Origin of the sequence: Amycolatopsis sp. NPDC088138 (assembly GCF_044741685.1) — a bacterium.
Taxonomy (GTDB): Bacteria; Actinomycetota; Actinomycetes; order Mycobacteriales; family Pseudonocardiaceae; genus Amycolatopsis.
On the sequence record NZ_JBIUTB010000002.1, the window covers coordinates 1,431,255 to 1,487,206 of the forward strand.

General features: G+C 71.5%; 51 protein-coding genes and 2 tRNA genes (1 of these 53 only partly in view). 28 read left to right on the top strand and 25 right to left on the bottom strand.

Annotated features, from left to right (window positions below; all coding sequences use genetic code 11):
* From ACIOD2_RS14355 to ACIOD2_RS14370, 4 genes are all read left to right on the top strand, one after another.
* Window positions 1-337: the end of an SAM-dependent methyltransferase gene (locus ACIOD2_RS14355; protein ID WP_400537720.1), read on the top strand. It extends 437 nt beyond the left edge of the window; only the last 337 of its 774 coding nucleotides appear in the window; its start codon lies off the left edge, out of view; the stop codon is at window positions 335-337.
* A 27-nt stretch (window positions 338-364) separates the two neighbouring features.
* Window positions 365-442 (top strand) — tRNA-Cys (locus ACIOD2_RS14360).
* A 39-nt stretch (window positions 443-481) separates the two neighbouring features.
* Window positions 482-1,801, top strand: a complete 1,320-nt coding sequence (locus ACIOD2_RS14365; protein ID WP_400537722.1) for an SDR family NAD(P)-dependent oxidoreductase — start codon at window positions 482-484, stop codon at window positions 1,799-1,801.
* A complete protein-coding gene (locus ACIOD2_RS14370) occupies window positions 1,795-2,922 on the top strand; it encodes a ribonuclease inhibitor (RefSeq protein WP_400537724.1) in 1,128 nt (375 codons plus the stop codon). Before ACIOD2_RS14365 ends, ACIOD2_RS14370 begins: the two co-directional genes overlap by 7 nt.
* Before the next feature lie 44 nt (window positions 2,923-2,966).
* Here ACIOD2_RS14370 and ACIOD2_RS14375 read toward each other — a convergent pair whose 3' ends face one another.
* On the bottom strand, window positions 2,967-4,781 hold the full coding sequence (locus ACIOD2_RS14375; protein WP_400537726.1) for an AAA family ATPase: 1,815 nt from the start codon (window positions 4,779-4,781) through the stop codon (window positions 2,967-2,969).
* Window positions 4,778-6,163: a hypothetical protein gene (locus tag ACIOD2_RS14380; RefSeq protein ID WP_400537728.1), complete on the bottom strand. Its 1,386-nt coding sequence runs from the start codon at window positions 6,161-6,163 to the stop codon at window positions 4,778-4,780. Before ACIOD2_RS14380 ends, ACIOD2_RS14375 begins: the two co-directional genes overlap by 4 nt.
* A 24-nt stretch (window positions 6,164-6,187) precedes the next feature.
* Between ACIOD2_RS14380 and ACIOD2_RS14385 the strand changes: the two genes are divergently transcribed.
* A tRNA-Trp gene (locus ACIOD2_RS14385) sits at window positions 6,188-6,262 on the top strand.
* 1 nt (window position 6,263) lies between these two features.
* Here the strand turns inward: ACIOD2_RS14385 and ACIOD2_RS14390 are convergent.
* On the bottom strand, window positions 6,264-7,097 hold the full coding sequence (locus ACIOD2_RS14390; protein WP_400537730.1) for a hypothetical protein: 834 nt from the start codon (window positions 7,095-7,097) through the stop codon (window positions 6,264-6,266).
* Window positions 7,098-7,185: 88 nt separating this feature from the next.
* On the opposite strand from ACIOD2_RS14390, the gene ACIOD2_RS14395 reads away from it, so the two are divergent.
* On the top strand, window positions 7,186-7,764 hold the full coding sequence (locus tag ACIOD2_RS14395; RefSeq protein WP_400537732.1) for a hypothetical protein: 579 nt from the start codon (window positions 7,186-7,188) through the stop codon (window positions 7,762-7,764).
* A 4-nt stretch (window positions 7,765-7,768) separates the two neighbouring features.
* On the opposite strand, the gene ACIOD2_RS14400 is transcribed toward ACIOD2_RS14395, so the two are convergent.
* Both ACIOD2_RS14400 and ACIOD2_RS14405 read right to left on the bottom strand, forming a co-directional pair.
* A complete protein-coding gene (locus tag ACIOD2_RS14400; protein WP_400537734.1) occupies window positions 7,769-8,431 on the bottom strand; it encodes a hypothetical protein in 663 nt (220 codons plus the stop codon).
* The gene (locus ACIOD2_RS14405) at window positions 8,428-9,114 is read right to left on the bottom strand and encodes a dienelactone hydrolase family protein (RefSeq protein ID WP_400537736.1); all 687 of its coding nucleotides are present in this window, start codon (window positions 9,112-9,114) and stop codon (window positions 8,428-8,430) included. The genes ACIOD2_RS14400 and ACIOD2_RS14405 overlap by 4 nt, the downstream gene beginning before the upstream one ends.
* Window positions 9,115-9,200: 86 nt before the next feature.
* Between ACIOD2_RS14405 and ACIOD2_RS14410 the strand changes: the two genes are divergently transcribed.
* Window positions 9,201-10,553 carry a TrpB-like pyridoxal phosphate-dependent enzyme gene (locus ACIOD2_RS14410; RefSeq protein WP_400537738.1) on the top strand — a complete coding sequence of 451 codons (1,353 nt, stop codon included), beginning with the start codon at window positions 9,201-9,203 and terminating at the stop codon, window positions 10,551-10,553.
* A gap of 36 nt (window positions 10,554-10,589) precedes the next feature.
* Here ACIOD2_RS14410 and ACIOD2_RS14415 read toward each other — a convergent pair whose 3' ends face one another.
* Complete coding sequence (locus ACIOD2_RS14415) at window positions 10,590-11,516, bottom strand: NADP-dependent oxidoreductase (RefSeq protein ID WP_400537740.1); 927 nt, start codon at window positions 11,514-11,516, stop codon at window positions 10,590-10,592.
* Window positions 11,517-11,564: 48 nt separating this feature from the next.
* Between ACIOD2_RS14415 and ACIOD2_RS14420 the strand changes: the two genes are divergently transcribed.
* Window positions 11,565-11,942: a winged helix-turn-helix transcriptional regulator gene (locus ACIOD2_RS14420; protein WP_400537742.1), complete on the top strand. Its 378-nt coding sequence runs from the start codon at window positions 11,565-11,567 to the stop codon at window positions 11,940-11,942.
* Here ACIOD2_RS14420 and ACIOD2_RS14425 read toward each other — a convergent pair.
* Both ACIOD2_RS14425 and ACIOD2_RS14430 read right to left on the bottom strand, forming a co-directional pair.
* Window positions 11,926-12,474 carry a DUF1062 domain-containing protein gene (locus tag ACIOD2_RS14425; RefSeq protein ID WP_400537744.1) on the bottom strand — a complete coding sequence of 183 codons (549 nt, stop codon included), beginning with the start codon at window positions 12,472-12,474 and terminating at the stop codon, window positions 11,926-11,928. The genes ACIOD2_RS14420 and ACIOD2_RS14425 overlap by 17 nt on opposite strands.
* 190 nt (window positions 12,475-12,664) lie before the next feature.
* The gene (locus ACIOD2_RS14430) at window positions 12,665-13,942 is read right to left on the bottom strand and encodes a GGDEF domain-containing protein (RefSeq protein WP_400537746.1); all 1,278 of its coding nucleotides are present in this window, start codon (window positions 13,940-13,942) and stop codon (window positions 12,665-12,667) included.
* A 219-nt stretch (window positions 13,943-14,161) separates the two neighbouring features.
* On the opposite strand from ACIOD2_RS14430, the gene ACIOD2_RS14435 reads away from it, so the two are divergent.
* Entirely contained in the window at window positions 14,162-14,461 is a 300-nt protein-coding gene (locus ACIOD2_RS14435) for a hypothetical protein (protein WP_400537748.1), read from the top strand.
* A gap of 85 nt (window positions 14,462-14,546) precedes the next feature.
* Here ACIOD2_RS14435 and ACIOD2_RS14440 read toward each other — a convergent pair whose 3' ends face one another.
* Window positions 14,547-15,752, bottom strand: coding sequence for an MFS transporter (locus ACIOD2_RS14440; protein WP_400537750.1), 1,206 nt, complete (start codon window positions 15,750-15,752; stop codon window positions 14,547-14,549).
* A 63-nt stretch (window positions 15,753-15,815) separates the two neighbouring features.
* Complete coding sequence (locus ACIOD2_RS14445) at window positions 15,816-17,606, bottom strand: VanW family protein (protein ID WP_400537752.1); 1,791 nt, start codon at window positions 17,604-17,606, stop codon at window positions 15,816-15,818.
* A 186-nt stretch (window positions 17,607-17,792) separates the two neighbouring features.
* On the opposite strand from ACIOD2_RS14445, the gene ACIOD2_RS14450 reads away from it, so the two are divergent.
* Entirely contained in the window at window positions 17,793-17,978 is a 186-nt protein-coding gene (locus tag ACIOD2_RS14450) for a hypothetical protein (RefSeq protein WP_400537754.1), read from the top strand.
* A gap of 14 nt (window positions 17,979-17,992) precedes the next feature.
* Here the strand turns inward: ACIOD2_RS14450 and araD are convergent, their stop codons facing one another.
* Window positions 17,993-19,705, bottom strand: a complete 1,713-nt coding sequence (araD, locus tag ACIOD2_RS14455) for an L-arabinonate dehydratase (protein WP_400537756.1) — start codon at window positions 19,703-19,705, stop codon at window positions 17,993-17,995.
* Window positions 19,706-19,782: 77 nt separating this feature from the next.
* Between araD and ACIOD2_RS14460 the strand changes: the two genes are divergently transcribed.
* The 3 genes from ACIOD2_RS14460 to ACIOD2_RS14470 are packed head-to-tail and all read left to right on the top strand — an operon-like array spanning window position 19,783 to window position 21,932.
* Window positions 19,783-20,436, top strand: coding sequence for a GntR family transcriptional regulator (locus tag ACIOD2_RS14460; protein WP_400537758.1), 654 nt, complete (start codon window positions 19,783-19,785; stop codon window positions 20,434-20,436).
* A complete protein-coding gene (locus ACIOD2_RS14465) occupies window positions 20,433-20,936 on the top strand; it encodes a metallophosphoesterase family protein (protein WP_400537760.1) in 504 nt (167 codons plus the stop codon). Before ACIOD2_RS14460 ends, ACIOD2_RS14465 begins: the two co-directional genes overlap by 4 nt.
* Before the next feature lie 9 nt (window positions 20,937-20,945).
* Window positions 20,946-21,932, top strand: coding sequence for a PHP domain-containing protein (locus tag ACIOD2_RS14470; protein WP_400537762.1), 987 nt, complete (start codon window positions 20,946-20,948; stop codon window positions 21,930-21,932).
* Here the strand turns inward: ACIOD2_RS14470 and ACIOD2_RS14475 are convergent.
* The 3 genes from ACIOD2_RS14475 to ACIOD2_RS14485 form a co-directional block, all read right to left on the bottom strand.
* Window positions 21,922-22,584, bottom strand: a complete 663-nt coding sequence (locus ACIOD2_RS14475; RefSeq protein ID WP_400537764.1) for a L,D-transpeptidase — start codon at window positions 22,582-22,584, stop codon at window positions 21,922-21,924. The genes ACIOD2_RS14470 and ACIOD2_RS14475 overlap by 11 nt on opposite strands.
* A 43-nt stretch (window positions 22,585-22,627) precedes the next feature.
* Window positions 22,628-23,473, bottom strand: coding sequence for a chitosanase (locus tag ACIOD2_RS14480; protein WP_400537766.1), 846 nt, complete (start codon window positions 23,471-23,473; stop codon window positions 22,628-22,630).
* Between the two features lie 239 nt (window positions 23,474-23,712).
* Window positions 23,713-24,303, bottom strand: coding sequence for a TetR/AcrR family transcriptional regulator (locus tag ACIOD2_RS14485; RefSeq protein ID WP_400537768.1), 591 nt, complete (start codon window positions 24,301-24,303; stop codon window positions 23,713-23,715).
* Window positions 24,304-24,369: 66 nt separating this feature from the next.
* Between ACIOD2_RS14485 and ACIOD2_RS14490 the strand changes: the two genes are divergently transcribed.
* Both ACIOD2_RS14490 and ACIOD2_RS14495 read left to right on the top strand, forming a co-directional pair.
* Window positions 24,370-25,833: a flavin-containing monooxygenase gene (locus ACIOD2_RS14490; protein WP_400537770.1), complete on the top strand. Its 1,464-nt coding sequence runs from the start codon at window positions 24,370-24,372 to the stop codon at window positions 25,831-25,833.
* Window positions 25,820-26,824: an SDR family oxidoreductase gene (locus tag ACIOD2_RS14495; protein ID WP_400537771.1), complete on the top strand. Its 1,005-nt coding sequence runs from the start codon at window positions 25,820-25,822 to the stop codon at window positions 26,822-26,824. The genes ACIOD2_RS14490 and ACIOD2_RS14495 overlap by 14 nt, the downstream gene beginning before the upstream one ends.
* A gap of 142 nt (window positions 26,825-26,966) precedes the next feature.
* Here ACIOD2_RS14495 and ACIOD2_RS14500 read toward each other — a convergent pair whose 3' ends face one another.
* The 4 genes from ACIOD2_RS14500 to ACIOD2_RS14515 all read right to left on the bottom strand — a co-directional run bounded on the left by ACIOD2_RS14500 (window position 26,967) and on the right by ACIOD2_RS14515 (window position 32,448).
* Window positions 26,967-27,926 carry a hypothetical protein gene (locus ACIOD2_RS14500; protein WP_400537773.1) on the bottom strand — a complete coding sequence of 320 codons (960 nt, stop codon included), beginning with the start codon at window positions 27,924-27,926 and terminating at the stop codon, window positions 26,967-26,969.
* 88 nt (window positions 27,927-28,014) lie between these two features.
* Complete coding sequence (locus ACIOD2_RS14505) at window positions 28,015-30,108, bottom strand: M4 family metallopeptidase (protein WP_400537775.1); 2,094 nt, start codon at window positions 30,106-30,108, stop codon at window positions 28,015-28,017.
* A gap of 487 nt (window positions 30,109-30,595) precedes the next feature.
* Entirely contained in the window at window positions 30,596-31,756 is a 1,161-nt protein-coding gene (locus ACIOD2_RS14510; protein WP_400537777.1) for a saccharopine dehydrogenase family protein, read from the bottom strand.
* Window positions 31,757-31,806: 50 nt separating this feature from the next.
* Window positions 31,807-32,448 carry a GPP34 family phosphoprotein gene (locus ACIOD2_RS14515; protein WP_400537779.1) on the bottom strand — a complete coding sequence of 214 codons (642 nt, stop codon included), beginning with the start codon at window positions 32,446-32,448 and terminating at the stop codon, window positions 31,807-31,809.
* A gap of 227 nt (window positions 32,449-32,675) precedes the next feature.
* Here ACIOD2_RS14515 and ACIOD2_RS14520 point away from each other — a divergent pair, with 227 nt between their 5' ends.
* From ACIOD2_RS14520 to hrpA, 5 genes are all read left to right on the top strand, one after another.
* A complete protein-coding gene (locus tag ACIOD2_RS14520) occupies window positions 32,676-34,142 on the top strand; it encodes an APC family permease (RefSeq protein WP_400537781.1) in 1,467 nt (488 codons plus the stop codon).
* A complete protein-coding gene (locus ACIOD2_RS14525; protein ID WP_400537783.1) occupies window positions 34,139-34,711 on the top strand; it encodes a GNAT family N-acetyltransferase in 573 nt (190 codons plus the stop codon). Before ACIOD2_RS14520 ends, ACIOD2_RS14525 begins: the two co-directional genes overlap by 4 nt.
* Before the next feature lie 46 nt (window positions 34,712-34,757).
* Window positions 34,758-35,921 carry a lactate 2-monooxygenase gene (locus tag ACIOD2_RS14530; protein WP_400537785.1) on the top strand — a complete coding sequence of 388 codons (1,164 nt, stop codon included), beginning with the start codon at window positions 34,758-34,760 and terminating at the stop codon, window positions 35,919-35,921.
* A 128-nt stretch (window positions 35,922-36,049) separates the two neighbouring features.
* Window positions 36,050-36,391, top strand: a complete 342-nt coding sequence (locus ACIOD2_RS14535) for a hypothetical protein (protein WP_400537787.1) — start codon at window positions 36,050-36,052, stop codon at window positions 36,389-36,391.
* A gap of 140 nt (window positions 36,392-36,531) precedes the next feature.
* The gene (hrpA, locus tag ACIOD2_RS14540) at window positions 36,532-40,425 is read left to right on the top strand and encodes an ATP-dependent RNA helicase HrpA (protein WP_400537789.1); all 3,894 of its coding nucleotides are present in this window, start codon (window positions 36,532-36,534) and stop codon (window positions 40,423-40,425) included.
* Between the two features lie 190 nt (window positions 40,426-40,615).
* Here the strand turns inward: hrpA and ACIOD2_RS14545 are convergent, their stop codons facing one another.
* Window positions 40,616-42,316: a bifunctional 3'-5' exonuclease/DNA polymerase gene (locus ACIOD2_RS14545; RefSeq protein ID WP_400537791.1), complete on the bottom strand. Its 1,701-nt coding sequence runs from the start codon at window positions 42,314-42,316 to the stop codon at window positions 40,616-40,618.
* A gap of 142 nt (window positions 42,317-42,458) precedes the next feature.
* On the opposite strand from ACIOD2_RS14545, the gene ACIOD2_RS14550 reads away from it, so the two are divergent.
* Entirely contained in the window at window positions 42,459-44,093 is a 1,635-nt protein-coding gene (locus ACIOD2_RS14550; RefSeq protein WP_400537792.1) for an acyl-CoA synthetase, read from the top strand.
* Between the two features lie 3 nt (window positions 44,094-44,096).
* Here the strand turns inward: ACIOD2_RS14550 and ACIOD2_RS14555 are convergent, their stop codons facing one another.
* Entirely contained in the window at window positions 44,097-45,038 is a 942-nt protein-coding gene (locus ACIOD2_RS14555) for a hypothetical protein (RefSeq protein WP_400537794.1), read from the bottom strand.
* A gap of 389 nt (window positions 45,039-45,427) precedes the next feature.
* Between ACIOD2_RS14555 and ACIOD2_RS14560 the strand changes: the two genes are divergently transcribed.
* The 4 genes from ACIOD2_RS14560 to ACIOD2_RS14575 are packed head-to-tail and all read left to right on the top strand — an operon-like array spanning window position 45,428 to window position 48,820.
* Window positions 45,428-46,180: an SDR family oxidoreductase gene (locus ACIOD2_RS14560; protein ID WP_400537796.1), complete on the top strand. Its 753-nt coding sequence runs from the start codon at window positions 45,428-45,430 to the stop codon at window positions 46,178-46,180.
* Window positions 46,177-47,241, top strand: a complete 1,065-nt coding sequence (locus ACIOD2_RS14565) for a phosphotransferase family protein (RefSeq protein ID WP_400537798.1) — start codon at window positions 46,177-46,179, stop codon at window positions 47,239-47,241. Before ACIOD2_RS14560 ends, ACIOD2_RS14565 begins: the two co-directional genes overlap by 4 nt.
* Window positions 47,242-47,898: a histidine phosphatase family protein gene (locus tag ACIOD2_RS14570; RefSeq protein WP_400537800.1), complete on the top strand. Its 657-nt coding sequence runs from the start codon at window positions 47,242-47,244 to the stop codon at window positions 47,896-47,898.
* Between the two features lie 10 nt (window positions 47,899-47,908).
* Window positions 47,909-48,820: an SMP-30/gluconolactonase/LRE family protein gene (locus ACIOD2_RS14575; protein WP_400537802.1), complete on the top strand. Its 912-nt coding sequence runs from the start codon at window positions 47,909-47,911 to the stop codon at window positions 48,818-48,820.
* On the opposite strand, the gene ACIOD2_RS14580 is transcribed toward ACIOD2_RS14575, so the two are convergent.
* The 5 genes from ACIOD2_RS14580 to ACIOD2_RS14600 are packed head-to-tail and all read right to left on the bottom strand — an operon-like array spanning window position 48,807 to window position 53,097.
* Window positions 48,807-49,289 (bottom strand): hypothetical protein, encoded by a 483-nt coding sequence (locus ACIOD2_RS14580; RefSeq protein WP_400537804.1) that lies wholly within the window; start codon window positions 49,287-49,289, stop codon window positions 48,807-48,809. The genes ACIOD2_RS14575 and ACIOD2_RS14580 overlap by 14 nt on opposite strands.
* Before the next feature lie 41 nt (window positions 49,290-49,330).
* Window positions 49,331-50,158, bottom strand: a complete 828-nt coding sequence (locus tag ACIOD2_RS14585; protein WP_400537806.1) for an enoyl-CoA hydratase family protein — start codon at window positions 50,156-50,158, stop codon at window positions 49,331-49,333.
* Window positions 50,155-50,847: an SDR family NAD(P)-dependent oxidoreductase gene (locus ACIOD2_RS14590; protein WP_400537808.1), complete on the bottom strand. Its 693-nt coding sequence runs from the start codon at window positions 50,845-50,847 to the stop codon at window positions 50,155-50,157. Before ACIOD2_RS14590 ends, ACIOD2_RS14585 begins: the two co-directional genes overlap by 4 nt.
* Window positions 50,844-52,352, bottom strand: coding sequence for a benzoate-CoA ligase family protein (locus ACIOD2_RS14595; RefSeq protein WP_400537810.1), 1,509 nt, complete (start codon window positions 52,350-52,352; stop codon window positions 50,844-50,846). The genes ACIOD2_RS14590 and ACIOD2_RS14595 overlap by 4 nt, the downstream gene beginning before the upstream one ends.
* Window positions 52,345-53,097: a creatininase family protein gene (locus ACIOD2_RS14600; RefSeq protein WP_400537812.1), complete on the bottom strand. Its 753-nt coding sequence runs from the start codon at window positions 53,095-53,097 to the stop codon at window positions 52,345-52,347. The genes ACIOD2_RS14595 and ACIOD2_RS14600 overlap by 8 nt, the downstream gene beginning before the upstream one ends.
* 48 nt (window positions 53,098-53,145) lie before the next feature.
* Between ACIOD2_RS14600 and ACIOD2_RS14605 the strand changes: the two genes are divergently transcribed.
* The 3 genes from ACIOD2_RS14605 to ACIOD2_RS14615 are packed head-to-tail and all read left to right on the top strand — an operon-like array spanning window position 53,146 to window position 55,939.
* Entirely contained in the window at window positions 53,146-53,961 is an 816-nt protein-coding gene (locus ACIOD2_RS14605; protein ID WP_400537814.1) for a PaaX family transcriptional regulator C-terminal domain-containing protein, read from the top strand.
* Entirely contained in the window at window positions 53,958-54,752 is a 795-nt protein-coding gene (locus ACIOD2_RS14610; RefSeq protein WP_400537816.1) for a tryptophan 2,3-dioxygenase, read from the top strand. Before ACIOD2_RS14605 ends, ACIOD2_RS14610 begins: the two co-directional genes overlap by 4 nt.
* Window positions 54,749-55,939 (top strand): kynureninase, encoded by a 1,191-nt coding sequence (locus ACIOD2_RS14615; RefSeq protein WP_400537818.1) that lies wholly within the window; start codon window positions 54,749-54,751, stop codon window positions 55,937-55,939. The genes ACIOD2_RS14610 and ACIOD2_RS14615 overlap by 4 nt, the downstream gene beginning before the upstream one ends.
* The last annotated feature ends 13 nt before the right edge of the window (window positions 55,940-55,952 follow it).

Consider the following 55,952-nt stretch of genomic DNA (forward strand, 5'->3'; position numbering starts at 1 on the left):
GGAGTGCCGCCGGGTCCTCCTTCCCGGCGGGCGCATGGTCGTCACCTGCTGGGAAGCCCTGGACGCCACCGACGAGCGGCTGGCACCACGCATGCGGCACCTGGATCTGCTCGGGCAACTGCCGCACGCCGGGTTCGTGGACGTCGAGGTCACCGGCAAACCGGCGTGGCGTCAGGCCGAACGAGCGCTGTGGCAGGAGGCCCTCGCCGTCGACGCCGGTGATGACCCTGCGGTGCGGTCGATGCAGGACGAGGCAAGACGGGTCCTGGCGACCTTCGACGGGCTGCGCCGGGTCCTGGCCACGGCATCCACCCCCGCTCCCGCGCCACTGCCGTAGCGGCGGCAACGATACGATTCCGGCAATGCCAGGGTCGTAGCGCAGAGGCAGTCGCGCCGGACTGCAGATCCGGAGCACGCCGGTTCGAATCCGGCCGCCCTGGCAGGCTCGGCCTCGTGCGCGGAGCCGCAGGAGGGGGACCGCATGATCACCGAGGCCGAGCTGGCGGCGTTCCACGAGACCGTCGCGCGGCTGCGGGCGTTGCCGGTGGACGATCCGGCGCGGTTGAAGGCCGAACGGGTGGCGGAGTCGTTCGCCCGGGAAGGCCGGCAGCACCGCAAGAAGGTGCGTGCGGCCGGCCGCGCCGAGGCGGATGCGGCGGTGGACGCGGCGACGGCGACGGGAGCGCTGGACCGGCGCGAGGACGCGCCGCTGCGGCCGGCCCCGGAGGCGGTGGCCCGCCCGCTGGCCCGGACCAGAAGGTGTTACGTCTGCAAGGAGTCCTACCAGCTCGCGGACGCGTTCTACCACCGGCTCTGCCCGCCCTGCGCGCGGGAGAACGCCGAACGCCGGAGTGCGAGCACCGACCTGACCGGACGCCGGGCGCTGCTCACCGGGGGACGGGTGAAGATCGGCTTCCAGCTGGCGCTGATGCTGCTGCGCGACGGGGCGGAACTGCTCGTCACGACCCGCTTCCCGCGTGACGCCCAGCGCCGCTTCGAGGCGGCGCCGGGCAGCGCGCGGTGGCTGGACCGGCTGACGGTGCTCGGCGTCGATCTGCGCGACCCACGCCAGGTGCTCGGCCTGACCGAGTCGTTGTGCGCGGACGGCAGGCCGCTCGACATCCTGGTCAACAACGCCGCCCAGACCGTGCGGCGGCCCCCCGAGTCCTACGCGGCGCTGATCGACGGCGAGACCGGCGCCCTGCCGTCGAACGTCCTGCTGGCCCCGGGATTCAGCCCGATGCTGGCGCTGGGGCAGAGCCGCGGCGCCCTGGCCCTCGCCGAGATCGACGAGGCGGGCCTGCTGCCGGACACCGCGCCGGTCAACTCGTGGTCGGTCCGCGTGGGCGAGCTCGACGCGGCGGAGGTGCTGGAGACGCAGCTGGTCAACGCGCTCGCGCCGACCCTGCTGTGCGACCGGCTGCTGCCGTTGCTGCTGGCCTCGCCGCACCCGCGCCGGTACGTCGTCAACGTGACCGCCGTCGAGGGCCGGTTCGCCGTGCGGAACAAGACTTCCGGCCACCCGCACACGAACATGGCCAAGGCCGCGCTCAACATGCTGACCCGCACCAGCGGGCCCGAACTCGCCGAGCGGGGCGTCTACATGTGCTCGGTCGACACCGGGTGGATCACCGACGAGAACCCGCTGCCGAAGAAGGCCGGTCTCGCCGGAGACGGCTTCCGCACGCCGCTGGACATCGTGGACGGCGCGGCGCGGGTGTACGACCCGATCGTCCGGGGTGAGCGGGGTGCGCCGAGCGCGGGGGTGTTCCTCAAGGACTACCGGGAGGCGGCGTGGTGACCCGGCTCGAGCCGCTCCTGGCGTGGCTGCGCACCGGCACGGCCACCGCCGGACGGCAGGACTTCCCGACCGGCACGGTGCTTCCCGACGGCCGGCTCGACCTGTGCAAGTCGGCGCTCGGCCCCGACGGCGCGGCACTGGTGGCGGAGGCGCTGCGGCCCGGCGTGATCAAGCACCTCCTGCTGGGCACGGACGGGCTCGGCGACGGCGCGGCCGAGGTCGCCGGGCAGGCCGTCGAGCGCGAGGTCGAAACGCTCTACCTCGGCTGCAACGGCATCACCGCGGGCGGCGTGTGCCGGATCGCCGACAACCTGCGGATGTCGCCGCAGGCCGGCAAGGTGACCGGGGTCTGGCTCAAGCGCAACCCGATCGGCGACGGGGACGCGGCGGCCGCGCTCGTCGAGTCCGCACGCTCGTTGCGCACCTTGGATCTGGTCCAGACCGGCCTCGACGCTGACGGAGTGGCGAAGGTGGTGGCCGCGATCCTCACCGCGGCCGGCGCCGGCCGGCCCATCGAGCGGCTCTACGTCGGCGGCAACCCGCTCGGCCCGGCCGGGGCGACCCACCTCGCGGCGTTGCTCGCGGCCGGCGCGGTGACCGAGCTGTACGTGTCGGCGGCCCAGCTGGGCGACGAAGGCGCACGCACCATCGCCGAAGCGCTCAAGCCGGGGACCGTGCGGCGAATCTCGTTGTCCAGCAACGGAATCGGCCCGCAGGCGGCGGCCGCGCTGGTGATCGCCGCGGCCCGTGCCGGGGTGGAGGTGTGCGATCTCGGGCGCGTGAAGGCCGCGAAGGTGCTCGACGCCCGGGACAACCAACTGGACGAAGCCGCCACGACGGCCATCGCCGACGCGCTCGCCGACCGGCCGCACCGGTTGCGGCACCTGGTCCTGAGCAACACCGGGCTCGGCAGCCGGGCCGCCCACCGCCTGCTCGACGGCGCCCAGCGAGCGGCCACACCCACCCGTTTCGCGCTCGGCAAGGGCGTCGCCACCAGCATCAGGCGCCGGCTCGACGCGGCGAGTGCCGCGATCCCCGAGCGGCCCCCGGTGCCGGCCGACGTGGCCGCGGTGCGCAGCGTGCACCGGCAGCCGCCGCCGGCCCAGGCGGTGCCGGAGTAGGTCCGCTCGAGGGGCTTCTCGGTCCAGGTCGTGCGGGACAACGCCTAGCGCGGCAGCTTCGTGAAGACCTCGATCCAGAACCGCTGCCGGTCGTCGGTCACCCCGACCAGGTAGGTGGCCCGGAGTTTGGGCGGCAGCAACGGGACCAGGCGCGCGACGACGGCGCGGTGCCGGCGCAGCTGGGACAGTTCGGCGTTGGCGAGCACCTGGTGCACGACGTCGCTGCCGTCGCCGCCCTCGGCCGACGCCGACTCGGACCGCAGCCGCGCCACCCACCGGTCGGCCTGCCGGGCCAGCTCGGCGAGCCCGGTCACCGGCCGGTTGGCCAGCCGGTCGATCAGCGAGGTCAGCGGCACCGGCGCGTACTCGCCGTCACCGAGGTAGATCGTGCCCAGCTCCAGGGGCAGGCCACGCTCGTGGAGCTTGACGAGCCGTTCGAGGGTCCGCTTGGTGATCCACTCCCGGCCCTCGTCGTCGATGTCGTGCTTCCACCACTCCAGCACGGTTTCCGCCACCCCGCCGTACTCGCGGATCAGCCACTCGTTGGCCGGGATGTCGGACGGCTCGACCACCAGCGACGCGGTGAACCGGGTCGCCTGCGCGATGTTGTTGCGGGCCACCAGAAGCTTGCGCCCCAGGTGGTAGGGCGGGTTCTGGATCGCCACCTGGGCACGCAGGTTCTCGATCGGCCGCCCGGCCAGTGACCACTCCTGGGTGATCTCCATCAGCCGGGCGAACGCCGCCTTGTCCTTGGGGCGGTTGTACTCGTCCCAGACGATCGCCTTCGGCTCGTGGCCGGTGAACGGCTGCGCCAGCAGGTTCTCCAGAGTGCCGTCCGACGTCGGGATCGGCGCGCACAGGTCCTCGACGTTGGTCACCGGCAACGAGAAGTACAGCGGTTCACGGCCGAGCTCGGCCCGGATCGTCTCGCGCACCAGCTCGGTCTTGCCGCAGCCGGGCGGGCCCTGCAGCAGCACGCTCCAGCGGTTGCGCAGCGCGGCCCGCAGCACCCGCCGGACCGGATCCGGGACGGTGGCGGGGTTGGGCACGCCCAGCGCGTCGGCGAGCCGGCCGAGGATCTCGGTGGTGCGGTCGACGCTCCTCGTGGCGCGGCTCTCCATCAGCCGCAGCCGCTCGCCGTTGACCAGCGGAAGGGCCCAGCGCAGCGGGAACCTCTCCCGGGCGAGGGCCAGGACGTGCTCCATCGTGCGCGGGGACAGCGCCTCGCGCAGCTCGGGTCCGAGCGAGTTCCACACCCCGAAGAACGCACCCAGATCCCAGCCGCGGTGGCGCGCCGCGAGCGTGCTCCGCCACATCGTGTCGTTGGCGGTCATCCGCACGGTGACCATCCGGTCCAGGATCGCGAGGTCGCTGCGCCGCGCGGAGGTCTCGGCGAGCGACTCGTTGTCCGTCAGGAACACGCCGACGCAGCCGAGCTTCCGCAGGTCGTACTCGCCCAGCGTCCAGTTGCACGCGACCTGCATGAGCTGCGACTGGATCGACTCCGCCGCCTGCAGCGAGTCGTCGATCAGCAGCACGAACGGCTTTCCCGGCCGCAGCTGGCTCATCACCAGCTGCCGCAGCACGAACTCGCCGTCCTCCCGCACCGGGGCGTTGATCAGCAGGTCGTCCGGGGTGAGGTTGGCGGCGGGCACGAACACCAGCTCGGTGCCGGGGTACGCCTCGGCGACGTGCGAGAAGAAGGTCGCGGTCTTGCCGATGCCGTGCGAGCCGAAGATCTGCCCGGTCTGGCCGATGTCGATCATCGCGTCGATGAAGGCGGCCAGCCGTGATCCGTCCTCGCCGCCGGTCCGGTGGGACGCCTGGGGCCGGCGGGTCTTGCGCGGTGTCTCGGTCATCGGTTTCTTCCGGTCACGGGCCGCACGCGGTGGCAGGCCATGGGGGGTGAGTGCGCGTCGGGCCAGTCGTCGCCGCCCTCGGTGATCAGCCAGATCCACTTGTCCGGTTCGGCCGGCGTCACGTGCGGGGCGTACCCGTCGGTGAGCACGACGACGGCGTCCGGACGTTCCTCGAAGTGCTTTCCGTCCACTGTGGACCGTCCCTCGACGTAGTCGACGACGGCCTGGAAACTGGTGCCGCCACCGCCGAGCACCGGTTCACCCGGCCGGAACGGCAGCACGACACCGTCGAAGGCCAGCCAGTGCGCCTGCACGCCGTCGATCCCGCCGACCAGCTCGGTCATCCAGGTCACCACGCTCGAGGGCATCGACCCGGACGTGTCGTACGCGATGACCAGCACCTTGTCCCGCACCGGCCCGCGTCGCGACAGCATCGGCTCGTGGCCGAGCGCGGCCAGCACCGCGCCGCGTTTTTTCGGGTACACCAGCCGTTCGCCCTCGCGCAGCTTCGAGCCGAGCACGTCGACCAGCCACCGCTGCCACCAGTCGACCTTGCCGGTCCGGGCCGTCACGCCCCGCAGCACCCCCGCGCCGAGGGTGCCCCAGATCCGGCTCGCCGTGTCCTCGGTGCGTCCCATCAGATCGAGCAGCTCCGACTCGGCACCGGTGTTGCCGCGGCGGGCCGCCAGCAGCGAGTTCAGCAGCGCCGACGACACGGTCGCGTCGACGGCCTCCTGATCCGCGGGAAGCCGGTGGGTCAGGTGGACGCACAACGGCGCCGGCACCGGCGGGTGCTTCATGCGCTTGAGTTCGGTGTAGACGGTCATGTCGGTGCCGATGAAGTCGTCGTAGGCCAGTGGCTCCAGCCGGTGTGCGGTGAGGTCTTCGACGTACCGCTGGTACACGTCCATGGGGTCGATGCCGATCGGTTTCCCGTCCAGGACGGGAAGTCCCCGGCCCAGCCGCACGATCGCGACGTGGTTGATCACCACCTCGGCCGCCAGGGTGAACACCGGGTCCTCGCGCAGCTCCGGATCGGCGAACAGGTGCCGGTGCACCAGGTGCCGGGCCTCGTGGAACAGCACGAACTTGACGCCGTCCAGCCCGATGCCGGCGAAGAAGCCGGGGTTGAACAACAGGAGGCACGTGCCGTCGCCGGACGCGACGACCGCGGCGGTGCCGATCGCCGTCGTGGCGATCTGGTGCCGGCACTTGGCGAACAGCCACGAGCCGACCACGGAGTCGGTGAGCCCGAAGTCGAGCAGGGCGGCCTCCTTGAGCCGTCCCGCCTCGGCGATCACCTCGGGCGAGGCCGGTCGCCAGCTCGCCAGCGCCCGCCGGTCGGTCAGGTCGACGACCGGCAACCGTTTCCGGGAAACCACTTTCCCCCCTGTAGCATCCGGTCCGACGGGTCGTAGCGCAGAGGCAGGCGCACCTCCTCCACTGGAGGGACACGCTGGTTCGAATCCAGCCGCCCGTCACTCACACCCGCGCGACGGCCCCGCTCGTGGCCACCAGTTCCGGCACCGTCCCGGCGAAGTCCGGCAGCAGCTGCGCCAGCACCGCCCACGCGTCCGGGTTCGCCCCGAGCTCGGCGCGCACCAGCGGCGTCAGCGAGGCGGCGGCCTCGGCCACCCGCCGCGGGAACAACCGGGTGCCGAAGTACAGCACCGCCAGCACGTCCCGGGGCGGCCGGCCGAGCTCGGCGTAGTCCCGCGGTTCGACGATGCCCGCCCTGCGGAACCGGTTCCTGAACTTGGGGTGCGAGCCGAACCGCTCGCGCAGCTCGGGCGGGCAGTCGATCCGCACACCCAGTGCCCAGCGCGCGAAGCCGGGCAACGGCTCCGCCCGATCGGCCTCGGCGACCGAGGGCCAGTCGGGCCGGCTGACCGCGCGGGCCGCCACCCGGCCCGAGCCCATCGTCCGTGCGTCGCGCAAGCCGCCGATCAGGCCCCGCCTGCTGACCGGGACGTCCGGTTCCGCGTGCGGGCAGTACGGCCGCCCGCAGTCGATCTCCACCGGCAGCGGCCCGGTCGCGGTGCCGAACGGCAGGCCGCGCAGGATGTCGCGCTTGAGCGCGTCGTCGACGCGGGCTCGGTGGAACACCAGCCGGTTCGTGCCGGGATCGTCGCGTTCGAGCATCCACAGCAGCACCGACCGGGGCGCGTCCAGCAGATCGAGCTCCCACACGGCATGCTCGTCGGTGAGCGGCTGAGGCTCGCCGATCCCGAGCCGCTGCCGCACCCCGGCCGCGTCGTGCGGCTCGATCAGGGAGAGCAGGAAACGCACCCCCGGCTTGGTGTCGCGACTGTTCACGACGGTGAGTATCGCAGAACGTCCGGCGTGACCGCGCCAGGTTTGTCGCGCGGCCGCCGCCGCCGTGTTCCCCGGATACGATGCCGTGGTGACCAGTTTTCCCGCCGCGGCTCGCCGGGTTCGTGACCCGGGTCTCGCGTCGCGGGAAAGGGTGCTCGCGTTGCGGGAATGCGTGCTGTGTTTCGCGCCGTACGGTTTCCGCGCCACCTGGCATCACCTGATCGTCAGCGCGAACGCGCCGAGGCGGCTCGACGAGGATCCCCGGTCGTTGCGGCGGGCGGTGGACGAACTGGAGCAGGCCCGCCTGGTTTGGCGGGCGCAGAGCGAGGACTACGCGGCACGCCGCCGCCGGGAAAAGGCCGCCGGGCACCGGATCGCTTCCCGTGCCGACCACTGGCGCAGCTGGGCCGGGCTGATCGCCTACTGCCCCGACTTCGAGAAACATCCCACCGGACGGCTGGCCGTCGTCGTCCGGCGGGTGATCGCCGCGTACGAGTCCGGCGTGGACCCCTCGGCCACGTGCCGCGCGTGCGGGTGGTCGCTGACCGCGGACGCCCCGTGCCCGGCCTGCGGCGTGGACCCCGCCGGCCCGTCCGCCCGCCGCCCCGGGCTGGGGCTGCGCACCACGCACCGATGGCGCGAGGTGTGGCAGCGGACCGCACGCTGACCGGTCAGCGGATCGGGTAGCCGGTCGCGGTGACGTGATCCGCGACGGCCGCCAGGGTGGTGGCGGGGTTGAGCGCGGTCACGACGTCCGCGGTCAGCGGATGCCCGGCGTAGATGTGGCGCACTGCGTCGAGGTCGATCGGCTTTTCGTAGTAGTCCCGCGCCCACTCCCGGAACGCCTCGGGGGTGCCGTCGGTCAGCAGGGCGAACATCCAGTCGGCCCCGTCGTCGCCCTTGTCGGGGAACGTGATGTCCCCGTGCCGCCAGGCGGTGTCGTCGTGTTCACGCCACAGGCAGACCGTGACGTACGGCGTGCCGAACTCGTCGCCGAACGCCGGTTCCGCAACGCACTTCCGGAACACGCCGGGCACGGCGTCGAGCACACCGGGCCACGGTTCCTCGTCGTCGGTGGCGTAGGGACTCATCGGCGACTCGTGGTCGAAACCGCGCACGTAAGCCCCCGCGGCCGTGAACACGACGGAGTACTCGTTGCCCGCGCCGTCCCGCATGGACGCCAGTTCCTCACCGGGGGCCCAAGCGGTGTCGTAGAGGTGGTACCGGTCGTCGCTGCCGGGGCTCAGCACGACGTCCAACGCGGCCAGCGCACGGCACAGCGCGCGCAGTTCCGGGACGGCGGGCAGGCGACGAGCGAGGTCGTACACGGTCACCTCGGCATCCAAGCAGGAGCCGGCAGCGTCCGCCGCAGGAATTCCACCGTCAGCTCCCATGCTCGCGCCGCCGCCTCGGGGTGGTGGAACATCGGGGCCACGTTGTTGTGGAACGCGTGGCCTGCCTCCTCCTGGACGTGGATCTCCGCCCCCGGGTGCGCTGCTGCCGCGGCTTCGACCAGCGCCACGTCCGCCCGGGGGATGTACGGGTCCTGACCGCCGAAGTGGAACTGGATCGGGCAGGTGATCTTCGGCAGCTCGGACAGCTGGGACGGGACCGTCGAGCCGTAGAACGACACCGCGACGTCCGGGGCGCCCGCGGCCGCCGCCGCGTAGGCCAGGGAGCCGCCCAGGCAGAAGCCGAACACGCCCGCTCCGCCGGTCACCTCGGGGCGGGAGCGGAGGTGGGCGAGCGACTCCAGGACGTCCGAAAGGCCCAGTTCCGGGTCGAACGCCGACGCCACCTCCATCGAGGCCGCGACACCCGCTTCGTCGTGCGTGGCGGACCAGCCCGGTGCCGTGCGCCAGAAGAGTTCCGGGGCCACCACCACGTAACCCAGTTCGGCCAGGTCCGCCGCCACCGAACGGAGGTAGTCGTCCAGGCCGAAGATCTCCTGGATCAGGACCAGGCCGGGGCCGCGGCCGGCGGGTGGCAGCCAGAGGGGGAGGGGGAGACCGGTCATCGCGAGGACGTCCTTTCCGTCAGGTCACGACTGGCTTCCGTGCGGAACCCGACCTAAGTTGATTCATCGCCGACCAAGGAGGCGTGATGGCCGAACGCACCAAGTACATCCTGGACGAAGCCGACCTGCCGACGCAGTGGTACAACGTCATCCCCGATCTGCCCGAGCCGCCGCCTCCGCCGCTGCACCCCGGCACCCGTGAGCCGGTCGGGCCGGCGGACCTGGCCCCGCTGTTCCCGCAGGCGCTGATCGAGCAGGAAGTGACGACAGAGCGCTATGTCGACATTCCAGAGGAGGTCCGGGAGGTCTACCGGCTCTGGCGGCCGTCACCGCTCTACCGCGCGCGCCGGCTCGAGAAGGCGCTCGGGACGCCGGCGCGGATCTACTACAAGTACGAAGGTGTCAGCCCGGTCGGCTCCCACAAGCCGAACACCGCGGTTCCGCAGGCGTACTACAACGCGCAGGAGGGTGTCACCCGGCTCACCACCGAGACCGGCGCCGGCCAGTGGGGCAGCGCGCTCGCCTTCGCCTGCGCGCAGTACGGGCTGGAGTGCGAGGTCTGGCAGGTCCGCGCGTCCTACGACCAGAAGCCCTACCGCAAGCTGATGATGGAGACGTTCGGCGCGACGGTGCACCCCAGCCCGTCCGAGCTGACGGAGTCCGGCAAGGCCATCCTCGCCGAGCACCCCGACTCGACCGGCAGCCTCGGCATCGCCATCAGCGAGGCGGTCGAGCAGGCGGCGCAGGACCCCGACACGCGGTACGCGCTGGGCAGCGTCCTCAACCACGTGCTGCTGCACCAGACGATCATCGGCGAAGAGGCGCTGCGCCAGTTCGAGCAGGCCGGCGACACCCCGGACCTCCTGGTCGGCTGCACCGGCGGCGGCTCGAACTTCGGCGGGCTGGCGTTCCCGTTCCTGCGGGAGAAGCTGGCCGGCCGGATGGACCCGGTGATCCGCGCGGTCGAGCCGGCCGCGTGCCCGTCGCTGACGCGCGGGAAGTACGCCTACGACTTCGGCGACACCGCCGGGCTCACACCGCTGCTCAAGATGCACACGCTCGGCCACGACTTCATCCCCGACCCGATCCACGCGGGCGGCCTGCGCTACCACGGGATGTCGCCGCTGATCTCGCACATCTACGAGCTCGGCCTGATCGAGGCGATCGCCATCGGGCAGCAGGAGTGCTTCGCCGCGGGGGTGCGGTTCGCCCGTTCCGAGGGCATCATCCCGGCGCCGGAGCCGACGCACGCCCTCGCGGCGTGCATCCAGGAAGCGTTGCGGTGCAAGGAAACCGGCGAGGAGAAGGTGATCCTCACGGCGCTGTGCGGCCACGCGCACCTGGACCTGCCGGCCTACGGCGCCTACCTCGCGGGCGACATGGTCGACAACGAGCTGTCCGACGCCGCCCTCCAGGAGGCCCTGGCCACGCTGCCGTAGCGGACGTCCCGGCAGGGCCGCGCGGCCCTGCCGGGATCAGACGGTGAGGACGACCTTGCCCTGGAGGTGCCCGCCGTCGAGCAGCCGGTGCGCGTCGGCGACGTGGTCGAACGGGAACGTCTCCTGCACGTGGACGCGGAGCTTGCCCCGTTCGACGAGGTCGACGAGACCGCGCAGGGCGACCGGGTCCGGGTCGACGGCGACACCGCTGAAGCGCAGGCCGGCCGCCTCGAACTTGGCGATGAGCGCCGAATCGTCCTCGGCGACCGCCGTCACCAGGTGACCGCCGGGGCGGAGCACGCCGAGTGACCGCTCGGCCGTGTCGCCGCCGAGCGTGTCGAGCACGACGTCGATCTCGCTCACCACCTCGGCGAAGTCGGTCTTCGTGTAGTCGATCACCTCGTCGGCGCCCAGCTCCTCGACGAACTCCCGTTTGCCCCCACTGGCGGTCGTGATCACGTGCGCGCCGAGCGCTTTCGCGAGCTGGATCGCGACGTGGCCGACCCCGCCACCGCCGCCGTGGACCAGGACGCGGCTGCCCTCGGTCACGCCGCCGAGGTCGACGAGGCCCTGCCACGCCGTCAGCCCGACGACCGGCAGGGCCGCCGCCTCGACGTGCGAGAGCGACGCCGGCTTGCGCACCAGGTGCAACGCCGGCGCCGCGACGAGTTCGGCGTACGCGTTGGCCGCCCGCGGGAACAGCGGCATGCCGAACACCTCGTCACCGGGCCGGAACCGCCACGTCTGCGCCTGCTCGACCACGCCGCTGACGTCCCAGCCGAGGACGAACGGCAGCGGGCCGAGCAGCGGGAACTCGCCGGCCCGCAGGCGCGCTTCCAGCGGGTTCAGCCCGATCGCCGTGACGCGGACGAGCACCTCGGTCGGCAGGGGCCTCGGCTCGGGCGCGTCCTCGATGGTGAGCACCTCGGGACCGCCGAGTGTGTGCTGGGTGATGATTCGCATGACACCAGGCTAGGTTTCCCATAGGCACCCGCAGGTACCTTGGGGATCATGAGCGGTTTCGGTCCCGGTGATCCCTTCCTCGCCGACTGCCCGGCACGCCTGGCGCTCGAGCTGATCGCCGACAAGTGGACGGCGGTCGTGCTCTACGGCCTCAGCCAGGGCCCGGTGCGCCACGGCGACCTCGTCGAGCTGATCGGCGGCATCTCCCGCAAGATGCTCACCCAGACGCTGCGCCGGCTGGAGGCGCACGGACTCGTCCGCCGCCACGCCTACTCCGAGGTGCCGCCCCGAGTCGAGTACGAGCTGACCCCGCTCGGGGCGACCCTGATCGAGCCGATCCACGTGCTGACGGAGTGGGCGAGGGCGAACGGCGACGCGGTGCTCGACGCACTGGACGCTCAGGGCGGGCTCAGCGCTTCAGGGTAAAGGTGAAGTCGCCCGACAGCGTGCCGCTCAGCCGGACCGCCGACACCAGCTTTCCTTCCGTGTAAAGCCTTTCGACCTCGGCGCGCGGCAGCCCGCACCCTTCGGCGATCAGCCGCACCGGCCGGACGGGGATCCTTGCCGCGAAGTGGACCGCGACGTCGATCACCTCGCGGTCCCGGAGATCCGGGCCGCCGGTGTCGAGCCGCCAGGCGCCTTCCCAGTCGAGGGCGACACGATTGCGGTGCTGCACGGCCGGATCCCGGAGCAGCTCGGCGGTCAGGCCGGGATCGTTGCCGTGCAAGCGATCCAGCAGCTCAGGGCGTACGGAACGCACGGGCACCCGCTCCAGGAACGAGAGCTTCACCGTGTCCCCGCACCCCGTGCAGAGCACGAGGAGCCAGGCGTCGACGATCTTGTGGTGGGCGTTGACGCGGAACTTGCCGCTCGCGCGGAACCGCCGCGACGCGCACACGTGGCAACGCCGCCGGACGAGGGGCAGGCAGGTGGGCACGACGGCCCAGTTTTCGAGCATGGGAAAGACACCGTTCCGGTGAGAAGTCCGCAGCAGAAAGGAACGCGGCGCAGAAGCGCGACGCGCGACAGAAATCAGTGCTCGGGAAGTCTCAGCGGATGTACAACGGCACGTCCTTGCCTGGACGACGGGGTCACCCAGGACGGTAGCGGCGCGCAGCGGCGCCGTTCCACCGGTTTTCGGGCCGTGCTCAGAGCACGTCGGGGATTTCGGGGCGGATCAGCTCGGTGTGGCTGCCGGCCAGCACGACCCGGTCACGGCCCGATTCCTTCGCCGCGAACACCGCGTCGTCGGCCGCCTGCAACAGGATCGTGTACTCCTTGGCCGTTTCCGGGTACACCGCCGCGCCGATCGACGCCGTCAGGCCGGTGATCACCTCGGGCTTGCCCGGGCGGACCACCGGGACCGGCACCTCGATGCCGGCGATCGCGCTGCGGATGCGGTCGGCGATGGCCACGATCTCCGCGCTCGTCGCGCCGGGGAGCAGGACGACGAACTCGTCACCGCCGAAGCGGCCGACGTAGTCGCCGCCGCGCACCGAACCCTGCACGACCGCCGCGATCGCGCGCAGCACCTCGTCACCGGCCAGGTGGCCGTTGCTGTCGTCGATGGTCTTGAAGTGGTCGATGTCGATCATCAGCACGCCCGCGGTCGACGACAGCTCGGCCGCGCGCGCCAGCTCGGCGCGGGCCAGCTGCACCCAGAACTCGGGCGCCAGCAGCGATGTCTTCGAATCGGTGCGCGCGGCGGCCTGGAACTGCGGCAGCAGCAGCCCGATGTGCAGGGCCACCGGCGTCACCATGAGGACCGGGAGCAGCCACGGCCGGACCGTCATGACCAGCGCGATGCCGCAGCCGACGCCGACCGCGGCGAGCACGATCAGCACGTCGGACGGGTTGCCGAACGCCTGCCGCGGCGGCTTTCCCGGGTTGCTCAGCACGATCGCGAGGATCACCAGCACGTAGTTGAGTCCGAAGTAGACGATCCCGGACGCCAGCAGCGCGGTCATCCCGCCGAACCCGTCGAGGTAGGGTACGTACGGTGCCACGTGCCCGCCGGTGCCGGCGGTCAGCACACCGCCCGCCGCGGTGCAGGCCAGGATCACGGTCGCCCCGGAGAACACTTTCCGGTGAACCACACCGCGTCGTTTGTAAACGCGGAACCACGAATGGGCGTAGCTGACCACGATCACCAAAGTGGCCAGTGGCGGCGGCAGCAGCAGGAGCCCGGCGAAGATCCAGATCGACTGCAGGTGCATGTGCGGCCGGCCGTCCGCGGCGAGCTCGCGGATGCGCTCGATGCGTTGCGCCGCTTCGAGGTGCACGATCTCGCCGGCCAGGATCAGGCCGCACCACAGCGCCGACTGGCTCGTGATCGGCACGAGCCCGGCGGTGGCGGCCACGGCGACCAGCGCGAGCACGTCGACCACGAGGACATAACCGAACACCGGAGTGGGCAGCTTCCACATGGCCCACGCACGGATACCCGATCGTGGACGTTCTGAGCTGGGCTTACGCCCTTGGGACCCGGAGAATCCCACGGAACGCCCCTCTTTCCAGGACGGGAACTGTTCGCGGAAATCGTCACTGTAATCGAATGAACGCGGTGTGTCACTAGGCTGGTCGGGCTACCGTCCGGTTACGCACCGTGCAAGATCGCCCCCTGTCGCACACCACAAGGAGAAATCATGTCGCACTTCCTGCCCAACGCCAACATCGTCCCGTCCCGCCGTCGCGCGCAGCGGCCCACCGACTGGACGCGGCAGCTGCCGACCGACTGGACCCGTTCCATCCCGACGGACTGGACGACCCGCCAGATCCCGACCGACTGGACCGCGCGCGAACTGCCGACCGACTGGACCGCCCACCAGCTGCCCACCGACTGGGCCCGCACGGAGGCCGACGCCGGCGTCGCACCACTGCCCGCCTGCCCGACCGACTGGACGACCCGCACCGGTCAGCGCCCGACCGACTGGACGCGGTTCTGAGAACCGGCACCCCGGTGACCGGGACCCGCGCGGGGACCGGTCGCCGGGGTCCGGACGCCCGGCCAGGACCGGCGCACCGGCTCGCTCAGGACGGCTCGGCGGCCGGCTGCGCCCGGTGCCAGAGCCGGGCCGCGCCGAACGCCGCCAGCACACCCACGGCGCCCGCCGCGGCCACCACGCCGTGCGGGGCCGCCCGCTCGGCCGCGAGCCCGGCGAGCACCACGCCCAGCCCCTGCGAGACCCGCAACGCCGTCAGCGCGAAGCCGAACGCCTGCGCGCGCTGGGCTTCCGGTGTCAGCTGGACGAACGTCGTGTTGGCGATGAGGTTGTACGAGGCCGCGATCCCGGACAGCGTGAGCAGCGCGAGGGTCGCCCCGAGGTCCGGCCGCAGCGCGCAGCCCAGCAGGGCCGCGCACGCCAGCACCGCGAGCGGCCCGAGCAGCCTGCCGCGCCGCTCGGGCGGGATGCGGGACAGCGCGGCCATGCCCACGACGTTGCCCAGCGCGTACGCCCCGAGCAGCAGCCCGACCGCCACCGCGCCACCGCCGAGCTCGGCCGCGTACGGCGCCGCGATCGCCTCGCCCGCGATGTAGATCCCGGACACGCACCCCAGCGCCACCAGCGCGAGGCGGCGGCGGTCGCCGACGACGACCGTCCAGCCCGCGCGGACGTGCGGCCACCACCGGACACCCGGTTCGGCCCGCGGCGGCCGCGCCCGTACGCCGGCGGCCAGCAACAGCGCCGAAGCCGCGAAGCTGACCGCATCCACCAGCAGGGCGCCGGCGGTGCCGAGCCAGGCGACGAGCAGCCCGCCGAGCGCGAACCCGGCGACCTGCCCGGCCTGCACCAGGATCATCAGCAGGCCCATGCCGGGTACGAACGTCTCCGCCGGCAGCACCTGCGGCATCAGCGCCGCCCGCGCGGAGTTCCACACCGGGTTGAACAGCTGGACGCCGACGAGCAGCGCGGCCACCGCGGGCAACGGCAGCCCGGGCAGCGCCATCGCCGTCACCGCGACCGCGCGCACGACGTCGGCCACGACCATCACCCGCCGCGGCGGGTAGCGGTCGGCGAGGCCGGACAGCAACGGGCCGCCGACGAGGTCGGGCAGGAACGTCAGCGCGTAGGTCAGCGCGGCCCAGCCGGGCGAGTTCGTGCGGTCGTACACCAGGATCGACAGCGCGACACGCGCGAGCTGGTCACCGGTGACGGAGACCAGCTGGGCGCCGAACAGCGCCCGGAACTCCGGCACCGCGAGGACGTCCCGGAACCCTGCCGCACGTGCCGTCATCGCGCCTCCGGTGCCGCCGGAAACACTCAGCGTACCGGCGTGGAAGCAGCCGGTGAACGGCCGTTAGGAGGGGCCGCAGGTGATTTTCGGTTGCGGGTTGTAGCGGACGGTCCGGGTCGAGCGGCTGACCTCACGACCGGACGAGGCGTCCTTGAGCACGCGCGTGTCGGTCGTGGTGAAGCCGGGCGCGCCGTTGGAGGCGTGGCAGTTCTCCGCCGGCCCCGGCTTGGTCGGCGGGTCGCTCGGGTTGACCCGGGTGCCCGGGATCGACTCGACGGTGTAGCGCTTGGTGCCCCACAGCTTCACGGTGAGGGACGACGGCGTCCAGATCGTCTGGATCGCGATGCCGGTCGGCGAGTCGTTGGTGAACTTGATGTCGATGACGCTGGCGCCGTTGGGGTTCTGGAACACCGTCGCCTCGCGCGCGGCGGGGTAGCGGCTGATGTAGTAGCTGTGCTCCTTGTGCCCCGCGTCCTTCATGCCCGCGAAGTACGACGCGTTGTACAGCGTGGTCGCGAACTGCGAGATGCCGCCGCCGACCTCGCGCGCCGGGGCGCCGTTCTCGATCACGCCCGCCTCGACGTAACCCTGCGGCTTGCCGCGCGGGCCGGTGAACCCGTTGAGGCTGAAGGTTTCCCCCGGTTTGACGATGGCGCCGTTCACCTTCTGCGCGACCACCCGGATGTTCGTGCCGGAGTCGGCCGCGAAGCCGCCGGTGGTGAACTCGCCGACGACCTCCTTGACGCCCAGCTGGTTCGCCTGGTCGGTCGTCACCTTGGCCGGGCTGTCCTTGTAGATCGCCGGGACCTCGCGGCCGTCGGTCTTCTTCAGCACGTCGGGCAGCGGCTTGAGGCTCGGGTCCCAGTCGATGGTCCGGCCGTCGGTCGACGGGTCCACGGCCGGCTTGCCGCCTTCGAAGACGATGGTCGCCTCCTTGCCCTCCTTCTCGGTGGACTTCAGCTGCGGCTTGGCGGCGTCGGCGATCTTGGCGTTGTCGATCTTCGGCGTCAGCCCGCCGCCCTCGGCGGGTTCGAAGCTCAGCGCCGCGGCGATCGCGTCCGGCTTGACGGTGGCGTTCTTGCCGTCACCCTTGACGACCAGCGGGCCCGAAACGGCGGGCTTCGCGAACTGCTCGAGCGCGGCTTGGACGCCTTCGGGCGTGGTGCGGACCGGCGTGCTCGTCACCGGCAGGGCCAGGGTCTCGCCGCGCGCCCACTTCTCGACGACGGCGGCCTTCGCGGCCTCGAAGTCAAGCTTCTGGCCGGGCTTCGGCGCGACGGCGACCGGGTTCGTGCCCTCGAAGTTCACGGTGCCCTCGGCGGCCTCGCGGTCGACCTGGCCGCGGAGGCTGTCGAGCGCGGCGGCGAGCTTGGTGTCGTCGGCGTGGCTGACGACGCCGACCTCGCGGCTGGAGAACAGCGAGGAGAGGCGCGTGAACGGGTTCAGCGGCTGCTCGCCGGCCTGGTCCAGCGTCTGCGTCCAGTCGAGGGTCAGCCCGGCGAGGGTGGGGGACAGCGTGCCCTGGACGTCGCCGGCCGTCACGGCCAGCGGACGGGTGAGCCGCGGCTCGATCTGCCCGCGCAGCTCCTGCTCGGCGGCGGTGCGGTCCATGCCGCCGACGTCGACCCCCGCGACGGTCACCCCGCGCGGGACGCTGCCCTGGCTGACCATCAGGTCGACGCCGTAGACCACGACGAGCAGCCCGAAGACGCCACCGGCGATCCAGCCGGCCTTGCGCAGGGTTTTCGGGTTCGGTCGCTTGACCGGGGGTTCGGGTTCGGCGTCGGGGCGGACGACCGGCAGGACGTCCGTCTGCTCACCGTGTGACTCGGGCCAGCGCGGTTCGTACGGCAACTCTCCACCCCTTCAACGCGGCGCCCGATCGCGCCGGTGACGGGGCCAGCGTACGTGGCACCCGGACAAGCCGTACGACTCGCCCTAACGGGGGATGAACCGGACGCTCAGCGCGCGTCCGGCTCCGGGTTGTGGCCGCTTACTCCTCGAGAACCACGCGCGGGCTCGTCGCCAACCGGATGAACCGTGCGCCGGTTCCTCGCCGGACTCGCGCTCACCCTGGCGACCGGCCTGGCCTCACCAGCCGCGGCGAGCACGAACTTCGACCGCCTCAAGATCCAGGTCTGCCGGCCCCGATCGCTCGAGCCATGCAGTGAACCCGTCATGCTGCACCGGGACGGCGTCGGCGAGTTCGGCCACTGGCGTCCGTGACCCGGCGCCGGACCTCAGCGCGCGTCCGGCTCAGGGTTGTGGCCCGCCCTGGCCAGGAAGTCGAAGTCACAGCCCTCGTCGGCCTGGGTGATGTGCTCGGCGTAGAGCGCTCCGTAACCCCGCTCGAAGGGCGGCGCGGGAGGCGTCCACGAAGCACGACGACGGTCAAGCTCCTCTTCGGACACGTCCAGGACCAGCCTGCGGCCGGGGACGTCCAGGGTGATCAGGTCGCCGTCGCGGACCAGCGCCAGCGGCCCGCCCACGTGGGACTCCGGCGCCACGTGCAGCACGCACGCCCCGTAGCTCGTGCCGCTCATCCGGGCGTCCGAGATCCGGACCATGTCGCTGACCCCGGCCTCCAGCAGGTGCGCGGGGATCGGCAGCATCCCGTACTCGGGCATGCCCGGGCCGCCGAGCGGGCCGGACCCGCGCAGCACCAGCACCGAATCCGCGGTGATGGCCGGGTTGTCGATCCGCTTCTTCAGGTCGCGGTAGTTCTCGAAGACCACGGCCGGCCCGGTGTGGGTCAGCAGGTGCGGCTCGGCGGCGATGTGCTTGATCACCGCGCCCGACGGCGCCAGGTTGCCGTGCAGCACCGCGACCCCGCCCTCGGCCGCGACCGGGTTGTCGCGCGGCCGGATGACGTCGTCGTTGTGCACCGACGCCGACGCGAGGTTGTCGCCGAGGGTCCGGCCGGTCACCGTGATCCGATCCGGGTGCAGCAGGTCGGTCAGCCGCGACAGCAACCCCGGCAGGCCGCCCGCGTAGTAGAAGTCCTCCATCAGCCAGTCGCCGCCGGGGCGGATGTTCGCCAGCACCGGGACGCGCCGTGCGATCGAGTCGAAATCGGCCAGCGAAAGCGGAATCCCGCTGCGCCCGGCCATCGCGACCAGGTGGATCACGGCGTTGGTCGAACCGCCGAGGGCGAGCACGGTCGTGATCGCGTCCGCGTACGCGCGCTTGTCGAGCACCTGCGTGATGGTCAGGTCCTCCCAGACCATGCCGACGATCCGGGCGCCGCTCGCCGCGGCCATCCGGTGGTGGGCCGAGTCGACGGCCGGGATCGACGCCGCGCCCGGCAGCGTCATGCCCAGCACCTCCGCGGCCGACGTCATCGTCGACGCCGTGCCCATCGTCATGCAGTGGCCGGGCGAGCGGGCGAGGCCACGCTCCAGTTCGGACAGTTCGGCGTCGCCGATCCGGCCCGCGCGCTTCTCGTCCCAGTACTTCCACATGTCGGTGCCGCTGCCGAGCACCTCGTTGCGCCAGTGCCCGCGCAGCATCGGCCCGGCCGGGACGAAGATGGCGGGCAGGCCCGCGCTGGCCGCGCCCATCAGCAGCGCCGGCGTCGTCTTGTCGCAGCCGCCCATCAGCACCGCGCCGTCGATCGGGTAGGACCGCAGGATCTCCTCGGTCTCCATCGCCAGGAGGTTGCGGTAGAGCATCGGCGTCGGCTTCTGGTAGGTCTCCGAGAGCGTCGCCACCGGGAACTCCAGCGGGAAGCCGCCCGCCTGCCACACCCCGCGCTTGACCTGCTCGGCGCGTTCCCGCAGGTGCATGTGGCACGGGTTGATGTCCGACCACGTGTTGAGGATGCCGATCACCGGCTTGCCGAGGTGCTCTTCCGGGTTGTAGCCGAGCTGGCGGCTGCGGGCGCGGTGGCTGAAGTCGCGCAGGTCGTCGCCGCCGTACCACCGGTGGCTGCGGAGCTCCTCGGGTCGCTTCATGTCACCCAGTATGGCATCTGATATATGATCCTGTGGGGCTGGTTGAATGAGCTCCGACACGACCGAGGGAGCGCACCATGACCGGGACGTTCAGCCTGCCCGCATCCCGGACCGAAGTGGTCCTGGAGGAGATCCGCCGCGGCATCCTGACCCGCGAGCTGCTCCCCGGCCAGCCCCTGGTCGAAGCCGAGCTGGCCGCGCGGCTGGGCGTGTCGAAGACACCGGTGCGCGAGGCGCTCAAGGTGCTCTCCAACTCGGGCCTGGTGACCTTCAGCCCGTACAAGGGCGCGTCGGTCTGCCAGGTCGACGCCGACCTGGCCCGGTCCGTCTACGACGTGCGGATGGTGCTCGAGCCCGAAGCCGTCCGGCGCACCGTCGAGCGGCGCGACGCGGACCTGCTGGAAGACGCCGCGGACGCGCTGAAGGAGGCGTCGGGCGCGATCGCGGACAAGGACCAGGTCGCGCTCAGCCTGCTCAACCGCCGGTTCCACCGCGCGCTCTACCGCGGCTGCGGCAACCCGCTGATGGTCACCATCCTCGACGACCTCAAGGACCGCGCGGCGCTGATCACCGTCGTCGGCTGGGAGGCCAACCCCAGCTGGAAGAAGGAGTGGGCCGAGCACAAGGCGGTGCTCGCGGCGGCCAAGAAGGGGGACGCCGACGGCGCGGCCACCCTGCTGCGCGACCACATCGGCGGCTTCCTGGAACGCGTGCTCAAGGCCATCGAGTGAAGCTGCTGATCGTCTCCGACACCCACCTCCCCGGCCGCGCCCGCGTGCTGCCCGAGCGGGTCTGGCAGGAGGTCGAGGCCGCGGACGTCGTCGTGCACGCGGGTGACTGGGTGGACGTCACCCTGCTCGACGAGCTGGAGGGTCGCAGCAAGCGCCTCATCGGCGTCTACGGCAACAACGACGGCCCCTCGCTACGCGCGCGGCTGCCGGAGATCGCCCGGGCGGACCTCGACGGCGTCCGCCTGGCCGTCATCCACGAGACCGGCGGGAAACAGGGCCGCGAGCAGCGGTGCGACGCGCGGTTCCCGGACACCGACGTGCTCGTGTTCGGCCACAGCCACATCCCGTGGGACACGACCACCCCGGCCGGCCTGCGCCTGCTCAACCCGGGTTCGCCCACCGACCGCCGCCGCCAGCCGTTCTGCACCTACCAGACGGCGCGGATCTCGGAGGGTGCGCTGACGGACGTCGTGCTGCACGAACTGCCCCCGAGGGGGTAGACAGGTCCCATGGATCCGGCATGGGCCTTGCGGGAGATCGCGTTCCAGCTGGAACGCGCGGGGGAGCCGAGCTACCGGGTGCGCGCGTTCCGCAACGCCGCCGCCACCGTCGACAAGACCGATGCCGGCCGGCTGGCCTCGATGGCCGAAAACGGCACGCTCACCTCGTTGCCCGGGATCGGGAAGGCCACCGCCGGCGTCATCGAAGACGCGCTGGCCGGCCGGGATCCGGCGTACCGCGAGAAGATCGTCGAGGCGAAGCTGCCGGACGGCGAACCGCTGCGGTCCGCGCTGAAGGGCGACTGCCACACCCATTCCGACTGGTCCGACGGCGGCAGCTCGATCGGGGAGATGGCCGTCGCGGGCCGGGAGATCGGGCACGAGTGGATGGTGCTGACCGACCACTCGCCGCGGCTGACCGTCGCGAACGGACTGTCGCCCGACCGGCTGCGGACGCAGATGCAGATCGTCGCGAAGGCCAACGAGCTGATGGCGCCGTTCCGGCTGCTGCACGGCATCGAGGTCGACATCCTCGACGACGGCGCGCTCGACCAGGAAGAGGAGTTGCTGGCGCAGCTCGACTTCGTCGTCGCGAGCGTGCACTCGAAGCTGCGGATGCCGTCGCGGGACATGACCCGGCGGATGCTCGCCGCGGTGCGGAATCCGCACGTCCGCGTGCTGGGGCACTGCACCGGGCGGCTGGTCACCGGCAAGGGGCGTCCCGAGTCGGAGTTCGACGCCAAGGCCGTGTTCACCGCGTGCCGCGAGAACGGCGTCGCGGTCGAGATCAACTCGCGGCCCGAACGCCTCGACCCGCCGATGAAGCTGCTGCGCCTGGCCGCGGACCTCGGCTGCGAGTTCGCCATCGACAGCGACGCGCACGCGCCCGGCCAGCTCGACTGGCAGGGTTACGGCTGCGAGCGGGCGATCAAGGCCGGGATCGGGCCCGAGCGGATCATCAACACCCGCACGGCGGACGAGCTGCTCAGCCGCTGACCGAGATGTCGACGACCGGGTGCCGCGCCGGGTCGAGCCAGCGCATCACCGCGTCCAGGTCCGTGCCCGGGATCGAGACGCAGCCCGCGGTCGGCTTCCCGTTGCTGACGTGCAGGAAGAACGCCGACCCGGCGCCCGGCACGACGGGCGAGCGGTTGTAGTCGAGCACGACGGCGTGGTCGTAGACCGGGCCCGCCTTGCCGAGATCCTCACCGGCGGCCTCGTTGAACGGGCACGTGCCGGGAACGCAGGAGAAGTGCTTGTTGTAGTACGGGGACTTCACATCGGACACCCACCAGTCCGAGGTGGTGACCCGCCGGTACGGCAGCCGGGTCCCGTTGGACGGCCGGATCCCGAAGGCCTCGGTCAGCGTCCACACGCCGGCCGGGGTGTGCGACGTCGACTCGCTGGCCCGGCCGATCCCGTCCTGGCCGACGAACGCGCGGACCGGGCCGTACGCCCTGGTCCAGCCGGTGCCGGTGCGCTGCCACGCCGTCAGGACGGCGGTGGTCGCGCTCGCCGAGTCCGCGACGACGGTGACGACCTGGCCGGCCTTCCCGTGGAAGGACGGCGGGACGGCTCCGGCGGGGCTCGCGGCGGTGGCCAGCAACGCGGCCGCGGCCAGCGTGGCGCCGAGGAATCTCCTGCCCATGGCCGGAGACCCTAGCGGCGCCACGCCGACCGCGCACGTGTCGTCAGTTGATGGTGTACGAGTCGCCGTACACCTTCCACTTCAGCGGGGTGTGCAGGTCGAAGTTGCCCGCGTTGAGGAACGTCACCTGCTCGGTGTCGATGCGCGAGGTGTCGGAGTGGGCCTCTTCCTCGTTCATGACGACCTTGCGGGCGGCGAAGAACGCCTTGAGGTACGTCGCTTCGTCGCCACCCTGCGCCGGGGTCTTCGCCTTCTTCAGCGCGGCCGACCGGATGCCGCCGAAGCTGCTGTGGTCGGTGCCGGGGCCGTGCATCACGATGGCGTCGTAGTAGGCGAACTGGCCGAGGTTGCTGAGGCCGTCCGTCTTGCCCTGGCTCACCGCGGGGTTGAAGTACACACGGTCGCGCTCGTTGTTCTGCGCGGTCTGGAACGCCGTGGTGGCCGCGGCCTGCTTCCACGCGCTTTCGAACGCCGAGCCGAGCCCGCTGTGCGAGTCGGTGCCGTTCACCTTCTTCAGCGCGGGAAGGTACTTCGCGAGCGGGTTGCCCGGGACGGCGTCGGTGTAGGCCTGCACGAGCTCGAGCATGTCGCCGGTGCCGGAACAGAAACCGATGATGCCGGCGGTGTACCCGCGGCCGTCGCCGATGTCCTCGATGTACTTGTACTGCGCTTTCCAGTCCAGGGAGGAGTTTTCCGCGCTGGAGACCAGCTTCATCGCGATCTCCTTCTTGGCCGCGACGGAAAGGTCGCCGGTCGCCTTGACGGAGGCGCTTTGCGCGGCCAGCGGCGCGGGGGCGGCCGAGGAGAGCGCGGGCGTGGTGATCACGAGGGCCGCGACGGAGGCCGCGCCGAGCGCGCCGATCAGGACCGGCCGCAACTTCTTGCTCATGGGGGAAAACCCTTTCCGCGGGGGACGTGCCGTGGGGGAGCACGGACGTTTTCAATGACGCTGTTGGGCATGACTGACAGCACCCGGAATTCGGTGGCCCTTCGGCTGCCGGAAACGGGTTGCTGGTGGTGCTGCGGCGTAGCGCCACGGTAGCGAAGGGTCAGCACCGCCACAAGGGGGGAGGAAGTTGTTGGCAAATAGGGAAAAAAGACCGGGGAAAGTAGACGGTTTCGGTGTGGTCAGCGCGCGCCGGCGAAAATGCGGATGACGTCCGGCAGCACGTTCACCGGGATCGTCGGGTCGATCGCCCGCTGGACGCCCAGGCCGATGCCCAGGCTGAGCAACGCCGTCGCGGCGTCGTCGGCCGACATCGGGAGCGTGATCCCGAAGCGCTCGGCGTACCCCGAGAGCAGGCCCGCGATGGTGTCGCGAATGGTCTTGTCGCGCGCGGCCAGCTCGGCGCGGACGTGCGGGTTGCGCCGGGCGTTGGTGGCGAACTCGACCTCCAGGGCCGTCCACGCCTCGTCGCCGATGCTGCGCTCGGCCCAGGACTGGAACGCGGCCAGCAGCCCTTCCATCCCGTCCGCGCCGACCAGGGCCTCGGCGACCGCCGCGACCTGCTCGTCGTGGATCCGGTCGAGCACCGCGAGGCAGAGCTCGTCCTTGTTGCGGAAGTTCGAGTAGACCGCGCCCTTCGAGTACCCGGCTTCGTCGGCGACCTTCTCGAGCGACGTCACCGAGTAGCCGTCGTGCAGGAAGAGCTGCTTGGCGGTCTCGATGAGCTGCTCGCGGGTGCGCGCCTGGCTTTCCGCGCGGGTGAGTCGGGCCATGCGCCCACTCTAGCCGGAGCCGGAATCGGGGTACCGACAGTATCGAGATACTGCTAGTCTCCGAAAATGGATCAACGCGACTTCGCGGTCCTCGTCGTCGGTGCCGGGGCGTCGGGGCTGGGTGCCGCCGTCCGGCTCGGCCAGGTCGGCGTCGACGACCTCGCCGTGCTTGAGAAGGCCGAAACGCTCGGTGGGACCTGGCGCGACAACACCTATCCCGGCTGCGCCTGCGACGTGCCGTCCGCGCTCTACTCGTACTCCTTCGCCCCCAATCCCGAGTGGACGCGCGCCTTCGCCGGGCAGGCGGAGATCCGCTCCTACCTGCGTGACACCGCCTCGCGGTTCGGAATCACCGAGCGCATCCACTTCGGTGTCGAGGTGACACGCGCGCAGTGGAACGCCCTTGAGGCGCGATGGGAGCTGGAGACGTCTCGGGGGCCTTACACCGCAAGGATCCTGGTCGCCGGCACCGGGCCGTGGCACGAACCGCTGATCCCGGACCTGCCCGGCCTCGACAGTTTCCCCGGCGAGGTCTTCCACTCCGCGCGCTGGAACCACGACCACGACCTCGCCGGGAAACGAGTCGCGGTGATCGGCACCGGCGCGTCGGCGGTGCAGTTCGTCCCGGAGATCGTTCCGATGGTCGAGCGGCTGCACCTGTTCCAGCGCACGGCCCAGTGGGTGCTGCCCAAGCCGGACCACCACGTCCCGGGCGTCGAGCGGTTCCTGCTGCGGCGGTTCCCGGCGCTGCAACGGGTGTTGCGCCGCGTGGAGTATGGCGCCATGGAGACGCTCGGCCTCGGCTTCCGGCACCCATGGCTGCTGCGGCAGGTCCAGAAGCTCGGCTTGGCTCATTTGCGGCTGACCGTGCGAGATCCGTTGCTGCGCCGGAAACTCACGCCGGACTACACGCTCGGCTGCAAGCGGCTGCTGATGTCGAACACGTACTACCGCGCGCTGACAAGGTCCACAGTGGACGTCCACGCGACGGCGGTCTCCTCGGTTTCCGGCAACCGGGTGCTGGGCGCGGACGGCTCGATCGCCGAGGTCGACACGATCATCTTCGGCACGGGTTTCCACATCCTCGACATGCCGGTGTCGGCCCGCGTCTTCGACGGCGACGGCCGCAGCCTGGACGACCACTGGAAGGGCAGCCCGCAGGCGTTCCTCGGCACGACGGTCGCCGGTTTCCCCAACCTGTACCTGCTGCTAGGCCCGAGCCTCGGCACCGGGCACACGTCGGCGTTCATGATCCTGGAGGCCCAGCTGCGGCACACGGTCGCCGCGGTGACCCGCACGCTGCGCTCGGACTGGGCCTCGGTTTCGGTGCGGCCGGAGGCTCAGGAAGCGTTCAACGCGGAGGTCCAGGCGGCGCTGCCGGGCACGGTCTACCAGTCCGGCGGCTGTTCGAGTTACTACACGGATGTGAACGGCCGCAACAGTTTCAGCTGGCCGTTCTCGACCGCCCGGCTGCGGTCGCAGGTCGGTTCCTTCGACGAAAAGGACTACGAGATCCATGCTGTCCGGTGACCGCTACCCGGCGATCGACCCGCGCGGCGCGGTCGTCGCCATCACGGGCGGGGCGCGTGGCATCGGCCGCGCGACCGCCGTGGAGTTCGCCGCCCTCGGTGCGACGGTGTGCGTCGGCGACCTGGACACGGTGTTGGCCGAGGCGGTCCAGGGCGCGCACGGTTTTCCCCTGGACGTCACGGTCCGCGAGTCCTTCGCCGCCTTCACCGATGCCGTGACCGGCCGGTTCGGCCGGATCGACGTCCTGGTGAACAACGCCGGCGTGATGCCGCTGGGCGACTTCCTGGAGGAGCCGGACGCGGTCGGCCGGACCACCATGGACGTCAACGTGCAGGGGCTCGTCCACGGGCTGCGGTCAGTGCTGCCGGGGATGATCGCGCGCGGGCGGGGGCATGTCGTCAACGTCGCGTCGATGGCGGGGAAGATCCCGCTGCCGGGCATGGCTGTGTACAACGCGAGCAAGTTCGCGGCGGTCGGCCTGACCGCGGCGGTCCGGCGAGAGTACGCGGGCACCGGGGTGAGCGTGAGCGCGGTGCTGCCCAGCGCGGTCCGCACCGAACTGGCGTCGGGGGTGAGACTAGGCGGCGCACTGCCCACAGTGGACGCCGAGGACGTCGCCCGCGCGATCGCCGGCACCCTGCGGACTCGCCGAGCGGAAACGGCGGTCCCCCGCTGGGTTGGCGGCTGGGACCTCCTGTCAGCGCTGACGCCGGAGCCAGTGATGTCATGGCTCCGAGGCCTGATCGGCGACGACCGAGCGCTGACCTCCCTCGACCCGGCGGGCCGCGCGGCCTACACCGATCGAGTGGCGGCGCAGGTCACCGGTCGTGGGGGGGGGGGGGGGGGGTGGAAATTGTTTAAAAAACAAACCCCACGAGCACAAACCCCCCCCCCCCCCCCCCCCGACGCCCCCCCCCCCCCCCCGGCCCCCCCCCGCCCACCCGCCGCGTGGGGGGGGCCGGGTCGCCCCGTATTGTTATCTCACTTCTAGTATCACCCCCCCCCCCCCCCCCCCCGACCGGTCAGTCCCACTCCGCGCCGCAGGCACCCAGGTTGCGCATCCAGCACCGCGCTGGCCCGAGCCTCGATCCGGCGGGCCGCGCGGCTTACAGGCAGCGGGTGGCGGCGCAGGTTCAGTCCCACTCCCAGACCATGCCGTAGACACCCGGCTGCGCGTCCAGCACCGCGATGTGGCTGGTCAGGCTCGGGCCCACCGGCAGCTCCGGTTCGCCGACGACGTCCGGGGAACCGTCGCGCGGGCGGTGGTAGCGGTGGCAGCGCACCGGCACCGCCGCCGGGTCGAAATGGGCCTGCAGCACCAGCTGGCGGGCCGGGGCGCGGATGCCGAACTGCAGGTAGCTCGTCTCCGGGGGCTCACCGTCGTAACCGAAGTCGAAGTCGAACACGTACGTCTCGCCCGCGCGCAGCGGGTAGTCGAACCGCAGCTCCACGGCCAGCAGCTCCGACGACGGGTCGCGGCGGATCCGGCCCGGGCGGCAGCAGTGCGCCGAGCGCAGCGCCGGCTGGTGCGCGCCGCCGGTCTGGGGGCGGAAGAACGACACCCAGCGGTCGACGCCGTCCTCGCGGCTGGTCACCACCATCTCCGTGCGCACCGACGCCTCCGTGCGGTCCGCGGTGAGCGTCGCCCGCTGGTGCACCGAGGCGATCGCGAGCCGCGCGTTGCCGTCGAGGTCGATGCCGTCGCACGAGCCCAGCTCGGTCGGCTCGGCGCCGAGCGCGCTGGCCAGGCTGACCCCGCTCGGCCACGGCTCGGCCCGGCGGGCGCGCGGCCGGGCCGGGGCCACCAGGGCGGTGAGGGCGTCGGCGGGCAGGCCGAGGCAGCCTTCCGCGACGCGCACGGCGTGCAGTGAACGTCCCCCTTCGGGGTGACGTCGGCCGCGTCGCCAGTAGCTCAGCGTCGCCAGGCTGACCTGGGCGCCGCGGATCGCCATCCGCCGCTGCAGGCCCTCCAGGCTCAGCCCGCGATGCCGGATCACCAGGTCGAAGGCCATGTCGAACGGTCCTTCGCGGACGGCCGCGGCCACCTCGCCGGGCAGGTCCGCGTCGGCCGGCTCGAGCGCACTCGCCTCCATGCTCACCTCCGATCGGGTAAGCATGAGTACTCGGCGCAGCCGGCGCAACGAGGCCTGCCACCAAAGTAGGTGGCAGGCCCCGGCGGGATCAGCTGAGCGTGACAGCGGTGTCGTCCACGACGAACGACGTCTGCAGCGACTGGTCCTCGATCCCGGCGAACTTGAGCGTCACCGTCTGGCCGGCGTAGGACGACAGGTCGATCGTCTTCTGCGCGTAGGCCGCGTTGCGGTCGAGGTTCGAGTACGTCGCCACCGCCGTCGAGCCGGCGGACACGACGAGCTTGTCGTAGACGACGTTCTCGGTCTCGGCGGTCCCGACACGCAGCCAGAACGTCAGGCTCGCGTGGCAGCCCGCGGGAATCGCCACCGACTGGGTAAGCGTGTCGGTGTGCGTCACGCCCTGGCCGCCGAGCCACGACGCGTAGGTGCCCGAGCGCGCCGGCGCCTGGGTGCCCCACTGGCCGATGGTGGTGTTCGGGTCGGTCCACGACGTCTTGCCCGACTCGAAGCCCGGGTTCAGCAGCTTCTGGCCGGTGCAGTCACCAGGGGGAGGGGTGGTGGTGGTCGTGGGCGGGGTGGTCGTGGTCGTCGGCGGCGTGTCGGTGCACGTCGGATCGCCCGACTGAGCCGGCACGCTCACCGCGTTCCAAGCCGCCTTCACGGTGTTGAACTCCGTGCAGCTGTTGGGGTACAGGTTCTTCGCCGCCTGCAGCGTCCACGTGCGGTACCGCAGGTAGTTGCTGCCGGACGTCTTGAGCTGGACGGCGCCGTGCATGATGTTGATCGCCTTCTGGATGCCCAGCCCGGTCACCGTGCTGCTGTTGCAGGTCGGGCTCGTCGGCTGCCCGTCGGCCGGGTTGCTGCCCTCGGCCAGCAGGTAGAACCAGTGGTCGCCGGGCCCGGCCGCCTTGTGCACCTCCGCGTTCGGGGTGGAGCTGGAGTAGCAGTTCGGGTCGCCGACCTTCGACGGGTCGTACATGTAGCGGATCGCGCCGGTGCCGACCAGGTTGACCTCTTCGCCGATCGCGTAGTCCGGCGGGTCGTACTGCGACGGCTCGTTCGCGTAGAACTCCGTGGCCGTGCCGAAGGTGTCGGCGATGAACTCCTGCGTGCCGCCGCCGGAAAAACCGCCGGAGCCGGAGTAGTCGTCGACGCCGTGGCCCATCTCGTGGCCCAGGATGTCGAGCGAGCCGACCCATTCGCCGCTCGGGTTGTGCCCGAGGTTCACGTAGGCCGGGCGCGAGTTGTAGTAGTAAGCGTTTTCGTCGTCGAGGCCGACGCGGATCTTCCAGGCGCCGCCGTTGCCGGTGAAGCCGTTGCGGCCCACCCACGCCGAGAGCATCTTCTTCTCGGTCTGCGTGACGAACAGCGCGTCCGCGCAGCCGGTCTCGATGTTCGTGCCGGTGCCGTTGCCCCAGCTGTCGTCCGGTCCGGTGAGGACGGTGTCGGTGCTGTAGTTGCGGCAGTCCAGGTTGGCCGTGCCCGGGTCGGCCATCGAGTACGTGCTGCCGGACTTCGTGGTGTTGAGCGGCAGCGGGGACGGCCCGTTCCACTTGCCGGTGCCGGTACCCGCGGCGACGTGCTGCACGCTCCGCAGCACGCGGCCGTCCACGGCGTCGACGTAGACGCTCAGGCTGCTCGGCTCACCGTGCTCGTCGGTGCCTTCGACATTGCTCTCGTACGCGAGCCGGCCACTGCCGTCGGCGACGACGACCAGCTTCCCGCCCGGCAGGCCCTTCGGCCCGCGGACCTGCTTGGCCGCGACGGCGTCCGCCTGGGCCGCCGACAGCTTGGCGCCGTGGACGTCGAGGTCACCGAGGGGCTGCTGCTGGGCCACGGACGTGGTCTTCACCGTGCCCGCCGAGTCGGTGGCGATGACCAGGTCGCCGCCGACCACGGGCAGGCCGTCGTAGGTCCGGTCGTAGACGACGTAGGACAGGCCGGCCGCGGACCGCACGTCCCGCTGGACGAACTTGTCGTGCGACCCGGCGAACAGGGCGGCCGGCCGGGCCGCGACCAGGCCCGCCGCCGCGTTCGTGGCGTTGGCCTGGGCCTGCGCGGCGGATACCGCCGGGGGTGGCGTGGGGACGGGCTGCGCGGGCGCGGCGACGGCGATGCCGACCACGACCATGCCCGCCGCCGTCGCCCCGCCGAGCGCGGCGAACCGTTGGGGCAGTCTCATGACGCTCCTTGGGAAAACTGGGGAAAGGGGAGGTTCCGCCCGAAAATCGATGCAGAACCCGCTCGACGCTAATCGCGCGCCGGGAGCGGCAGAAGCTCCATCACACCGCCGGAATTTCACGCCGCAAGCGTGTGAAACCGCGTGAAAACTCCGGCCGCGGCACAGATCGCGGCCGGCCGCACCCCTCCTGTGACCCAGGTCATTCCCGGCGCGAGGTGATTTGTCTCATTCATCCCCCGCGCGGAGCATAACGATCATCAAACCTGGTCTGCTAGGCCATTTGGACCAATGCTCAAGGTGTTACCGCGCAGTAACTCTCCGTTGAGCACACTGGCGAAAGGATTCACCATGGGTATCTCGGACATCGTCTACGCGGCCGCCGACATCGCGTACTTCGCGATCCACAACGTCGGCCACCTGGTCCACCTGCTGGTGGGCTGACCGGGTCCTCAGTGGACTGCCCGCCCCGGCAGTCCACTGAGGATGGTCACAGCGTCTCGAAGCTGATCCCCGCCTTGGTGAGCCGGTCGAGCAGCGCGTCGCCCATCGCGGCCGCGGTGGTCACCTGCCCCGCCGTCTCCGGGAGGTCGTCGGTCGCCAGGCACAACGCCGACTCCGCGAGCATCTTCGCCGTCTCGTCGTAACCGGGGTCGCCACCGGACACCTCGGTCACCACGCGCTTGCCGCCACCCTCGCCGACGAACCGCACCGAGAACCACGACCGGGCCCGGCGCTGCGGGCTCGGCCCGTTGCCCGGCGCCAGCAGCCGGGAAAGCGCTCGCCGGGCCGGCGGGACCTGCGCGGCCGCGAACAGCGCGCCGACGCCGACCGCGCCGCCCGCCAGCACCGGCAGGTGCTTGACCGCGGCGAAGTGCCGGTAGGTGAAGTCCGGGCCGTAGCGCTCGACCGCTGTCGCCGACCGGCGGACGACCTCGGGGTCGATCGTCGGCAGCGGCACCGCCCACCAGCCCGGGCCGGCCAGCCGGTGCGGGCGGCCGAGCGGGGCGCGGGAGAACCGGCCCGCCGGGCGCGGCTCGGCGGCGGCGCGCTCGCGAGCGGCGCGGGCCCCGGCCGGCAGCCGTCCCATGACGGTCAGCGCGCTGAGGAACGTGCCGCCCGACGGCATCCCGCTCGCCCGGACGTACCCGTCGACCCGCAGCGGCACGCCTTCGGGCAGCTGCCGCACGGTGAACCACGCGCCGAGGTCGTGCGGGATCGAGTCGAACCCGCACGAGTGCACCAGCCGCGCGCCGGTCTCGCGGGCGCGCCGGTCGTGCTTGAGGTACATCAGGTCGACGAACTCGGCCTCGCCGGTCAGGTCGACGTAGTCGGTGCCCGCCTCGGCGCACGCCGCCACCAGCGGCTCACCGCGGTCCAGGTAAGGCCCGACCGTCGTGATCACGACCTTCGTGGCCTCGGCGACGGCGCGCAGCGACGCCGGGTCGCCGGAGTCGGCGACGAGCAGGTCGAGCGTGGCGAACCGGTCGTCGATCTCCGCGAGCTTCGCCCGCACGGCCTCGAGCTTGCCGCGGTTGCGCCCGGCGAGCGCCCAGCGCAGGTCCGCGGGCGCGTGCCGGGCCAGGTACTCGGCGGTCAGGCCGCCGGTGAAGCCGGTGGCGCCGAACAGGACCACGTCGTGGGCGCGCATGTCTCCTCCAAGGGGACGTCGACGGCGGACGCGCCCAGGTTACCCGCGGGTCACTTCCGGTCGCCGGTGTAGACGACGGCCGCCGCGACCGCCTCCACCCCGGTGATCACGTCGGCGATGCGGCGCGGGAGCGCCTCGTGGGTGTCGGCCATCCACGCCCGCACCTGCGCCCGGCCGAGCTCCGGTTCGCACAGGTCGGAGACGCCCGCGGTCCACGCGAGCAGCGCCAGGCACGCCGAATGCGGGTCGGGCCGGTCGACGCCGAACACCGCCGAGCGGGCCTTGCTCCGCGCGGCCGTCGAGACGAGCAGGTCCGCGGGCGGGTAGCGGTGCGTGCGGCGCAACAGCACCCGATCAGGTGCCCGGCGCACGAGCCCGAGCGAGATCAGGTTGTCGGCGGTGATCGACGGCAGCGTCGCGCGCAGGTGGTCGATCCAGTCGCGCACGCCGTGGGCCGCCGTTTCGGAAAGGATTTCGGAAAAGATCCGGTCCATGGTCGGAATTCCCGGTAGCCGCCCGGTGATCGGGCGGACCTTGCGGTCTTCGACGGTGATCCGGTCGGTGAACAGCAGGTCGCACAACACCGCGCCGGCCAGCCCGATGCCGAGCGACGTCCGGCCGAGCACCGCGCGCCCGGTGAACTCGTCGTGCCCGAGGAAGAAGAACGAATCGACCAAGGTGAGCCGGCGCATGACGGAAATGGGCCCCCTGGGCTGTCGAAGGGAAGGATGCCGAAGATAGCGGTACGTCCCGGCGCGGTTTTCGGCGCCATCGGTGTTTTACCCCGATCGGCCGTACCGCCGCCGGGTCCGCTGCCCCTACTCTGTGGACCGCCGCCAAGATCACCACGGGCTCGGACTCCCCCGGGGGAATGGGGAGCGCCCGGCGGCGGGCAGGTTTTCGATGCGGGGAAAGGTTCATGCGCACGCACACGCCGGAACGGCGCGGCCTCGGCACCCGGCGGCTCGGTGCCGCCCAGATCGTGTTCTTCATCGTCGCGGCGGCAGGTCCGCTGTACGCGGTCGCCGGCGGGGTTTCGGCGACTTACGCTGTGACAGGCAGCATCGGCGTGCCACTTTCGTTCGTGGTGCTGGCTCCGGTGCTCGCGTTGTTCGCCGTCGGTTACGCCGCGATGAGCCGGTACATCACGAACGCCGGCGCGTTCTACCCGTACGTCGCGCACGGGATCGGGAAATCGGCGGGCACCGGTGTCGCGTACGTCACGGTGGTCGCCTACAGCTCGATCCAGCTCGGGATCTACGGCATCTTCGGCCTTTCCGTTTCGGCGTGGCTCGGCATGCTGTTCGGCGTGACCGTGCCGTGGTGGCTGGTCGCGCTGCTGACGGTGCTGGTCGCCGGTGCGGCCGGGGTGCTGCGCATCGACCTCAACGCGAAGGTGCTCGGCGTCGCGCTGGCTCTGGAAGTCGTCGTGCTGATCGTGGCCGACGCCGGGATGTTCGCGCACCCGGCGGGCGGCCACGTTTCGCTGACACCGCTTTCGCCGTCGAGCCTGTTCACTGCCGGTGTCGGCGCCGTCTTCGCTTTTTCCATCGCCGTTTTCCTCGGTTTCGAAGGCGCCGCGACCTACGGCGAGGAATGCCGCGACCCGAGCCGGACGGTCGGCCGCGCGACGTACATCGCGATCGGCCTGACCGCGGTGCTGTTCGTCGTTTCCGCACTCGGGATGGCGGTCGCGACCGGGCCGGACCACATCGTGGAACGGGCCGCCGCCGAAGGGCCGGGACTGTTGTTCGGTATCGCCGGGGAACACCTCGGTCCGGTGTTTTCCCACGTGGCCTACGTGTTGTTTCTGACCAGCCAGTGCGCCGCGATGCTGAGTTTCCACAACGCGGTCTCCCGCTACTTCTTCGCGCTCGGCCGGGAAGGGCTGCTGCCCGTCGGGTTCAGCCGCACGAGCAAGCGCACCGGCGCGCCGATCGGGGGCTCCCTGGTCCAGACCACGATCGCGTTCGTCGTCGTCGCGGTGTTCGCGCTGGCCGGCCGTGACCCGTTCACGGACCTGTTCACCTGGACCGGCGTCACCGCGTCGACCGGCGTCACGATCATCATGATCGCGGTTTCGCTGTCCGTGGTCGGCTTCTTCCGGCGGCACCCGGGTGCGGAAACGCCCTGGCGGAGCCGGTTCGCGCCGCTGCTGGCGGCGTTGGCGCTGAGCGTCATCCTGGTGCTGATCGTCGCCCACTTCGACGTCCTGCTCGGCCCGGAGGGCGCGAACCCGCTGCTGCGCTGGGGCCTGCCGGGGCTGCTGGTGCTGGCCGGGCTGGTCGGCTTCCTGCGGGCCGAGTCGCTGCGCACCCGGCGCCCGGACGTCTACGCCGGGATCGGCGGTCCGGTCCGCGAAGCCGAGGAGCTGGTGAGCCGATGAGCGACGTCCGGTCCGCGGGTCCGTCCGAAGTGGACGCCGTCGTCGGCGTCCTCGTCGCGGCGTTCCAGGACGACCCGATGAGCCGCTGGGTCTTCCCGGGCGACGACCGCCGCCGCACCCGCGCCCACCCGGCGTTCTTCCGCGCGCTCGCCGAGCTCGGCATCGCGACCGGGAACGTCGACGTGACCACCGACCACACGGCCGCGGTGATCTGGACCCCCGCCGGCGGTGAGATCGACGGCGACTTCCTGATCCCGGGGCTCGACGACGACGAGCTGCACCGGCTGGGCGCGCTGCTCGGCCTGATGGCCACCCGCGAGCCGCGCGAACCGCACTGGCACGCGCAGTTCATCGGCGTCCTGCCCGGCCGCCAGCGGGAAGGCCTCGGCGAGCGGCTGCTCCGCCACGGCCTCGACCGCTACGACGCCGAGGGCGCGTGGACCTACCTCGAAGCCAGCTCACCGGAGAGCGCGCGGCTCTACCGGCGCCTGGGGTTCACCGACCACGGGCCCGCCTTCGCCCCACCCGGCGGACCGCCGATGCAACCCATGCAGCGTCTCCCCGGCTGAGCCGTACCGGCGAGTACAGTGCGCCTTCGAACGCGAGGAGGCAGACGTGACCGAACGCTTCGGCAGCTACCAGAACGAGCTCTACCTGCAGGGACTCGGTGGTCAGCTGCCGCCGTGCTCGACCGACGCGACGAAGCTCGAAGCGTCGGCCCGCGAGGTCATGGCGCCCGGCCCGTTCTCCTACGTCGCGGGCGCGGCCGGCTCCGGCGCGACCGCGCTGGCCAACCGCGAGGCGTTCGACCGCTGGCGCGTCGTGCCGCGGATGCTGACCGGCGCCACCGACCGCGACCTCTCGACCACGGTGCTCGGCACGCGGCTGCCCGCGCCGGTGGCCGTCGCCCCGGTGGGTGTCCAGTCGATCGTGCACCCGGACGCCGAGTCCGCCACCGCCCGCGCCGCCGCCTCGGTCGGCCTGCCGTTCATCCTGTCCACGGCGTCGTCGACCGGCATCGAGGACGTCGCCGAGGCCAGCGGCGACGGCCCGCGCTGGTTCCAGCTGTACTGGCCCGGCGACCCGGACGTCTGCGCGAGCCTGCTGGCCCGGGCGAAGGCGGCCGGCTACACCGCGCTGGTCGTCACGCTCGACACGTGGACGCTGGCCTGGCGGCCGTCCGATCTGGACCAGGCGTACCTGCCGTTCCTGAAGGGTGAGGGCCTGGCCGTCGGGTTCACCGACCCGGTGTTCCGCGGCCTGCTGGAGAAGACGCCGGAGGAGGACCCGCCCACCGCGATCCTGCGCTGGATCGGCCTGATCACCGGCTCCGACCGGACCTGGGACCAGCTGCCGTTCCTGCGTGAGCACTGGGACGGCCCGATCGTGCTCAAGGGCATCCAGCACGTCGGGGACGCGCGCCGCGCGGCCGAGGCCGGGATGGACGGCATCGTCGTGTCCAACCACGGCGGCCGCCAGGTCGACGGCGCGATCGGCGCGCTGGAGGCGTTGCCGGGCATCGTCGCGGCGGTCGGCGACCGGCTGGAGGTGCTGTTCGACTCGGGCGTCCGCACCGGCGCCGACGTCCTCAAGGCGCTCGCGCTGGGCGCCCGGGCGGTGCTGCTGGGCCGCCCGTGGGTCTACGGGCTGGCGCACGCGGGCGAGGACGGCGTGCGCCACGTGCTGCGGAGCCTGCTGGCCGACTTCGACCTGACGATGGGACTTTCCGGCCACCGCACCCTCGCCGACCTGGGCCCGGACTCGCTCCAGCGGACGTGAGGTAACAAAACGGGAAATCCGGGGACAAGGCACGGGCCGGTCGTTATCGTTCGAGTCCCATTGCGGGCCGTCGGGGGCGGCCGGCTCCCATTTTCCTTGCCCGTTGGGGGTTCTCCTTGTCTTCCATCATGATGCGGATCGGCATCCTGTTCGCCGTCCTCGGCTTCGGCACCTTCGTCCTCGAGCAGTTCGACATGGAGTTCCGGCTGCTCTCGTGGGCCGACGACATGCAGCCGACGTTCGGGATCGTGCTGGGCCTGGTCGGCGTCGCGCTGATCGTCGGCGCGCTGGTGCTCGGCCGGTCCAAGGCCACGCCGCAGCCGCAGCAGCAGTTCGCGCAGCAGCCGCCGGCGCCGGGCGCCCCGCAGGGCTACCCGGGCCAGCCGCAGCAGCAGTTCCCGGGCCAGGCCCCGCAGCAGCAGCCGTACGCCCAGCAGCAGCACCCGCAGCAGCCCGGCCAGCCCGGCTGACGCTCGTCGTCCGTGAAGGCCACCTTGAGGGACTCAGAGTCCCTCAAGGTGGCCTTCACGGCGTTTCGGGGTGCCGCCGGTCACGCCACGGGGATATTCAGGAGCCCGCGTCGTCACGCACGGCTATTCTTGGACCGAGTATGTCCACACCATCCCCTTTCGAAGCGCTGCGTGCGCGCCTGCCCGAGCTGATGCCGCGCGACGAGCACCGGCTGCGCAGGCGGCTCGACGGTGCCCGCAAGGCCCGCGACCGTGACTCCGCCCTCGCCAGGATCGCCGCCGACGTCGACGCCGCCGAGCTGCGCCTGCTGTCGCGCCGCGAGAGCGTGCCCAAGATCGAATACCCCGAAGAACTGCCGGTCAGCAGGCTCAAGGACGAGATCGGCGCGGCCATCGCCGCGCACCAGGTCGTGATCGTCGCGGGGGAGACCGGCTCCGGCAAGACCACCCAGCTGCCGAAGATCTGCCTCGAGCTGGGCCGCGGCGTCCGCGGGCAGATCGGGCACACGCAGCCGCGGCGGCTGGCCGCGCGCACGGTCGCCGACCGGATCGCGAGCGAGCTGAAGACCGAGCTGGGCGACACCGTCGGCTACAAGGTGCGGTTCACCGACCAGTCCGGGCAGGACACCCTGGTCAAGCTGATGACCGACGGCATCCTGCTGGCCGAGATCCAGACCGACCGGTCGCTGCTCCAGTACGACACGCTGATCATCGACGAGGCCCACGAGCGCAGCCTCAACATCGACTTCATCCTCGGCTACCTCAAGCAGCTGCTGCCGCGGCGTCCCGACCTCAAGGTCATCATCACCTCGGCGACCATCGACCCGGAGCGCTTCTCGAAGCACTTCGACAACGCGCCGATCGTCGAGGTCTCCGGCCGGACGTACCCGGTCGAGGTCCGTTACCGGCCGCTGGTCGACCCGGAAGACCCCGAAGGGGACGACGAGCGCGACCAGACCCAGGGCATCCTCGAGGCCGTCGAAGAGCTGTGCGCCGAGGGCCCGGGCGACGTCCTGGTGTTCCTCTCCGGCGAGCGCGAGATCCGCGACACCGCGGACGTGCTCAACCGCGCCGACCTGCGGGGCACCGAGGTCCTGCCGCTGTACGCGCGGCTGTCGGCGGCCGACCAGCACCGGGTGTTCCAGCAGCACACCGGGCGCCGGGTCGTGCTCGCGACCAACGTCGCCGAGACGTCGCTGACCGTGCCGGGCATCAAGTACGTCGTCGACCCGGGCACCGCGCGCATCTCGCGCTACAGCCACCGCACGAAGGTCCAGCGGCTGCCGATCGAGCCGGTGTCGCAGGCGTCGGCGAACCAGCGCAAGGGCCGCTGCGGCCGGACGTCCGACGGCATCTGCGTCCGGCTCTACTCCGAAGAGGACTTCGAGGCGCGGCCCGAGTTCACCGACCCGGAGATCCTGCGGACCAACCTGGCCTCGGTCATCCTGCAGATGACGTCGCTGGGGCTGGGCGACATCGCGGCGTTCCCGTTCGTCGAACCGCCGGACCGCCGCCAGGTCACCGACGGCGTCGGCCTGCTGCAGGAGCTGGGCGCGTTCGACAGCGCGGCCGCCGGGAACAGCGACCGCCGGCTCACCGACATCGGCCGCAAGCTCGCGCAGCTGCCGGTCGACCCGCGGATGGGCCGGATGGTGCTGGAGGCCGCGCGGAACGGGTGCGTCCGCGAGGTGATGATCATCGCGGCCGCGCTGTCCATCCAGGACCCGCGCGAGCGGCCGTCCGAGAAGCAGCAGCAGGCCGACCAGCAGCACGCGCGGTTCGCCGACCCGACGTCGGACTTCCTCGCCTACCTGAACCTGTGGGAGTACGTCTCCGAGCAGCAGAAGGCGTTGTCCAGCAACCAGTTCCGCCGGCTGTGCCGCAACGAGTACCTCAACTACCTGCGCGTGCGCGAGTGGCAGGACATCTTCAGCCAGCTCCGTCAGCTGGCCAAGCCGCTCGGCATCTCGCTGAACACGAACACCGACGCGGTCGACCCGCAGAAGGTGCACACGTCGCTGATCGCCGGGCTGCTCTCGCACATCGGGCTCAAGGACCCGGCGAAGGGCGACTACCTGGGCGCGCGCGGCGCGCGGTTCGGCGTGTTCCCCGGTTCGGCGCTGTTCAAGAAGCAGCCGCGATGGGTGATGTCGGCCGAGCTGGTCGAGACGTCCCGGCTGTGGGCGCGGGTCAACGCGCGCATCGAGCCGGAGTGGGTCGAGCCGCTGGCGCAGCACGTCGTCAAGCGCAACTACTCCGAGCCGCACTGGGAACGCAAGCAGGGCGCGGTGATCGCGATCGAGAAGGTGACGCTCTACGGCGTCCCGCTGATCGCCGACCGGCGCGTCAACTACGGCCGGATCGACCCGGAGATGTCGCGGGCGCTGTTCATCCGGCACGCGCTGGTCGAGGGTGACTGGCAGACGCGCCACCACTTCTTCGCCGAGAACCGGGCGCTGCTGGAGGAGGTCGAGGACCTCGAGAACCGCGCCCGGCGCCGCGACATCCTGGTCGACGACCAGACGCTGTACGAGTTCTACGACGCCCGGGTCCCGGCGGACGTGGTGTCGGTGCGGCACTTCGACACGTGGTGGAAGAAGACCCGCCACGAACAGCCGGACCTGCTCTCGTTCGAGAAGTCCATGCTCATCAACGAAACCGCGGGCGGCGTCCGGGAGGGCGACTACCCCGACTCGTGGACGCAGGGCACGCAGGTCTTCAAGCTGACGTACCAGTTCGAGCCGGGCGCGGACGCCGACGGCGTCACCGTGCACATCCCGCTGCCCGTGCTGAACCAGGTCACCGAGGACGGTTTCGACTGGCAGGTGCCGGGCCTGCGGCCGGAACTGGTGACGCAGCTGATCAAGTCGCTGCCGAAGGCCTTGCGCCGCAACTTCGTCCCGGCGCCGGACACCGCCAAGTACGTCCTTTCGCGAGTGTCGCCTTCGGACGGTCCGCTGCTGGAGGTGCTCGGCCGCGAGCTGCGTGCGTTGCGCGGGATCACGATCCCGTATGCCGACTGGGATCTCGCGTCGGTGCCGGACCACCTGAAGGTGACGTTCCGGGTCGTCGACGAGCGCGGCAAGCGCGTCGCCGAGGGCAAGGACGTCTCGCTGCTGCAGCTCAAGCTGGCGCCGAAGGTCCGGGAGACCATCTCGAAGGCGGCCAACAGCCTGGAGAAGGCGGGCCTGACGAAGCCGTCGTTCGGTTCCCTGCCCCGGGTTTTCGCATCGACGCAGCGTGGTCACGACGTCAAGGCGTACCCGGCGCTCGTCGACGAAGGCGCGTCGGTGGCGGTGCGGATGCTGGACACGCCGGCCCAGCAGGAGCACGCGATGTGGGCGGGCACGCGGCGGATGCTGCGGCTGAACCTGAGCTCGCCGATGAAGTTCATCACGCGGTCGCTGACCAACTCGTCGAAGCTGGTGCTGAACCGCAACCCGCACGGCAGCGTCGCGGCGCTGCTGGAGGACTGCGTCGACTGCGCGGTGGACTCCCTGATGGCGGCGGGCGGCGGCCCGGCGTTCGACGAGACGGGCTTCAAGGTACTGCTGGAGAAGGTCCGGGCGGGCCTGCACCCGGCGGTGCTGGACGTCCTGACCGACGTGGAGAAGATCCTCCGCGCGGCCAACGACGTCGAGGTGGCACTGCCGTCGACCCGCGGCCCGGCGGAGTCCCTGGCGGACATGCGGTCTCAGCTGTCCGGCTTGGTCTACCCGGGTTTCGTGACTGCTACAGGTGCTTCGCGGCTGCGCAACGTGGTCCGTTACCTGCAGGGCATTTCGCGGCGCCTGGAGAAGCTGGTCTCGGAGCAGACCCGCGACCTCCAGCGCACGGCGGACATCGCGTGGATCACCGGGGAATACCGCGAGGCTCTCGCTTCCCTCCCGCCTGGCACGTCGTCACCCGCGCTCGACGAGGTCCGCTGGATGATCGAGGAACTGCGGGTCTCGTTCTTCGCCCAGACCCTGGGCACGGCCCACCCGGTCTCGCTGAAACGCATCACCAAGGCCCTGGACGACGCCCTCGCCTGACCCGTGTCGTCCATCCAGGTACGAGTGTCGTCCACTCAGGTACGAGTGTCGTCCCTCCGATCACGAGTGATGGCCCTCCAAGCACGCGAGTCCGGTGTACCGGAACGGCGAACTCGCGTACCTGGGTGGACGACACGCGTACCTGGATGGACGACACGCGAGTTCTCGCGTGATTGGGGGGTCGGCACGGTTACTTGGCGTCGGCGTAGGTGTCGACCGGGGCGATGTGCATCGGGAAGCGGACCGGGCAGGCCTCGCCGAACAGCATCGTGGCTGCCTCCGCGATGCTGTCCATAATGGACTCCGATACGACAGAGGCCAGCTCCGAGGGCGTGTGGACGATCACCTCGTCGTGCTGGAAGAAGACCAGGTGGGCGGGAGACGGCAGGCGGCGGCGCAGCGTCGCGAGCATCACCGCCGTCATGTCCGCCGCGCTGGCCTGGACGACGAAGTTGCGCGTGAAGCGGCCCCAGCCTCGCGACGCGCGGCGGGCCTTCAGCTCCGCCGCTTCGTCCGAGGCCAAGCCGCCGGTGAGGGCCCGCCACGCCGCGGAAGGGGCGGGGGACGTGCGGCCGAGACGGGAACGGACGCGCTCACCGCGCTCACCCGCCTGGGCCGCGTGCTCCACATAGGACACCGCGTCCGGGAACCGCTGGCGCAGCAACGCCAGTAGCGGCCCCGCCTCCCCGGACGTGCCGCCGTACATCGCCGACAGCATCGCGATCTTCGCGCGCGCCCGGTCGTCTCGGTCGTCGTCCGGTGACAACGGGACCCAGCGGGCGCCCGAGAACAGCGCTTCGCCGAGGCGCGCGTACAGGTCCGTCGCCGCCGCGACGTCGGCCAGCCGGCGGTCGCCCGACAACGCCGTCAGCACCCGGGGTTCCAGCTGGGCGGCGTCGGCCACCACCAGCTTCCAGCCCGGGTCCGCCCGGACGCACGTGCGCAGCACCTTCGGGATCTGCAGCGCCCCGCCGCCGCGGCTGGCCCACCGCCCGGACACCACGCCGCCGACGACGTAGTGCGGGCGGAACCGGCCGTCGGCGACCCACTCGTCGAGCCACGTCCAGCCGTTCGCGGTGTAGAGCCGCGACAGCTCCTTGTACTCCAGCAGCGGCCCGACCGCCGGGTGGTCGATGCCCTTGAGGAAGTACTTCCGCGCCGACGGCACCTCGATCCCGGCGCGCGCCAGCGCCCGGACGACGCTGGGTGGCGAGTCCGGGTTCACCGCCCGGCCGCCGAACGCCTCGGTGATCTTCGCCGCCAGCTCGACCAGCACCTTCGGCCGCTCGCCGGCCCGCACCCGCGGGCCGAGCCGCGCGGTCAGCAGCTCCTCGTGCAGGTCGGCGCGCCAGGGCAGGCCGTCGGCCGACATCTCCACCGCGGCCAGCGCGCTCGCCGACTCCGCGGCCAGCAGCAGCCGGAACCGGTCCGGGTACTCGGTCGCCGCGACCCGCCGCTCCTGCTCGGCGAGCACGCGCTGGACCGCCGTGACGACCGTCACGCCCTCGGGCAGGGTCGGCATCCGGGTGTCGAACAGCGTCGGCTGCGCCAGCTCGACGTCCGCCGAATCCGACGGCGGTTCCTCACCGTTCGCCCTGGCCCAGGCCGCGCGCAGGCTCCGCGACTGCCCCTCCTGACCCGCGTGCGCCAGCAGCAGCCCCTCCGCCAGCGCGAGGTCGTGACAGCGCCGCACCCGCACCCCGGCCGCCACCAGCACCGGATAGGTGCCCTCGACCGACGGGAACACCCACCGCGGCCCGAGCGAAGCCTCCAGCTCCCGGGCCAGCGCCGCGAAACCCGCCTCGTCCAGGCCGGACACGGTCGGCGACGTCGAGGACGGCGAATGCACGGTGAAGCTCCCGTCCTCCTCCCGCCCGGCGATCACCTGCACGAACACATTGTGCCGACCAGCACCGACAGTTTCGGAGGGAGCACGTCTGGTGCGGGCGCGGCGGGCTTGGTTTACTGTCGAGTAGCCCCCATACCGCCGGTACGGCGTGGGGCGCTCTTCCCGCAGCAACGGAGGTGCCTGGATGAGCCTGGTCGCGCTCGCCACGCAGGTGGCGGACAAGGTGGCCGAGACGGCGCGCAGTGTCGACGTGATGAGGCGGGCGGGGTTGGTGCCCTTCCCCCGCGTCGACGAAGGCCTCCGGTCGCTGGTCGCGATCCGCAAGTACGGGCCGTTCGCCGGCGCCAACCACATCTCCGCGCGCCGCGACCCGACCGCCGTCGGCATCGTCGACGAGGTCGGCCCGCTCACCTACAAGCAGCTCGACGACCAGTCGAACGCGCTGGCCAGGGCCTGGTCGGAGCGCGGGATCAAGCCCGGCCAGGTCGTCGCCGCGCTCTGCCGCGACCACCGCGGCCTGGTGCTGACGATGGCCGCGGCCGGCAAGCTCGGCGTCCGCCTCCTGCTGATGAACACCGGGTTCGCGAAGCCGCAGCTGGCCGACGTCGCGAAGCGCGAGAACGTCACCGCGCTCGTGTACGACCAGGAGTTCACCGGCCTGCTCGACGCCATCCCGGAGAACGTCGACCGCTACCTCGCCTGGGTGGACGCCGACAGCGACCTGTCCGCCCGGGACGTCCCGGTGCTCGCCGAGATCATCGCCAGCACCGACGACCGGCCGTGGCCCGCGCCGGCCAAGCCGGGCGGGTTCGTGCTGCTGACCAGCGGTACCACCGGGACGCCGAAGGGCGCGCCCCGGCCGCACACCTCGGCGCTGGCGTCCGCGCAGTTCCTCGACCGGATCCCGTTGCGCGCCAACGAAGCCACGTACATGGGCGCGCCGCTGTTCCACGGCACCGGGCTGTCGCAGTTCATCCTGTCCTTCGCACTCGGCTCGACGGTCGTGATGCGCCGCAAGTTCAGCCCGGAGGAGACGCTGCGCGGGGTGGCCGAGCACAGGTGCACCGCGCTGGTGCTCGTGCCGACCATGCTGCAGCGCATCGTCGACCTGCCGAAGGACGTCCTCGACCGGTACGACACGTCGTCGCTGCGGATCATCTTCGTCGCCGGCTCGGCGCTGTCGCCGGACCTCGGCAACCGCGCCAACGAGGCGTTCGGACCGGTCGTGCACAACCTGTACGGCTCGACCGAGGTCGCCGTGGCCACCGTCGCGACGCCGGAGGACTGGGTGCGGGCGCCCGGAACGGTCGGCCGTGCGCCGGTCGGCTGCAAAGTCGCGCTGTACGACGAAAAGGGCGGCCGGATCACCGAACCGCACGTGACCGGCCGGGTGTTCGTCGGCAGCGGGCTCAGCTTCGGCGGCTACACCGACGGCCGCCACAAGGAGATCATCGACGGCCTGCTCTCCAGCGGCGACGTCGGCCACTTCGACGAGGACGGCCTCCTGTTCATCGACGGCCGCGACGACGAGATGATCGTCTCCGGCGGCGAGAACGTGTTCCCGATCGAGGTGGAGAACCTCCTGGTCGAGCGCGAGGACGTCCTCGAGGCCGCGGTGATCGGCGTCAAGGACCCGGAGTTCGGCCAGCGGCTCAAGGCGTTCGTCGTCCTGGCCGACGGCGCGGACCTCGACGTCGACGCCGTCCGCGACTACGTCAAGGCGAACCTGGCGCGCTACAAGGTGCCCCGCGACGTCGAGTTCCTGGACGAGCTGCCCCGCAACGCGACCGGGAAGGTGTTGCGCACCAAGCTGTCCTGAGGCTCAGTCCCAGTCGATGCCGAAGACGCCGGGGCCGAAGTCGAGGGCCACCGCGTGGACGCCGTCGCCGCCGTCGAGCTTGAGGCGGCGGCGGGTGAGCGTGCCGCCGCTGCCGTGGTGGGCGTACTGCCAGCAGCGGTCCGGCGCGGTGCCCGGCGCGAACCGGACCTCCAGGAGGTATTCGCGCACCGGGCGGCGGAACTCGCGGTAGTGGGTGTTGCGGCACTCCGGGTACGGCGGCCCGCTGTTGGTCAGCGTGTACTCGATCAGGTGCGTCTCGCCGCGGTTGATCGGCTGGTCGAAGACGAGTTCGGCGACGACGAGGCCGTGCGCCTCGTCGACCTCGGCCCGGCCGATCCGGCAGTTGCGCACCGCGTGCAGCTCCGGCGGCCCGGCGGCCGGGTCGTCCTGCGTGTAGACCAGCAGCCACCGGTCCTGCCCGTCGGAACCGGCCTGGAACACCGCACGGGCGGTCACCGAGCGCTGGCCGCCGTCCTCGGCGATCTCGCACAGGTCGTGCAGGCCGACCAGCTTCAGCGGGTGCTGGCGCTCGAGCGCGTTCGGCGCGCCCACCTTGTCGAGCAGCGGCTGCAGCACCTCGATGGGGAACGACATCGGCTCGCCGCCGGCTTGGCGCTTGCCGGCGCCGCCACGGGGGCGGGGCGGGGGCAGCAGGCCGAGCAGGGACCCGGCGGGGACGTCGAGGATCTCTTCGAGCGTGCGCACGGCCGACAGGGAGCTCTGCCGCTCCGGCTGCCGCTTGCCGGACTGCCAGTAACTGAGGGCGGTGACGCTGACGACGACGCCGCGGGCCCGCAGCCGGGCCTGGATCCGGTCGAGCGACAGCCCGCTGGTGGCGATGGCGGCGCGCAGCTGGGCGGCGAACGCGGTGCGTTCACCCTCCTGGTCGCCACTCACCACGTGGTCCGCCGTACTGCCCGCCATTGCCGATCCGACCCGCCCCGTGCCGTCTCCCGACGCTCCCCGACAGGTGCACGTTAGCAGGATTCCGGGCCCGGTCCGCCTCCCTCTTCGCGTGGGCCGCAGACCGCTTCGGACGTGCGTCCACTCGGGCGAACGGGCTAGTACTGGCAACTGTGAACCATTGCCCCGGCCTGGGCGGACGCGCTTGTATGACCTTGCCTGCGCCGACGGTCCGGCCTCCCCTCACGGGCCGTCCGGGCGCGGGGAACCCGGCCGCGAGAGCGGTTCCGGCTCCGGTCTGCCCGGCCGCGTTGTGCGACCGGCCGGGATGGCCGCGCGATGACCGGTGGCCCGGCGACGCCCCCAGCGCCGGGCCACCGGTCTTATTACCTACGGGTAGCATTCCAGCCATGACGCTCCGCAAGAACATCCTGATCACGGGCGCGAGCAGCGGGCTCGGCGAGGGCATGGCCAGGCAGTTCGCGGCGAAGGGACGCAACCTGGCGCTGTGTGCCCGGCGCACGGAGCGGCTCGAGAAGCTGGCCGCCGAGCTCACCGCGGCCCACCCCGGGATCAAGGTCGTCACCCGCAAGCTCGACGTCACCGACCACGACAGCGTGTTCGCCGTCTTCGAGGAGTTCCGCGCGGAGCTGGGGTCCCTCGACCGGGTGATTGTGAACGCCGGGCTCGGGAAGGGGCAGCCGGTCGGCAAGGGCCGGTTCGACGCCAACCGCCAGACCCTCGAAGTCAACTTCGTCGCGGCCGCCGCGCAGATCGAGGCGGCCGCCGGGATCTTCCGCGAGCAGGGCTCCGGGCACATCGCCGTCGTCTCGTCGTTCAGCGCGATCCGCGGCCTGCCGGGCAACCTCACCGCGTACGCCGCGTCGAAGGCGGGCATCTCGGCGTTCGTCGACGGCACGCGTGCGGAGCTGGCGCGCAAGGGCATCAAGGTCACCGACATCCGGCCGGGCTACATCGAGTCCGAGATGAACGACCGGATCGGCCGGAACCCGTTGCTGGCCAAGGCCGAGAGCGGGGCCCGGGCCCTGGTGAAGGCGGTCGAGAAGGAAGGCGCGCGGGCCTACGTCCCGGCGTGGCCGTGGGTGCCGTTGAGCCTGGCGATGCGCGTGGTTCCGGTCTGGATCCTGCGGAGGTTCGCGTGAGCGCCGACAGCACGGTCGACGTCCGCGCCGAGGACGCCTTCGACGCCGCCGCGGTGCACGAGTGGCTGGCCGCCCGCGTCGAGGGCCTCGGCGCCGAGCCGCCGCGGGTCCGGCAGTTCCCCGGCGGCGCGTCGAACCTGACGTACCTGCTGACCTACCCGGACCGCGAGCTGATCCTGCGCCGCCCGCCGGCCGGGCACAAAGCGGCGTCGGCGCACGACATGCGGCGCGAGTACCGCGTGCAGCACGCGCTCAAGCCGGTGTTCCCGTACGTGCCGAAGATGCTCGCGTTCGGCGACGACCCGGCGGTGCTCGGCGGCGACTTCTACGTCATGGAGAAGCTCGACGGCCTCATCCTGCGCGGCAACCTCCCCGAGGGCATGACGCTGGCGCCGGAGCAGGCGCGCGAGCTGTCCGGCAAGGTCGTCGACCGGCTGGTCGACCTGCACGCGGTCGACGTCGAACGCGCCGGGCTGAGTGACCTCGGCAAGGGCGCGGGGTACGTCGAGCGGCAGATCCGCGGCTGGTCGGACCGGTTCACCGCCGCGCGCACGGACAACGTCGGCGACTTCGCCGAGGTGCGCGCGTGGCTGGCTTCGAACCAGCCCGGTGAGGTCAAGATCTGCCTGATCCACAACGACTACCGGCTCGACAACCTGGTGCTGGACGGGCCCTCGACGTTGAACATCGCCGGCGTCCTCGACTGGGAGATGGCGACGCTCGGCGACCCGCTGATGGAGCTGGGCAGCATGCTGGCCTACTGGGTGCAGGCCGATGACGACGACGTCATGCAGGCCAGCCGCCGCCAGCCGACGCATCTGCCGGGCATCTTCACCCGCGAGGAGTTCGTCGCGCGCTACGCCGAGAAGACCGGGCTCGCGATCGGCGACTGGCGGTTCTACGAGGTCTACGGCCTGTTCCGGCTCGCGGCGGTGCTGCAGCAGCTCTACCGGCGCTACCATGACGGCGCCACGCGCAACCCGGCGTTCAAGGACTTCTGGCAGTTCGTCGGGTACCTCGACTGGCGCTGCCGCGAGATCATCGCGAAGGGGAGTGTCTAGGTGGGCGCGATCTACCTGGTCCGGCACGGGCAGGCGTCGTTCGGCGCGGCGGACTACGACGCACTGTCCCCGCAGGGCTTCGAACAGTCCACTGTGGTTGGTGCGGAACTCTTGCGCCGCAACGTCTCCTTTAGTCAGGTTCGGTCGGGCACCCTTGCGCGCCAACGGGACACCGCGGCGACGGCGTTGAAGGTGCTCGGCTCCGACGTCCCGGTGGTCGAGGACCCGCGCTGGAACGAGTACGACCACGTCGACATCGGCCTGCACCACGCCGGCGGCGCGCCGCAGGAGGACTCGCGCGCCTACCAGGGCGTGCTGGACCGGGCGCTGACCGCGTGGATCGAGGCCGGCTCCTCGGGGCCGTGCGCGGAGACGTGGCCGGCGTTCCTCGCGCGGTGCCGCGGCGCGCTGGAGGACCTGGTGGCGGCGCTGGGCAAGGGGGAGCACGCGGTCGTGTTCACCTCCGGCGGTGTGATCGCCACCGTCTGCGGTGCGCTGCTGGGGACGCCGGAGGTCGGCCTGCTCAAGCTCAACCGCGTCACGGTCAACGGCGGGATCACCAAGCTGGTGTCGGGGCGCGGCGGTGTCACGATGCTGTCGTTCAACGAGCACCCGCACTTCGAGGCCGACGCGGCCCAGCTGCTCACCTACCGGTAGGAGACGTCCGATGCGGTTCGGCCCTGTCACGCTCGTCGAGATCGGCGGCCACGGCCCGGAGGACGTCGTCCTCGACGCCGAAGGCCGGATCTACACCGGCGTCGACGACGGCCGCATCCTGCGGCACACCGCGGACGGCCGCGGTGCCGAGACCATCGCCGACACGGGCGGCCGTCCCCTCGGCCTGGAGCTGTACGGCGACGACGAGCTGCTGATCTGCGACGCACGCGCCGGGCTGCTGGTGGTGCCGCTGGCCGGCGGCAAGCCGAAGACCCTGGCGACGTCCGCCCTGGGCCTGGACTTCGTGTTCTGCAACAACGCCGCGGTCGCCGCGGACGGGACGGTCTATTTCACGGACTCCTCGCGCCGCTTCGGCATCGACAACTGGCGCGACGACCTCATCGAGCAGACCGCGGGCGGCCGCCTGCTGCGCCGCACCCCGGACGGCGCGATCGACCTGGTCCTCGACGGCCTCCAGTTCGCCAACGGCGTCGCGCTGGCCCCGGACGAGTCGTTCGTGGCGGTCGCGGAGACGGGCGCCTGCCGGGTGACGCGCGCCTGGCTGGACGACGGCCGTTCCGACGTCCTCGTCGACGACCTGCCGGGCTTCCCGGACAACATCTCCACGGGCACGGACGGCCTGATCTGGATCACCCAGGCGTCCCCGCGCGTAGCCGCTCTGGACGTGGTCCGGCGCCTCCCGGCTTTCGCGCGCGCCGGCGTCCGCGCGCTGCCGACGTGGCTCCAGCCCCGCCCGGGCCGCGAGGTCGGCGTCTTGGGCGTCGCGGCGGACGGCAAGGTGGAACACGAGCTGCGCGGCACGATCGACGGCTTCCACATGCTGGTGGGCGTCCGCGAGTGGCGAGGTCAGCTGTACTTCGGGTCGCTGGAGGAGTCGAAGATCGCGGTCACCCGGGTCTGAGTCGCTGCCACGTCCGCCGCACCCGGCGCCGGAGCGTCCCCTGGCGCACGAGACGGGCGTCGATCCGGGACCACTGCCGGCCCGCCGCGTCCGTGAATTCTAGGCCGCGCACGGCGCAGTCTTCGGCCGTTTCGAGCAGGACGAGGGTTTCGCCCGGGCCGACCGCGTGTTCGTATCGGGGCTTCCGGTGCCCGTCGGTGTCCGCACCGAACACCTTCGAAAACCGGAGCTTCGCCGGGGTGCGGTAGCCGACTGTCCACCAGATCCGCAGGTCGGTGCAGGGCAGGTCGCCGGCGTTCTTGACCACGACGCGGTGGAGTTCGCCGTCCGCTCGGCCGCGCTGGACCCACGCGGCGACCCGGTCGGCCTGGGCACGGATCTTCTCCCGCCGGTCACGGAAGAGCACGATGAGCGTGAGGACGAGCGCGATTCCGCCGAAGTACGCCGGAACGCTGCCCCAGTCGATCATCGGACGAGCATAGTGCGCGGCAGCTGTCCGGAGCCGGACCGTCAGCGGCCGGTCCACCGGGGTTCGCGCCCGGCGGACCAGGCCGCGTAGAACTCCTTGTGGTCCTTCGCCGTCATCAGCAGGGCCTGGGTCATCGCTTCCAGCTCGATCGCGCTGCCCAGGTCCATGTCCAGCTCTCGGGTCAGCAGCACCTTGGTCGTCGCGTACGCCAGGGCCGGGCCGTCCGCCAGGCGGCGGGCCAAGGCGGTGGCCGCGGCCGGGAGTTCGGCGTCGGGAACCACCTGCGTGGCCAGGCCGATTTCCGAAGCCCGTGCCGAGGACACCTTGTCGCCCAGGATCAGCAGTTCCGTCGCGCGGCCCAGGCCGACCAGGCGCGGCAGGAGGTACGCCGAGCCCATGTCCGCACCGGCCAGGCCGACCTTCGTGAACAGGAAGGCGAACTTCGCCGACTCCGCCAGCAGCCGGAAGTCGCTCGCCAGGGCGATCACCGAACCCGCGCCCGCCGCGACGCCGTTGACCGCCGCGATCACCGGCAGCGGGCACTCGCGCAGGGCCTTCACGACCGCGCCCGTCATGCGCGTGAACTCCAGCAGCTCCGCCGTCTCGAACTTCTGCAGCTCGCCGATGATCTCCTCGACGTCACCGCCCGAGCAGAACCCGCGCCCGCGGCCGGTGATCACCAGCACCCGCACGTCCTCGTGCTGCGGCAGCTCGGTGATCAGGTCCCGCAGGTCGGCGTAGACGTCGAACGTCAGCGCGTTCAGCTTCTCGGGCCGGTCGAGGGTCACGGTGGCGACGCCGTCGTCCACGGTGAACTCGAAGTGCTCCCACTCCTTCGTGAGCGGTGCGGTCGCGCGGAACGGGCTCATAGCTGGATTCCTCCGCCGTCGAGTACGAGGGTCTGGCCGTTGATCGCGGCGGCCTCGGGGGCCGCCAGGAAGGACACCGCGAACGCCACTTCGCCCGGTTCCAGCAGCCTGCCCAGCGGGGACGCCGACGCCAAAGCGGCCTCGGCCTCCTCGGAAGCACGCCCGGTGCGCTCCTGGATCCGCGCGACGGACGTCGCGGTCATGTCGGTGCGGACGAACGCCGGGCACACCGCGTTCGCCGTGACGCCGGTGCCGGCCAGCTCCGCCGCGACCGCCCGCATCAGCCCGGCCGCCGCGTGCTTCGACGCCGTGTAGCCGGCGGTGTAGCGGTAGCCGACGTGCGACGCCGTCGACGCCACCGTGACGATCCGGCCGCTGTCCCGTGAGCGCATCCCGGGCAGCACCGCGCGAGTGCACAGAAAAGCTCCCGTCGCGTTGACGTCGATCTGCTGCCGCCAATCGTCCAAAGTGGTCCGGGAAACCGGGGCGCTGGACGAGATCCCGGCGTTGTTGATCAGCACGTCCACCGGTCCCGCCGCCGCGAAGTACTCCGAGACGGCGTTCTCGTCGGTGACGTCGCACTCCGAGCGCCCCGGCGCGAGCACGGTGTCACCCGCGTCGCGGAACCGCGCGGCGATCGCGGCGCCGATGCCACGGGTACCGCCGGTGACGACGACCAGGCGGCTCACGGGCGGGCCGCCAGCGCGCGCCGGTCGAGCTTGCCGTTGGCGGTGCGGGGGAGTTCGGTCACGAAGACCACCTCACGGGGGTATTTGTGCTTGGCCAGGTGGGCTTTCGCGTGGTCCTTCAGCTCGTCCGCGGCCACCGACGCGCCGGGCCGCAGCACGACGTACGCGCGCGGCAGCACCAAGCCGTCGACCTCGTGGCCGACGACCGCGCAGTCCATCACGGCCACGTGGCCGAGCAGGCAGTCCTCGATCTCGCCGGGCGCGACGAACACGCCGCCGACCTTGAGCAGCGCGTCCGCGCGCCCGTGGTGCTTGAAGAACCCACCGGACCGGCTGAACAGGTCGCCGGACGTCAGCGTGTCGCCGTCGAACGTCTTCGCGGACTTTTCCGCGTCGCCGTAGTACTCCAGCGCGATCGTCGGCCCGGTCACCCGCAACGGCCCGATTTCGCCGTCCGGCAAGGGATTCCCGAGTTCGTCGACGACCTGCGCGGTGTAGCCGGGCACCTCGGTGCCGAGCGTCCCGAGCTGGGCCGCGCCGGGCCGGTTCGACAGGTAGATGTGGTACGCCTCGGACGACCCGATGCCGTCGACCACCGGCACCCCGAACGCCGCGTCCCACTTGCGGTGCAGCTCCGCGGGCAGCGCCTCGCCCGCCGACGTCGTCATCCGCAGGCAGCTCAGGTCCTGCTCCGCCGCGGCCGGGTGCGCGATCATCGCGCTCATCATGGTCGGCACGTTCACCAGCACGGTCGGCCGGTGGCGGGCGATCAGCTCGAAGATCAGGTCGGCCGTGCTGCGCTCGGGGAAGACGATCCCGGCCGCGCCGACGCCGAACGGGAACAGCGCCACCAGATCACGCGCGTACCCGAAGAACAGCTTGGGCACGGCCAGGATCCGGTCGTCCTCGCGCAGCCCGAGCACCTGGACGGCGTACCGCTCGAAGCTCTCTTTCGCACTTCGCAACGGATGCACACAGGCCTTGGGCGCACCGGTGCTGCCGGTGGTGAACTTCCAGATCCCGACGTCGTCCAGGGTGGTCGGCGCGGCTTCGAGTTCGTCGGACGCGGCGTCGAGCAGTGTCCCGAATGGATGCTCTGCCGGGAGCAGCTCACTCTCCGGCACGCCGGTGACCAGCAGGTTTTGCGCACCCGCCTCGCGGAGCGCGGGCAGCGTGACGGCGTCCGCGATCACCACCACGGCCTCGGTGTAGCCGAGGTAGTACGCGTAGTCCTTGGGCTGCAGGAACGGGTAGACCTCGGCGGTCACGGCCCCGATCTTCTGGGCGCCGTACCAGGTGGCGACGAACTCCTCGCCGTCGCTCAGCGCGAGCAGCACCCGCTGTCCACTTCGGACACCGGCGTCGCGCAGCACGTTCCCGGCCCGGTTGACCAGCTTCGCCAGCGCCGCGTAACCGACTTCCCGCGAGCCGACGAACAACGCGATCCGGTCCGTCGAGGCGTGCCGGTCGACGAAGTGCGTGGCGAGGTTGAACGGCTCAGGCACGGGCCAGCTCCCGGATCGCTTCCACCAGCAGATCGGTCAGGACCGAGAACGTCTCCTCGCCCTCCGCGGCCGTCGCTTCGGCGGGCTGGCCGCAGTAGGCGTCGGCCATCCCCATTTCGAGGAAACCACCGTCTTCAGGTGCCGAAGCCAGGCTGACCGGCACGTGCGGCAGCTCCCGCATCACGACCTGGTCGACCAGCTCGGGCCGGTCGGCCAGCACCAGCGACGTCTCGTACCGCCCGGCGTGGCACTCACCCGACCGGAACTCCTCGGTGAGGCGCTGCGCGTGCCGCCGCCGGACCAGGTCCAGCAGCGCGACGTGCCCGTCGTAGGCGAAGTTGAGCGTCTCCACCGCGCGCCGCAGCGTGACCAGGTGCGCGGGCTCGAAGTGGTTGTTGACCAGCAGGATCCGCGGTAGCCGCTGGCCGATCAGCGCGGATCCGACGTCCACGAGCAACGCGTGCAGCGTCTCCTCGCCGACGTGGATGCCGCCGGCGAACCCGGCCGCGAACCGCGTCACGCCGTACGGGATCTCCGGGAGGATCAGCACCTGGACGTCGTCGTCGGCGGCCAGCCGGGACGCCGCGCGCTCGCACATCCCGTGCGAGATCAGCGGGTCGGTCGCCAGCGGCGCGTGCGGGCCGTGCGGCTCGATCGCCCCCAGCGGGAGCAGCAGCACCGGGACGCGCGGGCCGTCCACGAGGGCGCCGACCTGCCGCGAGCTGAGGTCCGCGAAGTACGTCACGCAAATCAAGCTACACCGCAGCGGCCTGAGGTGTATAGAGTTGCGCCCGTGCCCGCCGACGCCTTCGAAGCCAGCCCTCAGGAGCTGGTCGTGACGTTGCTGGGCAGCTACGTGCACCCGCGCGAGACGCGCCGGGTGTGGTCGGGCGGCCTGGTCGCGGTGCTCGCCGAGCTGGGCTTTTCCGACGGCGCGGCCCGGATCGCGCTCACCCGCCTGGTGCGGCGCGGCCTGCTCACGCGCCACCGCGAAGGCCGCACGGTGCACTACTCGCTGACCCGCCGCACGGTCGCCCTGCTCGCCGACGGCGACCACCGGATCTTCTCCCTCGGCCGCCGCGAGCGGGCCGCCGGCGAGTGGACGGTGCTCTGGCAGAGCATCCCGGAGACGCGCCGCCAGGCCAGGGAACGCCTGGTCCGGCGATTGCGGTTCCTCGGGTTCGGGCCGTACCAGGACGGCACCTGGATCGCCCCGCACGACCGCGAGGCCGAGGTGCTCGCGCTGCTCGGCGAGCTGGACGTCACCGAGCACGCCGGGCTGCTGCTCGGCCGTCCGTCGGCCGCGCTGGACGTCCGCCGCTTCGCCGGCCGCGCCTGGGACCTCGACGAGCTGGCCGCGCGCTACACGGCGTTCGTCGAGCAGTTCGGGGGTTACCCCGGCCAAGAACTGGCCGACCAGACCGCGTTCGACGTCCGGACGCGGCTGGTGCACACCTTCCGCGCGTTCCCGTCGCTCGATCCGGAGCTGCCCGCCGACCTGGTGCCCGCACCGGATCACCGGGCGGCCGCCGTCGAGCTGTTCCACGATCTGTACACCGAGCTGGCTCCCGCTGCCCAGCGCCATTTCGACGAGGTGACCCGAGGATGACCGACATCGACTCCGCCACGCAGGAAGCCCTGAGCTACACCTCGTACCTGGCGCTGGACGAGGTGCTGGGTGCCCAGCGGCCGCGTTCGGAGGAGCACGACGAGCTGCTGTTCATCGTGATCCACCAGGTGTACGAACTGTGGTTCAAGCAGATGCTGCACGAAGCGACCTACCTGCAGGAGTGCCTCGAAGCGGGCACGACCGCGCACGCGATCCGCACCGTGCGGCGGATCCTGTCGATCCTCAAGGTCGCCGTCGCGCAGATCGACGTGCTGGAGACCATGACGCCCAGCCAGTTCACCAGCTTCCGCACCCGGCTGGACGCCTCCAGCGGGTTCCAGTCGGCCCAGTTCCGCGAGCTGGAAGCGGTGCTCGGGCGGCGCGACGAGCGCGTGTTCGCGCACTACCCCGAAGGCGGCGAGCAGCGGAAACGGATCTCCGGCGCGATGGCGCGGCCGTCGTTGTTCGACTCTTTTCTTGCGTACCTCAAGGCTTCTGGCTACCCGGTCGAGTGTGATCGAGACGTCACTCGACCGGTGGAGCCCTCCCCGGCCCTGCAGGCGATATTGCTGGACATGTACCGCGACGACGGCGGCCCGTCGGTCGTCGCCGAATGTCTGGTGGATCTCGACGAAGGGATGCAGGAGTGGCGCTACCGGCACGTGAAGATGGTCGAACGCACCATCGGCGACAAGACCGGGACAGGAGGATCGTCCGGCGCGACTTACCTGCGTACCACGCTTTTCCAGCCGATGTTCCCGGATCTCTGGGCAGTACGGAGCCGACTGTGACCACCTTGGACGATCTGCGCGCGGACGACAACGCCCTCGCGCCGCACTACACGCGGTTCTCGGTGCGGGAACGCCTCCTGCTGTCCGGGCATTCGCACCAGGCCTGGCCCGACGTCGCCGAAGAAGGGCTTCTCGAGTCCTTCGCGGACGCCGCCCGGGACGTCGACCTGAAGTGGGAACGCGCGTTCGCGAAGGCCGACGAGCTGCGCGCGGGCTTTCGCCTGCTGCTCGGCGACCCGCACGGCGAGTACGCACTCGGCGCGAGCACGCACGACCTCGTGCTGCGCTTCCTGTCGGCGATGGAGCTGCCGCGAAGACCACGGCTGGTCACCACCGAAGGCGAGTTCCACACGCTGCGCCGTCAGCTCGCGCGCCTCGAAGAGGAGGGCGTCGAGGTCGTGCGCGTGCCGGTCGAGCCGGTGACGACGCTGGCCGAGCGCGTCGCCGCCGAGGTCGACGACCACACGGCCGCGGTGCTCGTGTCGGCCGTGCTGTTCGAGACGTCCCGGCTGGTCCCGGGCCTCGCACACCTCGCCGACGCCTGCCGCGACCGCTCGATCGAGCTGGTCGTCGACGCCTACCACGCGCTCGGCGTGGTGCCGTTCCCGCTGCACGACCTGGGCCTGACCAACGCCTGGGTGCTCGGCGGCGGCTACAAGTACCTGCAGCTGGGCGAGGGCAACTGCTTCCTGCGGCTGCCCGCGCACGCCCAGGAGCTGCGGCCGGTGATCACCGGCTGGTACGCCGAGTTCGGCGCCCTTGCCGACGAACGGCGCGGCGGGGTCGCCTACGCCATGGGCGGCGACCGGTTCGCCGGCGCCACCTACGACCCGGCGAGCCACTACCGCGGCGCCCGCGTCCAGCGGTTCTTCGCCGAGCAGGGCCTCACGCCGGAGTTCCTCCGCGAGGTGTCGCAGCACCAGGTGGGCCTGCTCACCGACGTCTTCGACAAGCTCGCGCTGCCCGAGGACGTCGTCACCCGCGACCGCTCGGTGCCGTTGGAGCGGCTCGGCGGGTTCCTCTCGCTGCGCTCCGCCGACGCCGGTGCGCTGCAGGCCGCGCTGGCCGCCCAGGGCGTCCGCACCGACAGCCGGGGGCCGTACCTGCGCTTCGGCCCGGCGCCGTACCTGTCGGACACGCAGCTGGAGACGGCGATGGGCACGCTCGGCACGGTGGTGCGCGGCTGAGATTACCGGTCCG

Bases quoted from the DNA above. Each gene is read 5' to 3' on its own strand.
- hrpA (WP_400537789.1), top strand. From the start codon at position 36,532: ATGTCCACACCATCCCCTTTCGAAGCGCTGCGTGCGCGCCTGCCCGAG.
- ACIOD2_RS14375 (WP_400537726.1), bottom strand. From the start codon at position 4,781: ATGACCGAGACACCGCGCAAGACCCGCCGGCCCCAGGCGTCCCACCGG.
- ACIOD2_RS14440 (WP_400537750.1), bottom strand. From the start codon at position 15,752: ATGACGGCACGTGCGGCAGGGTTCCGGGACGTCCTCGCGGTGCCGGAG.
- ACIOD2_RS14495 (WP_400537771.1), top strand. From the start codon at position 25,820: ATGCTGTCCGGTGACCGCTACCCGGCGATCGACCCGCGCGGCGCGGTC.
- ACIOD2_RS14510 (WP_400537777.1), bottom strand. From the start codon at position 31,756: ATGCGCGCCCACGACGTGGTCCTGTTCGGCGCCACCGGCTTCACCGGC.
- ACIOD2_RS14470 (WP_400537762.1), top strand. From the start codon at position 20,946: ATGGATCCGGCATGGGCCTTGCGGGAGATCGCGTTCCAGCTGGAACGC.
- ACIOD2_RS14525 (WP_400537783.1), top strand. From the start codon at position 34,139: ATGAGCGACGTCCGGTCCGCGGGTCCGTCCGAAGTGGACGCCGTCGTC.
- ACIOD2_RS14485 (WP_400537768.1), bottom strand. From the start codon at position 24,303: ATGGCCCGACTCACCCGCGCGGAAAGCCAGGCGCGCACCCGCGAGCAG.
- ACIOD2_RS14435 (WP_400537748.1), top strand. From the start codon at position 14,162: ATGTCGCACTTCCTGCCCAACGCCAACATCGTCCCGTCCCGCCGTCGC.
- ACIOD2_RS14460 (WP_400537758.1), top strand. From the start codon at position 19,783: ATGACCGGGACGTTCAGCCTGCCCGCATCCCGGACCGAAGTGGTCCTG.
- ACIOD2_RS14560 (WP_400537796.1), top strand. From the start codon at position 45,428: ATGACGCTCCGCAAGAACATCCTGATCACGGGCGCGAGCAGCGGGCTC.
- ACIOD2_RS14365 (WP_400537722.1), top strand. From the start codon at position 482: ATGATCACCGAGGCCGAGCTGGCGGCGTTCCACGAGACCGTCGCGCGG.
- ACIOD2_RS14610 (WP_400537816.1), top strand. From the start codon at position 53,958: ATGACCGACATCGACTCCGCCACGCAGGAAGCCCTGAGCTACACCTCG.
- ACIOD2_RS14415 (WP_400537740.1), bottom strand. From the start codon at position 11,516: ATGCGAATCATCACCCAGCACACACTCGGCGGTCCCGAGGTGCTCACC.
- ACIOD2_RS14430 (WP_400537746.1), bottom strand. From the start codon at position 13,942: ATGTGGAAGCTGCCCACTCCGGTGTTCGGTTATGTCCTCGTGGTCGAC.
- ACIOD2_RS14535 (WP_400537787.1), top strand. From the start codon at position 36,050: ATGATGCGGATCGGCATCCTGTTCGCCGTCCTCGGCTTCGGCACCTTC.
- ACIOD2_RS14490 (WP_400537770.1), top strand. From the start codon at position 24,370: ATGGATCAACGCGACTTCGCGGTCCTCGTCGTCGGTGCCGGGGCGTCG.
- ACIOD2_RS14585 (WP_400537806.1), bottom strand. From the start codon at position 50,158: ATGAGCCCGTTCCGCGCGACCGCACCGCTCACGAAGGAGTGGGAGCAC.
- ACIOD2_RS14505 (WP_400537775.1), bottom strand. From the start codon at position 30,108: ATGAGACTGCCCCAACGGTTCGCCGCGCTCGGCGGGGCGACGGCGGCG.
- ACIOD2_RS14500 (WP_400537773.1), bottom strand. From the start codon at position 27,926: ATGGAGGCGAGTGCGCTCGAGCCGGCCGACGCGGACCTGCCCGGCGAG.
- ACIOD2_RS14550 (WP_400537792.1), top strand. From the start codon at position 42,459: ATGAGCCTGGTCGCGCTCGCCACGCAGGTGGCGGACAAGGTGGCCGAG.
- ACIOD2_RS14475 (WP_400537764.1), bottom strand. From the start codon at position 22,584: ATGGGCAGGAGATTCCTCGGCGCCACGCTGGCCGCGGCCGCGTTGCTG.
- ACIOD2_RS14480 (WP_400537766.1), bottom strand. From the start codon at position 23,473: ATGAGCAAGAAGTTGCGGCCGGTCCTGATCGGCGCGCTCGGCGCGGCC.
- ACIOD2_RS14520 (WP_400537781.1), top strand. From the start codon at position 32,676: ATGCGCACGCACACGCCGGAACGGCGCGGCCTCGGCACCCGGCGGCTC.
- ACIOD2_RS14425 (WP_400537744.1), bottom strand. From the start codon at position 12,474: ATGCTCGAAAACTGGGCCGTCGTGCCCACCTGCCTGCCCCTCGTCCGG.
- ACIOD2_RS14410 (WP_400537738.1), top strand. From the start codon at position 9,201: ATGGCCGAACGCACCAAGTACATCCTGGACGAAGCCGACCTGCCGACG.
- araD (WP_400537756.1), bottom strand. From the start codon at position 19,705: ATGAAGCGACCCGAGGAGCTCCGCAGCCACCGGTGGTACGGCGGCGAC.
- ACIOD2_RS14515 (WP_400537779.1), bottom strand. From the start codon at position 32,448: ATGCGCCGGCTCACCTTGGTCGATTCGTTCTTCTTCCTCGGGCACGAC.
- ACIOD2_RS14580 (WP_400537804.1), bottom strand. From the start codon at position 49,289: ATGATCGACTGGGGCAGCGTTCCGGCGTACTTCGGCGGAATCGCGCTC.
- ACIOD2_RS14420 (WP_400537742.1), top strand. From the start codon at position 11,565: ATGAGCGGTTTCGGTCCCGGTGATCCCTTCCTCGCCGACTGCCCGGCA.
- ACIOD2_RS14575 (WP_400537802.1), top strand. From the start codon at position 47,909: ATGCGGTTCGGCCCTGTCACGCTCGTCGAGATCGGCGGCCACGGCCCG.
- ACIOD2_RS14405 (WP_400537736.1), bottom strand. From the start codon at position 9,114: ATGACCGGTCTCCCCCTCCCCCTCTGGCTGCCACCCGCCGGCCGCGGC.
- ACIOD2_RS14555 (WP_400537794.1), bottom strand. From the start codon at position 45,038: ATGGCGGGCAGTACGGCGGACCACGTGGTGAGTGGCGACCAGGAGGGT.